The 57,671-nt window shown below is 53.5% G+C and carries 54 protein-coding genes and 5 tRNA genes (2 of these 59 only partly in view); 29 read left to right on the top strand and 30 right to left on the bottom strand.

What is annotated here, in order from left to right; genetic code table 11:
- The 7 genes from SK38_RS17290 to hypA form a co-directional block, all read right to left on the bottom strand.
- A protein-coding gene (locus tag SK38_RS17290; protein WP_003825890.1) for a TOBE domain-containing protein crosses the window boundary here: on the bottom strand, positions 1-215 show its 5' portion. It extends 214 nt beyond the left edge of the window; the window shows 215 of its 429 coding nt (coding positions 1-215); the start codon lies at positions 213-215; its stop codon lies off the left edge, out of view.
- Positions 216-259: 44 nt separating this feature from the next.
- Complete coding sequence (gene flhA, locus SK38_RS17285) at positions 260-2,338, bottom strand: formate hydrogenlyase transcriptional activator FlhA (RefSeq protein WP_032944751.1); 2,079 nt, start codon at positions 2,336-2,338, stop codon at positions 260-262.
- Between the two features lie 220 nt (positions 2,339-2,558).
- A complete protein-coding gene (gene hypE, locus SK38_RS17280) occupies positions 2,559-3,569 on the bottom strand; it encodes a hydrogenase expression/formation protein HypE (RefSeq protein ID WP_048236637.1) in 1,011 nt (336 codons plus the stop codon).
- On the bottom strand, positions 3,566-4,687 hold the full coding sequence (gene hypD, locus SK38_RS17275; protein WP_003825899.1) for a hydrogenase formation protein HypD: 1,122 nt from the start codon (positions 4,685-4,687) through the stop codon (positions 3,566-3,568). The genes hypE and hypD overlap by 4 nt, the downstream gene beginning before the upstream one ends.
- Positions 4,688-4,960 carry a hydrogenase 3 maturation protein HypC gene (gene hypC / locus SK38_RS17270; protein ID WP_003037411.1) on the bottom strand — a complete coding sequence of 91 codons (273 nt, stop codon included), beginning with the start codon at positions 4,958-4,960 and terminating at the stop codon, positions 4,688-4,690.
- Positions 4,951-5,823 carry a hydrogenase nickel incorporation protein HypB gene (gene hypB / locus SK38_RS17265; protein WP_003037409.1) on the bottom strand — a complete coding sequence of 291 codons (873 nt, stop codon included), beginning with the start codon at positions 5,821-5,823 and terminating at the stop codon, positions 4,951-4,953. Before hypB ends, hypC begins: the two co-directional genes overlap by 10 nt.
- Positions 5,824-5,926: 103 nt before the next feature.
- Positions 5,927-6,298 (bottom strand): hydrogenase maturation nickel metallochaperone HypA, encoded by a 372-nt coding sequence (hypA, locus tag SK38_RS17260; protein WP_008785634.1) that lies wholly within the window; start codon positions 6,296-6,298, stop codon positions 5,927-5,929.
- A gap of 198 nt (positions 6,299-6,496) precedes the next feature.
- Here hypA and hycA point away from each other — a divergent pair, with 198 nt between their 5' ends.
- The 9 genes from hycA to hycI all read left to right on the top strand — a co-directional run bounded on the left by hycA (position 6,497) and on the right by hycI (position 14,375).
- Complete coding sequence (gene hycA, locus SK38_RS17255; RefSeq protein ID WP_008785633.1) at positions 6,497-6,955, top strand: formate hydrogenlyase regulator HycA; 459 nt, start codon at positions 6,497-6,499, stop codon at positions 6,953-6,955.
- Between the two features lie 143 nt (positions 6,956-7,098).
- A complete protein-coding gene (gene hycB, locus SK38_RS17250) occupies positions 7,099-7,710 on the top strand; it encodes a formate hydrogenlyase subunit HycB (RefSeq protein ID WP_003825909.1) in 612 nt (203 codons plus the stop codon).
- Positions 7,707-9,533 (top strand): formate hydrogenlyase subunit 3, encoded by a 1,827-nt coding sequence (gene hycC, locus SK38_RS17245; protein ID WP_003825912.1) that lies wholly within the window; start codon positions 7,707-7,709, stop codon positions 9,531-9,533. Before hycB ends, hycC begins: the two co-directional genes overlap by 4 nt.
- A gap of 2 nt (positions 9,534-9,535) precedes the next feature.
- A complete protein-coding gene (locus SK38_RS17240) occupies positions 9,536-10,459 on the top strand; it encodes a respiratory chain complex I subunit 1 family protein (RefSeq protein ID WP_048236636.1) in 924 nt (307 codons plus the stop codon).
- A 17-nt stretch (positions 10,460-10,476) separates the two neighbouring features.
- Complete coding sequence (hycE, locus tag SK38_RS17235) at positions 10,477-12,186, top strand: formate hydrogenlyase subunit HycE (RefSeq protein WP_003037393.1); 1,710 nt, start codon at positions 10,477-10,479, stop codon at positions 12,184-12,186.
- A gap of 9 nt (positions 12,187-12,195) precedes the next feature.
- Positions 12,196-12,738 carry a formate hydrogenlyase complex iron-sulfur subunit gene (locus SK38_RS17230; protein WP_032944742.1) on the top strand — a complete coding sequence of 181 codons (543 nt, stop codon included), beginning with the start codon at positions 12,196-12,198 and terminating at the stop codon, positions 12,736-12,738.
- Entirely contained in the window at positions 12,738-13,505 is a 768-nt protein-coding gene (gene hycG, locus SK38_RS17225; protein ID WP_003037388.1) for a formate hydrogenlyase subunit HycG, read from the top strand. The genes SK38_RS17230 and hycG overlap by 1 nt, the downstream gene beginning before the upstream one ends.
- Positions 13,502-13,912 carry a formate hydrogenlyase maturation HycH family protein gene (locus tag SK38_RS17220; protein WP_003037385.1) on the top strand — a complete coding sequence of 137 codons (411 nt, stop codon included), beginning with the start codon at positions 13,502-13,504 and terminating at the stop codon, positions 13,910-13,912. Before hycG ends, SK38_RS17220 begins: the two co-directional genes overlap by 4 nt.
- On the top strand, positions 13,905-14,375 hold the full coding sequence (gene hycI / locus SK38_RS17215; protein ID WP_048215686.1) for a hydrogenase maturation peptidase HycI: 471 nt from the start codon (positions 13,905-13,907) through the stop codon (positions 14,373-14,375). The genes SK38_RS17220 and hycI overlap by 8 nt, the downstream gene beginning before the upstream one ends.
- A gap of 56 nt (positions 14,376-14,431) precedes the next feature.
- Here hycI and SK38_RS17210 read toward each other — a convergent pair whose 3' ends face one another.
- The 3 genes from SK38_RS17210 to ascF form a co-directional block, all read right to left on the bottom strand.
- Complete coding sequence (locus tag SK38_RS17210; RefSeq protein WP_008785630.1) at positions 14,432-14,671, bottom strand: SymE family type I addiction module toxin; 240 nt, start codon at positions 14,669-14,671, stop codon at positions 14,432-14,434.
- Positions 14,672-14,843: 172 nt separating this feature from the next.
- A complete protein-coding gene (locus SK38_RS17205; protein ID WP_048236894.1) occupies positions 14,844-16,268 on the bottom strand; it encodes a 6-phospho-beta-glucosidase in 1,425 nt (474 codons plus the stop codon).
- A 22-nt stretch (positions 16,269-16,290) separates the two neighbouring features.
- A complete protein-coding gene (gene ascF / locus SK38_RS17200) occupies positions 16,291-17,745 on the bottom strand; it encodes a PTS cellobiose/arbutin/salicin transporter subunit IIBC (protein WP_032944740.1) in 1,455 nt (484 codons plus the stop codon).
- 264 nt (positions 17,746-18,009) lie between these two features.
- Between ascF and SK38_RS17195 the strand changes: the two genes are divergently transcribed.
- The 3 genes from SK38_RS17195 to hypF all read left to right on the top strand — a co-directional run bounded on the left by SK38_RS17195 (position 18,010) and on the right by hypF (position 22,098).
- On the top strand, positions 18,010-19,023 hold the full coding sequence (locus SK38_RS17195) for a LacI family DNA-binding transcriptional regulator (RefSeq protein WP_048215688.1): 1,014 nt from the start codon (positions 18,010-18,012) through the stop codon (positions 19,021-19,023).
- A 145-nt stretch (positions 19,024-19,168) separates the two neighbouring features.
- Entirely contained in the window at positions 19,169-19,714 is a 546-nt protein-coding gene (gene hydN / locus SK38_RS17190) for an electron transport protein HydN (protein WP_003037366.1), read from the top strand.
- 143 nt (positions 19,715-19,857) lie between these two features.
- Positions 19,858-22,098, top strand: coding sequence for a carbamoyltransferase HypF (gene hypF, locus SK38_RS17185; RefSeq protein ID WP_048236635.1), 2,241 nt, complete (start codon positions 19,858-19,860; stop codon positions 22,096-22,098).
- Between the two features lie 161 nt (positions 22,099-22,259).
- On the opposite strand, the gene norW is transcribed toward hypF, so the two are convergent.
- On the bottom strand, positions 22,260-23,393 hold the full coding sequence (gene norW / locus SK38_RS17180) for an NADH:flavorubredoxin reductase NorW (protein ID WP_048215690.1): 1,134 nt from the start codon (positions 23,391-23,393) through the stop codon (positions 22,260-22,262).
- Positions 23,390-24,838: an anaerobic nitric oxide reductase flavorubredoxin gene (gene norV, locus SK38_RS17175; protein ID WP_008785624.1), complete on the bottom strand. Its 1,449-nt coding sequence runs from the start codon at positions 24,836-24,838 to the stop codon at positions 23,390-23,392. Before norV ends, norW begins: the two co-directional genes overlap by 4 nt.
- 191 nt (positions 24,839-25,029) lie before the next feature.
- Here norV and norR point away from each other — a divergent pair, with 191 nt between their 5' ends.
- On the top strand, positions 25,030-26,550 hold the full coding sequence (gene norR / locus SK38_RS17170; RefSeq protein WP_048215691.1) for a nitric oxide reductase transcriptional regulator NorR: 1,521 nt from the start codon (positions 25,030-25,032) through the stop codon (positions 26,548-26,550).
- Here the strand turns inward: norR and gutQ are convergent.
- From gutQ to srlA, 7 genes are all read right to left on the bottom strand, one after another.
- The gene (gene gutQ / locus SK38_RS17165) at positions 26,547-27,512 is read right to left on the bottom strand and encodes an arabinose-5-phosphate isomerase GutQ (RefSeq protein WP_003825938.1); all 966 of its coding nucleotides are present in this window, start codon (positions 27,510-27,512) and stop codon (positions 26,547-26,549) included. The genes norR and gutQ overlap by 4 nt on opposite strands.
- On the bottom strand, positions 27,505-28,278 hold the full coding sequence (srlR, locus tag SK38_RS17160; protein WP_003037350.1) for a glucitol operon DNA-binding transcriptional repressor SrlR: 774 nt from the start codon (positions 28,276-28,278) through the stop codon (positions 27,505-27,507). The genes gutQ and srlR overlap by 8 nt, the downstream gene beginning before the upstream one ends.
- Positions 28,279-28,348: 70 nt before the next feature.
- Positions 28,349-28,708, bottom strand: coding sequence for a transcriptional regulator GutM (gene gutM, locus SK38_RS17155; RefSeq protein WP_008785622.1), 360 nt, complete (start codon positions 28,706-28,708; stop codon positions 28,349-28,351).
- A 55-nt stretch (positions 28,709-28,763) separates the two neighbouring features.
- Positions 28,764-29,543: a sorbitol-6-phosphate dehydrogenase gene (gene srlD, locus SK38_RS17150; RefSeq protein WP_003037345.1), complete on the bottom strand. Its 780-nt coding sequence runs from the start codon at positions 29,541-29,543 to the stop codon at positions 28,764-28,766.
- A 17-nt stretch (positions 29,544-29,560) separates the two neighbouring features.
- A complete protein-coding gene (srlB, locus tag SK38_RS17145; protein WP_008785621.1) occupies positions 29,561-29,923 on the bottom strand; it encodes a PTS glucitol/sorbitol transporter subunit IIA in 363 nt (120 codons plus the stop codon).
- A gap of 13 nt (positions 29,924-29,936) precedes the next feature.
- Positions 29,937-30,908 carry a PTS glucitol/sorbitol transporter subunit IIB gene (gene srlE / locus SK38_RS17140; RefSeq protein ID WP_008785620.1) on the bottom strand — a complete coding sequence of 324 codons (972 nt, stop codon included), beginning with the start codon at positions 30,906-30,908 and terminating at the stop codon, positions 29,937-29,939.
- Positions 30,905-31,468: a PTS glucitol/sorbitol transporter subunit IIC gene (gene srlA, locus SK38_RS17135; RefSeq protein WP_003037339.1), complete on the bottom strand. Its 564-nt coding sequence runs from the start codon at positions 31,466-31,468 to the stop codon at positions 30,905-30,907. Before srlA ends, srlE begins: the two co-directional genes overlap by 4 nt.
- 264 nt (positions 31,469-31,732) lie before the next feature.
- Between srlA and mltB the strand changes: the two genes are divergently transcribed.
- The 16 genes from mltB (at position 31,733) to SK38_RS17055 (ending at position 44,847) form a co-directional block, all read left to right on the top strand.
- The gene (gene mltB / locus SK38_RS17130) at positions 31,733-32,812 is read left to right on the top strand and encodes a lytic murein transglycosylase B (protein WP_003037336.1); all 1,080 of its coding nucleotides are present in this window, start codon (positions 31,733-31,735) and stop codon (positions 32,810-32,812) included.
- A 191-nt stretch (positions 32,813-33,003) separates the two neighbouring features.
- The gene (gene pncC, locus SK38_RS17125; RefSeq protein WP_048225249.1) at positions 33,004-33,501 is read left to right on the top strand and encodes a nicotinamide-nucleotide amidase; all 498 of its coding nucleotides are present in this window, start codon (positions 33,004-33,006) and stop codon (positions 33,499-33,501) included.
- A gap of 92 nt (positions 33,502-33,593) precedes the next feature.
- Positions 33,594-34,658, top strand: coding sequence for a recombinase RecA (gene recA / locus SK38_RS17120; RefSeq protein WP_003037330.1), 1,065 nt, complete (start codon positions 33,594-33,596; stop codon positions 34,656-34,658).
- Between the two features lie 86 nt (positions 34,659-34,744).
- Positions 34,745-35,245, top strand: a complete 501-nt coding sequence (gene recX, locus SK38_RS17115) for a recombination regulator RecX (RefSeq protein ID WP_048225248.1) — start codon at positions 34,745-34,747, stop codon at positions 35,243-35,245.
- A 128-nt stretch (positions 35,246-35,373) separates the two neighbouring features.
- Positions 35,374-38,001: an alanine--tRNA ligase gene (gene alaS, locus SK38_RS17110; RefSeq protein ID WP_008785617.1), complete on the top strand. Its 2,628-nt coding sequence runs from the start codon at positions 35,374-35,376 to the stop codon at positions 37,999-38,001.
- 238 nt (positions 38,002-38,239) lie between these two features.
- Positions 38,240-38,425, top strand: a complete 186-nt coding sequence (gene csrA, locus SK38_RS17105; RefSeq protein ID WP_000906486.1) for a carbon storage regulator CsrA — start codon at positions 38,240-38,242, stop codon at positions 38,423-38,425.
- A gap of 336 nt (positions 38,426-38,761) precedes the next feature.
- Positions 38,762-38,854, top strand: a tRNA-Ser gene (locus SK38_RS17100).
- Positions 38,855-38,857: 3 nt separating this feature from the next.
- Positions 38,858-38,934, top strand: a tRNA-Arg gene (locus tag SK38_RS17095).
- A 60-nt stretch (positions 38,935-38,994) separates the two neighbouring features.
- Positions 38,995-39,071: transfer RNA gene (locus SK38_RS17090), tRNA-Arg, on the top strand.
- Positions 39,072-39,263: 192 nt separating this feature from the next.
- Positions 39,264-39,340, top strand: a tRNA-Arg gene (locus SK38_RS17085).
- Between the two features lie 171 nt (positions 39,341-39,511).
- A tRNA-Arg gene (locus tag SK38_RS17080) sits at positions 39,512-39,588 on the top strand.
- A 252-nt stretch (positions 39,589-39,840) separates the two neighbouring features.
- Positions 39,841-40,407, top strand: a complete 567-nt coding sequence (gene yqaB, locus SK38_RS17075; protein WP_048236634.1) for a fructose-1-phosphate/6-phosphogluconate phosphatase — start codon at positions 39,841-39,843, stop codon at positions 40,405-40,407.
- The gene (locus SK38_RS17070) at positions 40,404-40,832 is read left to right on the top strand and encodes a YqaA family protein (protein WP_003825961.1); all 429 of its coding nucleotides are present in this window, start codon (positions 40,404-40,406) and stop codon (positions 40,830-40,832) included. The genes yqaB and SK38_RS17070 overlap by 4 nt, the downstream gene beginning before the upstream one ends.
- A gap of 77 nt (positions 40,833-40,909) precedes the next feature.
- Entirely contained in the window at positions 40,910-42,466 is a 1,557-nt protein-coding gene (gene gshA, locus SK38_RS17065; protein ID WP_032944711.1) for a glutamate--cysteine ligase, read from the top strand.
- Positions 42,467-42,615: 149 nt separating this feature from the next.
- On the top strand, positions 42,616-43,131 hold the full coding sequence (gene luxS / locus SK38_RS17060; RefSeq protein WP_003037312.1) for an S-ribosylhomocysteine lyase: 516 nt from the start codon (positions 42,616-42,618) through the stop codon (positions 43,129-43,131).
- Positions 43,132-43,476: 345 nt separating this feature from the next.
- Positions 43,477-44,847, top strand: coding sequence for a carbohydrate porin (locus SK38_RS17055; RefSeq protein ID WP_048236891.1), 1,371 nt, complete (start codon positions 43,477-43,479; stop codon positions 44,845-44,847).
- 48 nt (positions 44,848-44,895) lie between these two features.
- Here the strand turns inward: SK38_RS17055 and emrB are convergent, their stop codons facing one another.
- From emrB to nrdE, 11 genes are all read right to left on the bottom strand, one after another.
- Complete coding sequence (gene emrB, locus SK38_RS17050; RefSeq protein ID WP_003825966.1) at positions 44,896-46,434, bottom strand: multidrug efflux MFS transporter permease subunit EmrB; 1,539 nt, start codon at positions 46,432-46,434, stop codon at positions 44,896-44,898.
- A gap of 16 nt (positions 46,435-46,450) precedes the next feature.
- Entirely contained in the window at positions 46,451-47,623 is a 1,173-nt protein-coding gene (gene emrA, locus SK38_RS17045) for a multidrug efflux MFS transporter periplasmic adaptor subunit EmrA (RefSeq protein WP_003825968.1), read from the bottom strand.
- 129 nt (positions 47,624-47,752) lie between these two features.
- Complete coding sequence (gene emrR, locus SK38_RS17040; protein WP_003037300.1) at positions 47,753-48,283, bottom strand: multidrug efflux transporter EmrAB transcriptional repressor EmrR; 531 nt, start codon at positions 48,281-48,283, stop codon at positions 47,753-47,755.
- Positions 48,284-48,373: 90 nt separating this feature from the next.
- The gene (gene ygaH / locus SK38_RS17035) at positions 48,374-48,709 is read right to left on the bottom strand and encodes an L-valine transporter subunit YgaH (protein WP_048236633.1); all 336 of its coding nucleotides are present in this window, start codon (positions 48,707-48,709) and stop codon (positions 48,374-48,376) included.
- Complete coding sequence (locus SK38_RS17030; protein WP_048236632.1) at positions 48,699-49,436, bottom strand: AzlC family ABC transporter permease; 738 nt, start codon at positions 49,434-49,436, stop codon at positions 48,699-48,701. Before SK38_RS17030 ends, ygaH begins: the two co-directional genes overlap by 11 nt.
- Before the next feature lie 122 nt (positions 49,437-49,558).
- On the bottom strand, positions 49,559-50,743 hold the full coding sequence (locus tag SK38_RS17025; RefSeq protein ID WP_032944707.1) for an MFS transporter: 1,185 nt from the start codon (positions 50,741-50,743) through the stop codon (positions 49,559-49,561).
- A gap of 190 nt (positions 50,744-50,933) precedes the next feature.
- Positions 50,934-51,929, bottom strand: a complete 996-nt coding sequence (gene proX, locus SK38_RS17020) for a glycine betaine/L-proline ABC transporter substrate-binding protein ProX (protein WP_048236630.1) — start codon at positions 51,927-51,929, stop codon at positions 50,934-50,936.
- Between the two features lie 189 nt (positions 51,930-52,118).
- On the bottom strand, positions 52,119-53,183 hold the full coding sequence (gene proW, locus SK38_RS17015; RefSeq protein ID WP_032944705.1) for a glycine betaine/L-proline ABC transporter permease ProW: 1,065 nt from the start codon (positions 53,181-53,183) through the stop codon (positions 52,119-52,121).
- Entirely contained in the window at positions 53,176-54,378 is a 1,203-nt protein-coding gene (gene proV, locus SK38_RS17010) for a glycine betaine/L-proline ABC transporter ATP-binding protein ProV (RefSeq protein ID WP_048236629.1), read from the bottom strand. Before proV ends, proW begins: the two co-directional genes overlap by 8 nt.
- Positions 54,379-54,732: 354 nt before the next feature.
- Positions 54,733-55,692, bottom strand: coding sequence for a class 1b ribonucleoside-diphosphate reductase subunit beta (nrdF, locus tag SK38_RS17005; RefSeq protein ID WP_048236628.1), 960 nt, complete (start codon positions 55,690-55,692; stop codon positions 54,733-54,735).
- A 10-nt stretch (positions 55,693-55,702) separates the two neighbouring features.
- Positions 55,703-57,671: the 3' portion of a class 1b ribonucleoside-diphosphate reductase subunit alpha gene (gene nrdE, locus SK38_RS17000; protein ID WP_048236626.1), read on the bottom strand. Its footprint extends 176 nt past the window's final position; the window shows 1,969 of its 2,145 coding nt (coding positions 177-2,145); its start codon lies off the right edge, out of view — the gene reads right to left on this strand; the stop codon is at positions 55,703-55,705.

Raw genomic sequence — 57,671 nt, 5'->3', positions numbered from 1 at the left:
CCACAGTCTTCAGTTGCCAGCGTCACCCATGGCGCTTTAATCAGGGCAATTGCTTCTTTCCCTTTCGCCAGACCCAGCGCCTGCTGGCTGCTATGGGTTACAATCGCGACCAGTTTTGCTCCGCCAGCCAGCGTCAGTTCAACTTCATCATTCACTGCGCCCGTAGCGACTGCGCTCACCGTACCGGTTAATTGATTACGTGCTGATACCGCCATACTGCCTCCTTTCGTTGAGATATCACCCAGTATAGCCACACTGGCTAAACCAGTGCATCCTTATCAATGCCTAATCGCTTCATGCGTGAGAGTAACGTTGTACGTTTCAGCCCCAGCCTTTGTGCCGCGCCTTTGGGACCGGCAACCACCCCGTTGGTTTCTTTCAGTACGCGCATAATCAACTGGTATTCATCTTCACCGTCCTGTGCGACTTCGGTTGCCACCGGAGGCGTGGACGGCGTCAAAGGGGCAATATCCGGAAGGGACAGTTGCAGCACGTTGCCCCGGGTAAGCAGAACCGCACGTTCTACCACGTTTTCCAGCTCACGCACGTTACCCGGCCATTCCATACAGCTCAGCGTGCGCAGAGCCTCGGCGGGAATACTGTCGATATTGCGTCCCATCCGACGAGCAATTTTAAAGGTGAAGGCTTTTACCAGCAGCGGAATATCTTCCGGGCGCTCACGCAGCGGCGGCAGATGGATCGGGAAGACGTTCAGCCGGTAGTACAGATCGTTACGAAATTCGCGATCGGCAACCATCTTCTTCAGATCGCGGTTGGTAGCGGCGATCAAGCGCACGTCGGTCTGGATCAGCTTATTACTGCCCAGACGTTCAAATTCCTGCTCTTGCAGAACGCGCAGTAGCTTAGGCTGAAGCTCCAGCGGCATATCGCCAACTTCATCGAGGAACAGCGAACTTTTATCTGCCAGCTCGAAACGACCAATCCGCTGCGTGCTGGCACCGGTAAACGCGCCACGCTCATGACCAAACAGATCGCTTTCCAGTAATCCGGCAGGCATTGCCGCGCAGTTCATCTTCACCATCCGACGGGCGTTACGTCCGCTCAGGTTGTGAATGGCTCGTGCGATCAGCTCTTTACCCGTTCCGGTCTCACCCAGAATCAAGACGGTGCTGTCGCTTTGCGCCACCATTTCGACCTGCTTGAGTACGCTGTACATCGCTTCGCTGCGACCAATGATTTCGCCGAACTCACTCTCTACGTTGTTGAGTTGTTCAGTCAACGCCAGGTTTTCATCGACCAGACGTTCCTTCAGACGGTGGATCTCCTGATAGGCGAGGGCGTTATCCACGGCAATTGCCACACGCTCGGCAATCTGGCGCAATAGCTTGAGGTTGGCGGTAGTGAAAACTTTCTCTTCGCACTGTGCCAGCTTGAGTACGCCGAGCATAGTATTGCCGGACATCAGCGGTAGCAGACACAGGGTTTGTAGCTGGTTGCCCCAGGTTTCGAACAGCATCCGTTCGTAAGGGGCAAGGATGTCACGTTCGCTCAGGTTGATCAGCAGCATCTCTTTGCTCTTGAAGACCCGTTCAGAGAGCGTTCCCGCTTCGTCCACTTCACTCTGTTCGTGTGCCGGATGATGTTCATCCAGATAGTGAGTGGAATAGATACTGAGTTTATTTTTGCGATCGCTACGTAACACGATGCTGATGGCATCGATGTCGAAGTAGTGGTGGATCTCTTTGGCGACTTCGCTTACCAGCTCATCAATATCCAGTCGGGAGAGCACGGCATTGGTGATGGCGACCAGGATGCGAAAGTTGTCACGCTCACGACACAGCAGATCGTAATCGACGTTGTTGCTGACTCTGCTTTGAATTTGTTCAGCAACGACGCCGACTATCTGAGTAAAGGTCTGTAGACGGTTATATTCTTTTTCACTCCACGGACGGTCTTCGTTACGGATGAATTCGCAACCGCCAAAGATGCGCCCATCTGCCGCCAGTGGCAGCAGGCAGTAGTGGCCAAATTCAGAATACAGTCCACCTGAAGCCAATTGTGGCCATGTTTCCGTAAACTCATGATAGTTGCAGTGCAACGCATCAGGGCGAGACAAAATACGGCGTACCGGACCATGTGCCAGCACCGTTTCGTCTTCATAATCGATGGGTTTACCATTTTCACGCGTTGCAAAATAACGCGCACGTTGCGTTTGTGCCTGCCATAAGACAATAGCCGCGCAGTCGGCCAGCGCTGAACGCTTGACCAGCTGCGAAAGCGCCTCGCTAAGAGACGGGAGATCGGGCTGCTGTAATAATGTACGAGTAATATCGAACAGGCCTTGCTGTCCGAGGTCACTCATCGGTGTATACGACATATTGCTTTTCCAGGGAAAGCACCGCAGAACGGTGCGAAAACGGTAAATGAATTATAGGTATAAGTCGTAAATTATTGCCGGATGGCCTGCTACTGAACTGGCCAGGATATACAATCCGTTGGCCCGATCAGCAAAGCGGTATCAGGCATAATGCAGCATTAACGCCGGATGTTGACGCTAATGCGTCTTATCCGGCCTACAGCATGCTGCCAACCGGCTGCTAGCATATACGAGGTAATGGTTCGGCGTGTGGTAAATCGAGGGTTCGTTTCACGCCGTAGAGTCCGGCAAGACGAACACCTTTGCGTTCAACCACTTCACCAATCATTGCAGCATCGCACCCTAAAGGATGCGCGCGCAGCGCGGCAAGTACGGTTTCAGCGGCCTGGCGTTCAACGGCAATCACCAGTTTGCCTTCGTTAGCAAAGTTGAGCGCATCCAGACCCAGCAGCTCGCAAACGCCACGCACCGCGGGCTTCACGGGCAGAGCAGCTTCCGACAGCTCAATACCAAATCCGCATGCAGCGGCAAATTCATGCGTGACCGCATTCACGCCGCCACGGGTGGCGTCACGAAGCGCCTTCACGCCAGGAATATCACGCAGCGTCTGGATAAGAGGTGTTAACACCGCGCAGTCGCTGATCAGTTCGCCATCCAGACCCAATTGCTCGCGTAGGTTAAGGATAGTTGCCCCGTGATCGCCAAGCGAACCACTGACCAGCAGCACATCACCCACACCGAGAGTCTGTGCACCCCAGTGAATGTTGGCGGGAATTGCCCCCATTCCGGCAGTGTTAATGAACAGCTTGTCTGCTGCACCACGCTGCACGACTTTGGTATCGCCAGTCACGATGGCGATACCTGCTTCGCGCGCGGTTGCTGCCATGCTGTTAACAACGGTTTTCAGTGTCTCCATCGGCAGGCCCTCTTCGAGGATAAAACCGCAGGAGAGGTAGCGTGGAATAGCTCCGCTGACCGCCACGTCGTTAGCCGTACCGCAGATGGCCAGCTTGCCGATATTGCCGCCGGGGAAGAACAACGGATCGATAACGTAGCTGTCAGTTGAAAACGCCAGACGGTCGCCTTCTGCCACCAGTTGTGCCAGTTCCAGACGTGCTTGATCTTCTTGTTCCGCCAGCCACGGATTCGCAAAAGCCTCCATAAACAGACTGTTGATCAACTGCTGCATAGCCTGACCGCCGCTACCGTGGGCGAGTTGTACGCTGCTCATGCTTCACACTCCTGCTGACGATACTGATACCAGGCGGCACATGCGCCTTCTGAGGAGACCATCAGGGCGCCAAACGCGGTCTCCGGGTTACACGTTTTGCCAAATAACGGGCACTGATGTGGTTTACATCTGCCCGTCAGCACTTCCCCACAACGCGCGCGCGGATCGTCATACACCTGCTGCGGCGCTGGCTGGAAATGTGCTTCGGCATCAAAGCGCTGATAGTCCGGCGTCAGGTGAACGCCAGAGGATTCGATAACGCCCAGACCGCGCCATTCGCTGTCACCATTGACGCAGAACACCTCGGCAATGGCCTGTTGCGCTAACGCGTTACCGGCATCCGGTACCACGCGGCGGTACTGGTTTTCTACCTGGCTTTGGGCTGCAATTTTCTGCTCAATTAACATCACTACGCCTTGCAGGAGATCGAGCGGTTCGAAACCGGCGACCACCAGCGGGCGATGGAAATCTGAAGCAATGAAATTATAGGCGTCGGTGCCAATCACCATGCTGACGTGGCCCGGCGCTAAAAAGGCGTCGATACCGTTGTCCGGCTGTTCCAGCAGGCTGCGCAGCGTAGGGATAAGCGTGATGTGCTGGCAGAAAAAGTAAAAGTTCTGCACATCACGCTGCTTTGCCTGTTGCAGGGTGATAGCGGTCGTTGGCATTGTGGTTTCAAAACCCAGGCCAAAGAACACCACTTTACGCGTTGGGTTTTCCTGCGCCAGCTTCAGTGCATCCATCGGTGAGTAGACGATGCGGATATCCGCACCGCGCGCCTTGGCTTGCAGCAGGGAGCCTTGCTTACCCGGGACGCGCATAGCGTCGCCAAAGGTGCAGAAAATTACTTCTGGATGGCTGGCAATTTCTACACAGCTGTCGATTCTGCCCATCGGCAGAACGCAAACCGGGCAACCCGGACCATGAATAAACTCCACGTTTTCCGGTAGCAACTGGTCGAGCCCGAATTTGAAGATAGCGTGGGTATGACCACCACAAACTTCCATGATCCGCAGCGGGCGTTCAGCCGTGTAGGAGAGGTGGGCGGCACGTTCGCACAGGTGCTCTATCAACTGCATCACCTGTTCTGGTGCGCGGTATTCGTCAACAAAACGCATTTATTTTTCCTCGCCGTACAGCAACGCGCCGACATCCGGCTCAACGTCAAACATGTTTTGCAGCGCGTCGAGCGTATCGCGCGCTTCAGCTTCATTAATGATGCTCATGGCAAAACCGACGTGGACCAGTACCCACTGGCCGAGACGCGGTTGGCCATGTTCATCACAGCTACCGACCAGTGTCAGGTCAACGTCGCGCTGAATACCGCAGACGTCGACTTTGGCCTGGTTGCCATCAATGGTGCGGATTTGACCCGGAACACCTATGCACATCGCTGCGTCTCCAGCCAGGAGAGCCATTGATCCATCCCTTCACCACTGGTGGCGGAAATTAGGATAATCTCAATCCCCGGGTTCACTTCCCGGGCGCTGGCGATGCATTTTTCAACGTCAAAATTGAGGTACGGCAATAGATCCACTTTGTTGAGCAGCATCAGCGATGCGGCGGCAAACATATGCGGGTATTTCAGCGGTTTGTCTTCACCTTCGGTTACTGAAAGCACGGCCACTTTATGGCGCTCGCCGAGGTCGAAGCTGGCCGGGCAGACCAGGTTGCCGACGTTTTCAATGAACAGAATACCGTTATCGTCAAGCGGCAAACGCGGCGCGGCGTCAGCAATCATTTGTGCGTCAAGGTGGCAACCTTTACCGGTGTTGACCTGAATGGCGGGTGTGCCTGTGGCGCGAATACGGGCGGCATCGTTCACCGTTTGCTGGTCACCTTCAATAACGGCGCACGGCACGCTATCTTTCAGCTTCATCAGCGTTTCGGTCAGCAGGGTAGTTTTACCAGAGCCCGGGCTTGAAACAAGGTTCAGCACCAGATGCTGACGGGCCGCAAAGCGGGCACGGTTGCGCTCGGCGAGGCGGTTGTTTTTGTCCAGTACGTCAATTTCCACTTCCAGCATACGGCGTTGGCTCATACCTGGTGCGTGGGTTCCGGCCTCACCGTGACCGTAGTGCAAATCGCCTTCTTCAGTCTGGCTCGGTGTGAAATTTGAGGTCTTCACACCGGTAATATTCAGCGCCGGACGAGCCGCCGGGGCAAATGGCGCGCTGCGAAACGCCGAGTGGGGATTATGCTCATCACCCTCTATATATAGGTTGCCTTCAGCGCAACCACATGTCGTACACATCGCTCACTCCTGATCTTTTTACTTGCGATACATCTGTTGCCGGATGGCTGCGTTGCCTTATCCGGCCTACAAACGAGCTGTTTCTGTAGGCTGGATAACACGCTTAAGCGTCGCCATCCGGCGCTGGAGTTTCATCTATTTCAATACGTCGAATCTGTAAGCCGTCATCGGCCACAATTCTCAGCATATCGCTGTTGCATTGCGGGCATCGGCGCACGCGTTGCGTCAGTAACGTGACGTATTGCTGACAAGATTCGCACCAACATTCGGCTTCTTGTTCTTCGAGGTGGAGTTTACAACCTTCTGCAAGGGTCCCGCGGCATACCAGATCAAAACAAAAGGAGAGAGCGCTGGTTTCTACGCAAGAAAATGCGCCAATTTTGAGCCAGACCCCAGTTACTCGCTTAGCACCGTGTTGCGTGGCCTGTTGTTCAATCAATTCCAGTGCCCGTTGGCAGAGGGTTATTTCGTGCATACCGCCTCCTGTGAAGTTGCCGTATTAAAAGCAATAAGCATGCCAGGTTGATTTTTTTCATTCGTGACAATGACGACGATGACGAAATGACATGTCGTCACCCGCCTTTGATTTTTTATCTATATGAAAATTAAGTAATTTAATTTTGGCATGAAATGTGCTTAAGGCTGTTCATCTCTGCTAAACGGGTAACCTGACATGACTATTTGGGAAATAAGCGAAAAAGCCGATTACATCGCTGAACGGCATCGTCGCCTACAGGACCAGTGGCGTATTTACTGCAACTCGCTGGTTCAGGGGATCACCCTGTCAAAAGCGCGTTTGCATCATGCGATGAGCTGCGCACCGGACAAGGATCTCTGCTTCGTCCTTTTTGAACACTTCACTATCTACGTCACGCTGGCGGACGGCTTTAACAGCCATACCATCGAATACTACGTCGAAACGAAAGACGGTGATGATAAGCAGCTGATTGCACAGGCAGAATTGACTATCGACGGTAAGGTCGATGAGCGTATTAGCAACCGCGATCGCGAGCAGGTGCTGGAGCACTATCTCGAAAAAATCGCCACCGTCTACGACAGCCTGTACACCGCGGTTGAGAACAATATGCCGGTGAATTTAAGCCAGCTGGTTGAGGGACACAGCCCGGCTTAAGCCTCGGGTGCTGCCCACTTTGTCATGGTGCGGTCTACATACTGCGTCACGACGTTTTAGGGAATGGGCATGTCGAAAAATGTCGAAATGACATTTGGTAGACATGTTTTCGTCAAAAATGACTATCACCTGAGGAATGCCTGGTGAATCGTTTTGTAATTGCTGACTCCACTCTTTGTATTGGCTGCCACACCTGTGAAGCCGCCTGCTCAGAGACACATCGCCAGCATGGCCTGCAGTCAATGCCGCGCCTGAAAGTGATGTTAAATGAAAAAGAATCCGCGCCGCAGCTTTGCCACCAGTGTGAAGATGCGCCTTGCGCCACCGTGTGTCCGGTTAATGCCATTAACCGCGTTGATGGCGCCGTACAGCTGAACGAAAGCCTGTGCGTAAGCTGCAAACTGTGCGGGATCGCTTGTCCGTTTGGCGCGATAGAGTTTTCCGGTAGCCGTCCGCTACACATTCCGGCAAACGCCAATACGCCAAAAGCGCCTCCGGCTCCGCCAGCGCCTGCTCGCGTGAGTTCGCTGTTGGACTGGGTTCCTGGCGTTCGTGCCATCGCGGTGAAATGCGATCTGTGTAGTTTTGACGAGCAAGGTCCTGCCTGCGTGCGCATGTGTCCGACCAAAGCCCTGCATCTGGTGAGCAACATGGATATCGCCCGCGCCAGCAAACGTAAGCGAGAGCTGACTTTCAATACCGATTTCGGCGATCTCACCTTGTTTCAGCAGGCTCAGAGTGGGGATGCAAAATGAGCGCAATTTCACTGATTAACAGCGGCGTAGCCTGGTTTACAGCGGCTGCGGTTCTGGCATTTCTGTTTTCATTTCATAAATCGCTGAGCGGCTGGATTGCTGGGGTTGGCGGTGCAGTCGGCAGCCTGTGTACGGCAGCCGCGGGTTTTACCGTTCTGACTAATGCGCTGGCAGTGAGCGGCGTGATGCCGTTTATTGGTCACAGTCTGCAAATTACTCCGCTTAATGCTATCTGGCTGATTACACTGGGCCTGTGCGGCCTGTTTGTCAGCCTGTACAACATTGACTGGCATCGTCATCCTCAGGTGAAAGCTAACGGCCTGCTGGTGAATCTGCTGATGGCCGCGGCGGTATGTGCGGTGGTTGCCAGTAACCTCGGTACGCTGGTGGTGATGGCGGAAATCATGGCGCTGTGTGCCGTGTTCCTCACCGGATGCAGTAAAGAAGGCAAACTGTGGTTTGCGCTGGGGCGTATTGGTACGCTGCTGCTGGCGGTCGCCTGCTACCTGGTGTGGCAACGTTACGGCACTCTGGAGCTGCGTCTGCTAGACCTGCGCACCCAGGAGCTGCCGCTCGGGTCTGACATCTGGCTGCTGGGCGTGGCAGGTTTTGGCCTGCTGGCCGGGATTATTCCGCTGCACGGTTGGGTGCCACAGGCACACGCCAATGCCAGCGCACCGGCTGCGGCGCTGTTCTCTACCGTCGTCATGAAGGTTGGTCTGCTGGGTATTCTCTCCCTGTCGCTGCTGGGCGGTAACGCGCCGCTGTGGTGGGGGATTACGCTGCTGGTGCTGGGCATGATCACCGCGTTTGTTGGCGGTCTGTATGCGCTGATGGAACACAATATCCAGCGCCTGCTGGCGTACCACACGCTGGAAAACATCGGCATTATTCTGCTGGGTCTGGGCGCTGGCGTGACCGGAATTTCCCTGAATCAACCGGCACTGATTGCGCTGGGTTTGACCGGCGGTCTGTACCACCTGGTAAACCACAGCCTGTTCAAAAGCGTTCTGTTCCTGGGCGCAGGCAGCATCTGGTTCCGTACCGGTCATCGTGATATCGAAAAACTGGGCGGTATCGGTAAACGTATGCCGGTTATCTCGCTGGCGATGCTGGTTGGTCTGATGGCGATGGCCGCACTGCCGCCGCTGAACGGTTTTGCCGGTGAATGGGTTATCTACCAATCCTTCTTTAAGCTTGGCAACAGCGGCGCGTTTGTCGGTAGCCTGTTAGGACCGTTGCTGGCGGTAGGGCTGGCAATTACCGGCGCGCTGGCGGTGATGTGTATGGCGAAAGTCTATGGCGTTACGTTCCTTGGCGCACCGCGCACGAAGGAAGCTGAAAATGCCTGCTGCGCGCCAATCCTGATGGGAGTGAGCGTCGTCGCGCTGGCTATCTGCTGCGTGATTGGCGGCGTTGCTGCGCCGTGGCTGCTGCCGATGATCTCCTCTGCCGTTCCGCTGCCGTTGGAAACCGCGAACACCACCGTTTCTCAGCCAATGATCACGCTGCTGCTGATCGCGTGTCCGCTGCTGCCGTTCATCATCATGGCCATTTTCAAAGGCAACCGTCTGCCGTCGCGTTCACGCGGTGCGGCATGGGTGTGTGGTTACGATCACGAGCAGTCAATGGTGATTACCGCGCACGGTTTTGCCATGCCGGTGAAAGAAGCCTTTGCCCCGGTACTCAAACTGCGTAAATGGCTGAACCCGGTATCACTGGTTCCGGGCTGGCAGAATGCGGCTGCACCGGTGCTGTTCCGTCGCCTGGCGCTGATTGAGCTGGCGGTGCTGGTGGTGATTGTGGTTTCACGAGGAGCCTGAGAATGAGTGTTTTATATCCGTTAATTCAGGCGCTGGTGCTGTTTGCCGTTGCGCCGCTGCTGTCCGGTGTTACCCGCGTGGCGCGTGCGCGTTTGCACAATCGCCGCGGTCCGGGCGCTTTGCAGGAATACCGCGACATTATCAAACTGCTGGGCCGTCAGAGCATTGCGCCTGCGGATTCCAGCTGGGTTTTCCGCCTGACGCCGTTTGTGATGGTGGGCGTGATGCTGACTATCGCCACTGCGTTGCCGGTAGTGACCGTTGGCTCGCCGCTGCCACAACTGGGCGATCTGATCACCTTAATTTACCTGTTCGCCATCGCCCGTTTCTTCTTCTCTATCGCGGGACTGGATACCGGTAGCCCGTTTACCGCCATTGGCGCCAGCCGTGAAGCGATGCTCGGCGTGCTGGTTGAACCTATCCTGCTGCTGGGGCTGTGGGTAGCGGCACAGGTTGCGGGTTCAACCCATATCAGCAATATCGCCGATACCATTTATCACTGGCCTGCTGCGCGCAGCATTCCGCTGATTCTGGCACTGTGCGCCTGTGCTTTCGCCACCTTTATCGAAATGGGCAAACTGCCGTTCGATCTGGCGGAAGCAGAGCAGGAGCTGCAGGAAGGTCCATTGACCGAATACAGCGGCAGCGGTTTTGCCGTGCTGAAGTGGGGCATTAGCCTCAAACAGCTGGTCGTTCTGCAAATGTTCGTTGGCGTGTTCCTGCCGTGGGGACAGATGGAAACCTTCACCGCCGGTGGACTGCTGCTGGCGCTGGTGATTGCCGTCGTCAAGCTGGTCCTCGGCGTGCTGGTCATCGCCCTGTTCGAAAACAGCATGGCGCGTCTGCGTTTTTGCGCCACTTCACGCGTGACCTGGGCCGGTTTTGGGTTTGCGTTTTTAGCGTTCGTCTCCTTGCTGGTGGCGTGATTTAAGAGAGTTTGAGCATGTCTGAAGAAAAATTAGGTCAACAATATCTCGCTGCGCTGCACCAGGCCTTTCCGGGCGTGGTGCTGGATGAAGCCTGGCAGACCAAAGATCAGCTGACGATCACCGTCAAGGTGAACTACCTGCCGGAAGTGGTGGAGTTCCTGTACTACAAGCAGGGCGGCTGGTTATCCGTACTGTTTGGTAACGACGAACGCCAGCTGTGCGGTCATTACGCCGTTTATTACGTGATGTCGATGGAGCAGGGCACCAAATGCTGGATAACTGTCCGCGTTGAAGTCGATGCCAATAAGCTGGAGTTCCCGTCCGTCACGCCGCGCGTTCCGGCTGCCGTCTGGGGCGAGCGTGAAGTGCGCGACATGTACGGTTTGATCCCGGTTGGTTTACCGGATGAGCGCCGTCTGGTGTTACCGGATGACTGGCCGGACGAACTCTATCCGCTGCGTAAAGACAGCATGGATTATCGTCAGCGCCCGGCGCCGACTACCGATGCTGAAACCTACGAGTTCATCAACGAACTGGGCGACAAGAAAAATAACGTGGTGCCGATTGGCCCGTTGCACGTCACCTCCGATGAACCCGGTCACTTCCGCCTGTTTGTTGACGGTGAGAACATTATCGACGCCGATTACCGTCTGTTCTATGTCCACCGCGGCATGGAGAAACTGGCGGAAACCCGTATGGGTTATAACGAAGTGACGTTCCTGTCGGATCGCGTGTGCGGCATCTGCGGCTTTGCGCATAGCACCGCTTATACCACCTCCGTTGAGAATGCGATGGGCATCGTGGTGCCGGAACGTGCGCAGATGATCCGCGCCATTCTGCTGGAAGTTGAGCGTCTGCACTCGCACCTGCTCAACCTCGGGCTGGCCTGTCACTTCACCGGTTTTGACTCCGGCTTTATGCAGTTCTTCCGCGTACGTGAAACGTCGATGAAGATGGCTGAGATCCTCACTGGGGCACGTAAAACCTACGGTCTGAACCTGATCGGCGGTATCCGTCGTGATCTGCTGAAAGAAGATATGATCCAGACCCGTCAACTGGCGCAGCAGATGCGTCGTGACGTGCAGGAACTGGTCGATATGCTGCTCAGCACGCCGAACATGGAACAGCGTACCGTTGGTATTGGTCGTCTTGATCCGGAAATTGCCCGTGACTTCAGTAACGTCGGCCCGATGGTTCGCGCCAGCGGCCACGCGCGTGATACCCGCGCCGATCACCCGTTTGTCGGTTATGGTCTGCTGCCGATGGAAGTTCACAGCGAGCAGGGCTGCGACGTTATTTCTCGCCTGAAAGTCCGTATTAATGAAGTCTACACCGCGCTGAATATGATCGACTTTGGTCTGGACAACCTGCCGGGCGGCCCGCTGATGGTGGAAGGCTTTACCTATATTCCTCACCGTTTCGCACTGGGCTTTGCTGAAGCGCCGCGTGGAGATGACATCCACTGGAGCATGACCGGCGACAACCAGAAACTGTATCGCTGGCGCTGCCGTGCGGCGACTTACGCCAACTGGCCGACGCTGCGCTACATGCTGCGTGGCAATACCGTTTCCGATGCCCCGCTGATTATCGGTAGCCTCGATCCTTGCTACTCCTGTACTGACCGTATGACTGTGGTTGATGTGCGTAAGAAGAAGAGCAAAGTCGTGCCGTACAAAGAACTTGAGCGCTACAGCATCGAGCGTAAAAACTCGCCGCTGAAATAAGGAATCGCCATGTTTACCTTTATCAAAAAAGTCATCAAAACCGGGGCACCGACGTCGTCGTATCCGCTGGAGCCGATTGCGGTCGATAAAAACTTCCGTGGCAAACCGGAACATAATCCGCAGCAGTGCATCGGCTGTGCGGCCTGTGTGAACGCGTGCCCGTCGAACGCGCTGACGGTAGAAACCGATCTGGTCACCAATGAGCTGGCGTGGCAGTTCAACCTTGGGCGCTGCATTTTCTGCGCCCGCTGCGAAGAAGTCTGCCCGACAGCGGCAATCAAGCTGTCGCAGGAGTATGAGCTGGCGGTGTGGAAGAAAGATGATTTCCTGCAGCAGTCTCGTTTTGCGCTGTGCAATTGCCGCGTATGTAACCGTCCGTTTGCGGTGCAAAAAGAGATTGATTACGCCATTGCGCTGCTTAAGCACAACGGTGATACCCGCGCGGAAAACCACCGTGAAAGCTTTGAGACCTGCCCGGACTGTAAGCGCCAGAAATGCCTGGTGCCGTCTGACCGTATTGAACTGACTCGCCATATGAAAGAGGCCAGCTGATGAGCAATTTATTAGGCCCACGTGACGCCAACGGTATTCCGGTACCGATGACGGTGGATGAATCCATTGCCAGCATGAAAGCATCGCTGCTGAAAAGCATCAAGCGTTCAGCGTATGTTTACCGCGTGGACTGCGGCGGCTGCAACGGTTGCGAAATCGAAATCTTTGCTACGCTTTCTCCGCTGTTTGATGCCGAACGTTTTGGCATCAAAGTCGTCCCGTCACCGCGCCATGCGGATATTCTGCTGTTTACCGGCGCGGTAACCCGTGCCATGCGCTCTCCGGCGCTGCGTGCCTGGCAGTCTGCGCCAGATCCGAAAATTTGTATCTCTTACGGTGCCTGCGGTAACAGCGGCGGTATCTTCCACGACTTATACTGCGTATGGGGCGGCACGGACAAAATCGTACCGGTGGACGTGTATATTCCAGGTTGTCCGCCGACGCCTGCGGCAACGCTGTATGGTTTTGCCATGGCGCTGGGTCTGCTGGAGCAAAAAATTCACGCGCGTGCGCCGGGTGAACTGGACGAACAGCCGGCGGAAATTCTGCATCCGGACATGGTTCAACCGCTGCGTGTGAAGGTGGATCGCGAGGCTCGCCGTCTGGCGGGATACCGCTATGGTCGCCAGATTGCTGATGACTATATGACGCAGTTAGGGCAGGGCGAGCATCAGGTGGCGCGCTGGCTGGAAGCGGAAAACGATCCGCGTCTGACCGAGATCGTCACGCATCTTAACCATGTTGTCGAAGAGGCGCGTATCCGATGAGTGAAACGGTGGTGTTCAGTCAACTGAGCCGTAAGTTTATTGATGAGAACGATGCGACGCCCGCTGAGGCGCAGCAGGTTGTCTATTACAGCCTGGCGATTGGTCACCACCTTGGGATCATCGATTGCCTGGAAGCGGCGTTAACTTGTCCATGGGACGAATATCTGGCATGGATTGCTACCCTTGCTGAGGGAAGCGAAGCCCGCCGGAAAATGGAAGGCGTGCCGAAATACGGCGAGATCGTTATCGATTTCAACCATGTACAAATGCTGGCGCGCGCGTTCGATGATGCGCGTGCCGTGCAGACCCCGCAGCAGCAGGAGTGGAGCAAGCTGATGCTTAGCATGCTGCACGACATACACCAGGAAAGCGCCATCTATCTGATGGTGAGGAGACACCGTGACTGACGTTTTATTATGTGTGGGTAACAGCATGATGGGCGATGACGGCGCGGGCCCGCTGCTGGCTGAAATGTGTGCTGCAAATCCTCAAGGCAACTGGGTTGTCATCGACGGCGGTAGCGCGCCGGAGAACGATATTATCGCCATCCGAGAACTGCGTCCGCAACGTTTGTTGATTGTTGATGCCACCGATATGGGGTTGAACCCCGGTGAAATCCGCATTATCGATCCCGATGACATTGCCGAGATGTTCATGATGACCACCCACAACATGCCGCTGAACTACCTGGTAGATCAGCTGAAAGACGATGTTGGTGAGGTAATTTTCCTCGGCATTCAACCGGACATCGTCGGTTTTTACTACCCGATGACACAGCCGATCAAAGATGCTGTTGATACCGTCTATCAGCGATTAGCCGGTTGGGAAGGACACGGTGGATTCTCCGAGCTGGAAGCACCAGAAGAGTAAACCGTATCAGTGCCGGATGTGAACGACATCCGGCCTGTTTTCCCAGTGTATCCTCGTCATTCAATTGCCTGCTCAATAATTAATTTCCCCTGCATCACTGATACATTCACTGCCGTCCCGGTAGGGAATCCCGCTTGTTCCAGCCAGTCGCCGTTCAGCGTGAGTGAGGCGTGACGACTGATTCGTCGCGTATAACCCGTTTTTGGATCTTCATGGCGTTTTCTGACATAGCTGACTTTCAAGCGACGTACTGGTTTGGTGATTGCCACCGCTGTTTTGCCCTTTTTATCAAACATGCACGCTTCCTTGTGGTGAACGGCCAGGATTAAAAACTACTGAATAAAATGCCAGTAAAAAAGGGGGAGGGCAAACCTGAAACTGGAAGGACGATTCCAAATCCGGAATGTAATAAATGAAATGAAAATATGTACTTCTGCCGGAAGGCTGTAACCCCCTCCGGCAGATCCGTCATGCCAGATCGGCACCGTTACTGGCGATGACTTTTTTGTACCACCAGAATGATTTCTTGCGTGTACGTGCCAGCGTGCCGTTGCCCGCGTCATCGCGGTCCACATATACAAAACCGTAGCGTTTGCTCATCTCACCGGTTGAGGCTGAAACCAGATCGATACAGCCCCAGGAGGTGTAACCCATCAGCGGCACGCCATCTTCAATCGCGTCTGCCATGGCGCGAATATGTTCGCGTAAATAGCTGATGCGATAGTCGTCATTGATCTCACCGTTAGCATCGATTTCATCTTTCGCTCCCAGCCCGTTTTCCACCAGAAACAGCGGTTTCTGGTAGCGGTCATACATCATATTCATGGTGATGCGCAGGCCGAGCGGATCGATTCCCCAGCCCCATTCACTGGTGGCAATGTACGGATTACGCAGCGACTTCACCACGTTGGCAGCGCTGGTATTGCCCGTGTTCATTTCAGCGGAGGCGCAGCGCGATGCGTAATAGCTGAAAGAGACGAAATCGACGGTGTTTTTCAGTATGTCGTCGTCTTCTGGGGCTTTTTCGATTACCACGCCTTTTTCGCGAAAAACGCGGGCAGAGTAAGCCGGGTAGGCCCCGCGCGCCTGCACATCAATAAAGAACAGGTTTTCACGGTCTTTTTCCAGTGCGGTCCACACATCTTCCGGCTTACACGAGTAAGGATAAAAATTACCGCCAGCCAGCATACAACCGACCTGGTTTTGCGGATTAATTTCATGGGCTATTTTAGTCGCCAGGGCGCTGGCTATCAGTTCGTGGTGAGCGGACTGATATTTCACCTGATCCTGATTTTCACCTTCTTCAAATACCAGCCCGGCGCCTGAAAAGGGGCTGTGCAGCATAATGTTGATTTCGTTGAACGTCAGCCAGTACTTCACCAGACCGTCAAAGGCCTCGAAGCAGGTACGGGCGTAGCGGGTAAAGAACTCCACCATTTTGCGGTTACGCCAGGAGCCGTACTCGGTGACCAGATGCATAGGCACATCGAAGTGACACAGCGTGACTAATGGCTCAATACCGTATTTTTTACACTCGGCAAACACGGCCCGATAAAACGCAATTCCGTCTTCATTCGGCGTCAGCTCGTCGCCGTTAGGGTAGAGGCGGCTCCAGGCAATGGAAGTACGAAAAACCGTAAACCCCATTTCCGCCATTAGCGTGATATCTTCTTTATAGCGATGATAAAAGTCGATCGCCTGATGGCTGGGATAAAATTCGTCATCCCGCAGCGTAAAGCGCTTTTCCTGACCCAGTTTGACGGGCATGCGGTGTGTGCCGTGGGGGATCATATCGACGGTAGTCAGCCCTTTGCCGCCTTCCCGGTATGCCCCTTCAGATTGGTTGGCGGCCAGTGCGCCGCCCCATAAAAATCCTTGCGGAAAAACAGACATAATTAACCTCAGTTCGTACCAGTCAAATGCTGGCTCCATTGATATTGCCCGGTTGTGCGGCCTGGTTTTTTCTGGCCTGCGCGGCTGCATCTTCGACAGGAATATCTTCAAAGCCGAGAATCAGCGTTAATACAAAAGAAAGCACTACCGCCAGCGCCATTACGCCAAATACCCAAACGATGGTCATCGGATTGGCCGGATCGAAAAACTGGACGCTGGTGAACAGACCTGGAGCCGCCATGGAGTGGCTTGCAAGCCCGGCCATTCCAGCAACAGCACCGCAGATAAAACCGCTGATAAGGCTCGCAATCAGCGGACGTTTCAGGCGGATTGCCACGCCATACAGCGCGGGTTCGGAAATGCCCGCCATGATGGCTGAGGCGGCGGCCGCTAACGCCGTCTGGCGCAGCTCCGGGTTTTTGGTTTTCCATGCCACTGCCAGCGATGAACCACCTAACGACAAGTTGGCACCGATTTCCGACGGCATCACCATGCCTTCTTTTCCGGTTTCGGCAATGGTCTGAATAATGGTTGGCGTAAAGACACGGTGCATACCGGTCATTACCAGCAGCGGCCACAGCGCGCCCATAATGGCCACTGACAGCCAGCCGAGATAGCCGTGGATGGTATAGACCAGCGCTGAAATCGCGCTACCGATCCAGATACCGATCGGGCCAATGATGACGATGGCGAGCGGGGCGGCGATCAGCACGATCAGCATCGGTTTGAGGAAGTTTTTGGTCACCGCCGGAGTTATACGATCGACCCAACGTTCGATGTATGACAAGCACCAGGTCATGACCAGCGCCGGGATCACCGTGTAGGTGTATTTCACCGCCGTCACTGGGATCAGGGCAAACTCAACGTGCTCACCCTGCGCGGCCTTCGCCATCAGGTCGATAAAGCTGGGATGCACCAGTACGCCCGCGATGGCGATAGCCAGCGACATGTTGGTTTTGAATTTGATAGCGGCCGACGCGGCGACCATCAGCGGCAGGAAGAAGAATGCACCGTCGCCAATGACGGTCAGAATGGTGAGCGTGGACGATCCTTTCACCAGCACGCCGGTCATTTCCAGAACCATCGCCAGCAGCTTGAGCATTGATCCGCCGATAATCGCCGGGATCAACGGCGACATTGTGCCGATCAGCGCATCAAGGATCCCCGCGCCAATCCGCTTCAGCGTCAGTCGGGGTTTGATTTGCGGCTCAGCAGGCTGCATGTTGGCAGGCAACAGGCTGACCACTTCACGATACGCCTGCGAAACGGTGTTGCCGATAATCACTTGGCACTGGTTCTCGTTGCGCACCACGCCGAGCACGCCAGTGAGGGTTTTCAGCGTCGCGCTGTCGACCTGCGAGTCATCTTTGATAACGAAACGCAAACGGGTCATACAGTGGGTCACTGCTGTGATGTTGTCGACGCCTCCCAGAGCCGTCACAACGGAGCGCGCCAGCGCTGCATAATTCTTGGACATCGGATTTAATCCTGTTTTATCAGTAGAGTACGTTATTTTTTATCCGTTTACGTGGGTCGCTTTTCTGGGTTGATGAAACGCAGATAGGAAACCGGTTCCACAAAATCATGTTTAAATTACATTGACTGATCAAGATTTAATTTTGATCAATTTTTGTAATTGTGACTCCGATCACCAGATGTCAGCGTCTGCGATTTAGCAGCAAGGACAGCGGCAAAACGGTGCAGTACACTGCGTCACATCGAGATAAAAGGGATGAGTAATATGACCACGATGCTGGAGGTGGCGAAGCGTGCCGGAGTGTCGAAAGCGACGGTTTCCCGGGTGCTTTCCGGAAACGGCTATGTCAGCCAGGAAACCAAAGACCGCGTGTTTCAGGCCATTGAAGAGAGTGGTTACCGCCCAAATTTGCTGGCGCGCAGTCTCGCGGCGAAAACCACGCAGACACTGGGTCTGGTGGTAACAAACACCCTTTATCACGGCGTCTATTTCAGCGAACTGCTGTTTCATACCGCGCGGATGGCGGAAGATAAAGGGCGCCAGCTGTTACTGGCTGACGGTAAGCATAGCGCTGAGGAAGAGCGCCAGGCGATCCAGTACCTGCTCGACCTGCGCTGTGACGCGATTATGATTTATCCGCGTTTTCTCAGCGTGGATGAGATAGATGACATCATCGATGCCCACAGCCAGCCGATTATGGTGCTTAATCGACGCCTGCGGAAAAACAGTAGCCATAGCGTATGGTGCGATCAAAAGCAGACCAGCTTTAACGCCGTTACTCAGCTCATTGCCACCGGGCATAAAGAGATTGGTTTTATTACCGGCTCGATGGATTCGCCAACCGGCGTGGAGCGACTTTCAGGCTATAAAGACGCGCTGGCACATCATGGGATCGCGCTAAATAATGATCTGATTGTTAAAGGGAAATGGACGCCAGCCTGCGGCGCAGCGGGTGTGGATACTTTGCTCTCGCGCAAGGTCAATTTTACCGCATTGGTGGCCAGCAATGACGATATGGCGATCGGCGCGATGAAGCAGTTGCACGAGCATGGTGTGAGCGTTCCCGCACAGGTGTCGGTGATTGGCTTTGATGATATCGCCCTCGCGCCATACACTATTCCGGCGCTTTCCAGCGTTAAAATTCCGGTAACAGAAATGATTCAGGAAACGATTGGGCGCCTGATCTTTATGTTAGGTGACGGGGCGTTTACGCCGTCAAAGACCTTCACCGGTGAACTCATTGCGCGCGACTCAGTTGCGCCGCCCGTTTCGCGCTGACGGCTGTCATTTGTCATCGTCACTAGTGACGATGACACGCCCTTCTTGCGTTCTTCAGAATAAAATACCTTTAAAAACAGCAAATTAAATTCTGGCACGATTTGTGTATGCTTCGGCAGATATTCTGTCATTGCTGGAGAAATTGATGAACCGTTTCATCATTGCAGACGCCAATAAATGCATTGGTTGCCGTACCTGTGAAGTGGCCTGCGTGGTATCCCATCAGGATAACCAGGACTGCGCATCGCTGACCCCTGAAACCTTTTTACCCCGCATTCACGTCATCAAAGGTGTTAATGTCTCCACGGCGACGCTGTGCCGCCAGTGCGAAGACGCGCCGTGCGCTAACGTCTGTCCGAACGGTGCGATCAGCCGTGATAAAGGTTTTGTCCACGTAATGCAGGAACGCTGCATTGGCTGTAAAACCTGCGTTGTGGCTTGTCCTTACGGCGCAATGGAAGTGGTCGTGCGTCCGGTCGTGCGTAACAGCGGCGCAGGTCTGAACGTCCGTGCAGAAAAAGCTGAAGCCAATAAGTGCGACCTGTGCCACCATCGTGAGGCCGGTCCTGCCTGTATGGAAGTGTGCCCGACTCACGCACTGATATATGTGGATCGCAATAAGCTTGAGCAACTGAGCGCGGAAAAACGTCGTCGCGCCGCGCTGGATTCCACCGCATCTTTGCTGTTCTGATATCTGAAAATCCGCGTAAAATACGGTAGTACTTATGCCGGATGGCGGCTTTGCCTTATCCGGCCTACTGTTCGCATCCACGTAGGCCTGATAAGCGTAGCGCCATCAGGCAAACCGGGATAGATGACTGCGGGAACGACTTAATGACAATAAACAACCACTCCGGCGTACAGCTGCGTATTCGCGGCAAAGTACAGGGCGTCGGATTTCGCCCCTACGTCTGGCAACTGGCGCAGCGCTTACAACTGCATGGCGATGTGTGTAACGACGGTGACGGTGTGGTTGTGCGCTTACAGGAAGATCCGGCGGAATTTATTGCGCAGTTGTATCAACACTGCCCACCGCTGGCGCGCATTGACAGCGTTGAGAGCGAACCATTCGCCTGGACGCAGCAGCCTGCCGATTTCTCGATTCGTCAAAGTGCTGGCGGTACGATGAATACGCAAATCGTTCCGGATGCCGCGACTTGTCCCGAATGCCTTGTAGAAATGAACACCCCTGGTGAACGTCGTTACCGCTACCCCTTTATCAACTGCACCCACTGTGGTCCGCGTTTTACGATTATCCGCGCCATGCCCTACGATCGTCCGTTTACCGTAATGGCGTCATTCCCACTCTGCTCGCAATGTGACAAAGAGTATCGCGATCCGTACGACCGTCGATTCCACGCCCAGCCAGTGGCTTGTCCGGCATGCGGCCCTCATCTGGAGTGGTTCTGTGCGGGTGAGCGGGCGGAGAAAGAAGAGGCGCTGCAGGCGGCGGTATCGCGGCTGAAAGCAGGCGGTATTGTGGCGGTTAAAGGCATTGGTGGGTTTCATCTGGTGTGCGATGCGCGAAATGATAACGCCGTTGCGCTACTCAGGCTGCGCAAACACCGTCCGGCGAAACCTCTGGCAGTGATGCTGCCCTCTGATGAAGGATTGCCTGAACCCGCTCGTCGTTTGCTGACTACCCCTGCTGCGCCGATCGTGCTGGTGCAGAAACGCTATGTCGCTGCATTGAGCGAGGGCATTGCGCCGGGGTTAACGGAGGTTGGCGTCATGCTGCCAGCGAATCCGTTACAGCATTTACTCTTACAAGAGATGAATTGTCCGCTGGTGATGACCTCTGGCAACCTCAGCGGCAGGCCTCCGGCCATTACCAACGCCCAGGCGCTGGAAGATTTACACGACATTGCCGACGGTTTCCTGCTGCATAATCGCGAAATTGTGCAGCGGATGGATGACTCCGTGGTGCGCGACAGTGGGGAAATGCTGCGTCGTTCCCGGGGATATGTGCCAGATGCGGTCGCACTACCGCCAGGATTTCGCGACGTGCCGCCGATGCTGTGCTTAGGGGCGGATCTGAAAAATACTTTCTGTCTGGTGCGCGGCGAGCAGGCGGTTATCAGCCAGCATTTGGGCGATCTTAGCGATGACGGCATTCAGCAACAGTGGCGTGATGCGCTACGCCTGATCCAGAACATTTATGACTTTACGCCGCAGCGTATCGTGCATGATGCACACCCTGGCTATGTTTCCAGCCAGTGGGCCAGTGAAATGGAGCTGCCAACTGAAACGGTGCTGCATCACCATGCGCATGCCGCTGCGTGTCTTGCGGAGCACGGCTGGCCGCTCAATGGCGGTGATGTGATTGCTCTGACGCTAGACGGTATCGGTATGGGGGAAAACGGCGCGCTGTGGGGGGGAGAGTGTTTGCGGGTCAACTATCGTGAATGCGAACACCTTGGCGGCTTACCGGCGGTAGCGCTGGCGGGCGGCGATCTGGCGGCAAAACAGCCGTGGCGTAATCTGCTCGCGCAGTGCCTGCGTTTTGTTCCTGACTGGCAGCGTTATCCGGAAACATCGGTGCTGCAACATCAAAACTGGAACGTGCTGGCGCGCGCTATTGAACGGGGAGTTAACGCTCCGCTGGCGTCATCGTGCGGACGACTGTTTGATGCCGTTGCCGCCGCGTTGCAATGTGCACCGGAATCATTGAGTTATGAAGGTGAAGCGGCCTGTGCGCTTGAGGCGATGGCATCGCAATGTAATGGCGTTGATCACCCAGTCACGGTGCCGCTTGATGACAATCAGCTGGACTTAGCGGTTTTTTGGCAGCAATGGCTTAACTGGCAGGCCAAACCAGCAGAAAGGGCATGGGCGTTTCACGACGCGCTGGCGCGTGGTTTTGCCACTCTGATGCGAATGCAGGCCGAAGCGCGCGGGATTAAGACGTTAGTATTTAGCGGTGGCGTGATGCATAACCGCTTATTGTCGGCCCGTCTGGCGTTTTATCTGCGTGATTTTACCTTACTGTTCCCGCAGCGTTTACCGGCGGGCGACGGCGGGTTGTCATTGGGGCAGGGCGTGATTGCCGCGGCGCGAGCGTTGGCGCAAAAATAAAAAAAGCCCCGGGACTGGCGGGGCAAGAAAAACATGTCGGGGCATACCGACAAGTGGCAACGCACATCCATGTGCGTGAGGTTAATAAATCAGTAGCAGCGTTGCCGGGCAAAGTCGTAGGCCGGATAAGACGCGAAGCGGCGCCATCCGGTATCCCAGACTTACACAGGCAACGTTTTCAGCAGCGCAAAGGCCTCTTTCATGCGGTCTTCACTGACGACAAACGCACACAGCTGGCCTTCGTCGTTCATCCCTCTGGCAACCATTCCCTGCGCTTCGGCGGCGATGTGCCAGTTTAGATCGCGGCGCTGGGTTTCCCCGGCCAAATGCAGAGGCAGTTCTGGCGTTTTGACTTTTACCAGCATGGCTGGCAGTTTCAATGGCGCATTGCCGCCGAGCAGGTTTTTCGCCAGATACATGGCGCTCAGCTGAATCGGCTGCAGGAACGGGAGCACCTGACCGTTAATCTCCGCACAGTCGCCGAGAGCATAAATGTCCGGGTGGCTGGTTTGCAGGTAGCTATCGACGCAGACGCCACGATTGATGTTCAATCCGGCACGACGCGCCAGTGCGGTCTCCGGGCGTAAGCCGGTGGCGGCGATCACCGCATCGACTTCTACGCTGCGGCTACGATCGAGCGTGGCACGAATACCTGACGCCGTTTTCTCCAGCCCCTGAAGCTGTGATTTCAACAGCAGGTGTACGCCCATATCGGTCAGACGATGCTGTAAGCGACTGCTAACTTCCGGTGGCATCAGCGAAGCCAGAATGCTGGCGGCGTTGTCGATAAGCGTTACCGCTTTACCGGCACGACAGAAATCCATCGCCAGTTCACTGCCAATCAAGCCGCCGCCGACAATCAGCACCCGCTGGGCGTCACGCAGCTGCGTTTCACAAGCGCGATACTCTTGTTGGCTGTTCAACGTGAGCATTAACTCACGTCCGGTAACCGGCGGTACAAAGGCTGACGCGCCCGTCGCCAGCACCAGTTTGTCGTACTGCCACTGCTGATCCTGGCTTTTCACTACGTGGGCATCAGCATCGATGTCGGTTACCCAGGTGTGCGGAAATAGACGCAAATTAAACTGTTCGGCAAACTCCCCCGCCGACTGGCGGGTGAGGTCGTCTGCACGCTGTGACTGACTGATAACATGGCTGAGATCGGGCTTGTTGTACTCATCCATGCTGTCCGCAGCAATCAGGGTCAGCGGGACATTTGCATCCTGCTTACGGATATTTTTGACTAACTGGCGGGCGGCGAAGCCCGAACCAATAATGACAATTCCGCGGCTCATTTTGCCTCCGTTGCCAGGACGTCGAAGACGTCTTTACCTAATGAACATTCCGGGCACAGGAAGTTGTCAGGCACGTCGCTCCATGGTGTTCCCGGCGCAACATCCTGCAGCGGTTCACCTTTTGCCGGGTCGTAAATCCACTGGCACACGCTGCACTGCATGCTAGGGCCAAGATCGGCGGCAGCCGCAGCGGCGCAAGCGCATTCTTCTTCTTTGGATGCGGCTTTTACGGTTGTTTCCGGCAGTGGCGCAAGCGCCCACTGGCGCGCGATTTCACGGCCGTGCTGGCGGCATAGTTCCAGCGCATCCAGGTCCGGACGCCATTTCGCCTTCAGGCTCAGCGACATTTCGAAACCAGCATCCTGCAAACGCGTAGACAAACGGTCTACTGCGCCGCCGCTCCAGCCGTGTGAGCCAAAGGCGCTGGCGCGTTTGTTACGAAAACGCAGGCCGGTCATCTCTTCCACCAAACCGGCGATTTTTGGCATCATTACGTTGTTCATCGTCGAAGTACCGACCAGCACGCCTTTAGAGCGGAAGACGTTAGTCAGAACTTCGTTCTTATCGCTACGGGCGACGTTAAAGATTTTCACCGCCACGTTCGGGTCAACTTCGTTGATGCCCTGGGCTATGGCGTCCGCCATCATGCGGGTGTTGTTGGACATGGTGTCGTAGAAAATGGTGATGCGGTCTTCCTGATAATCCGCCGCCCATTTCAGATACATTTCCACGATTTGCGTCGGGTTGTCGCGCCATACCACGCCGTGGGAAGTGGCAATCATATCGACAGGCAGGTTGAAGCCGAGGATCTCAGTAATTTTCGGTGTAACCAGACGGCTGAACGGCGTCAGAATGTTGGCGTAGTAACGCTGGCACTGTTCGAACAGTTCGGTCTGGTCAACTTCGTCGTTAAACAGACGTTCGTCGCAGTAGTGCTGACCGAAGGCGTCGTTACTGAACAGCACCGCGTCGCCGGTCATGTAGGTCATCATGCTGTCAGGCCAGTGCAGCATTGGCGTTTCAACGAAGATCAGCTGTTTGCCGTTACCAATGTCCAGTGAATCACCGGTTTTCACCACGTTAAAGTTCCACTCCGGGTGATGGTGATGCCCGTTGATGGAGTCAATGGCGTTGGCTGTGCAGTAAATCGGCGTGTCCGGGATGCAGGACATCAGCTCAGTCAGCGCCCCTGCATGGTCTTCTTCCGCGTGGTTAATGATGATGTAGTCGATATCCGCGAGGTCAATTTCACTGCGCAGGTTCTGCACGAATTCACGGCTAAACTTGTGGTCTACTGTATCGATCAGGACATTTTTTTCTTCACGGATGAGATAGCTGTTGTAGCTGCTGCCGCGCAGCGTTTTGTATTCAGTCCCGTGGAAATCACGAACTTCCCAGTCACGTTGGCCAACCCAATGAATGTTATTTTTAACCAGAATAGACATAGCAACCTCAGTAATTAATTCAGCGTTTTTCTAAAAAAGATGTTTTGCTTATTGCAGGTTGCGTGCCAACTTTTTATCTTTTTGATTTTAATGGTTTTATTGTTTCCTGCTTATTAAGTGGTAGTCAAAATGACTATTCATTTTATTGTCAATATGACAATATGAATTGTCAAAATGACAATGAGGTAGTCATGAGCTTTTCCGTAGACGTGCTGGCGGGCATCGCCATTGAATTACAAAGCGGTATTGGACATCAGGACCGTTTTCAACGTCTGATAACCACTTTGCGTCAGGTGCTGGAGTGCGACGCGTCGGCACTGCTGCGCTATGAGTCGCGACAGTTTATTCCGCTGGCGATCGATGGGCTGGCGCAGGATGTTCTCGGCAGACGCTTTACTCTGGAAGGGCATCCGCGTCTGGAGGCGATTGCCCGCGCCGGAGACGTGGTTCGTTTCCCTGCCGACAGCGATTTGCCAGACCCATATGATGGTCTGATTCCGGGGCAGGAGAGTCTGAAGGTGCATGCCTGTATTGGGCTGCCGTTGTTCGCCGGTCAAAATTTGATTGGTGCGTTAACCCTGGATGGCATGGAGCCCGATCAGTTCGATGTTTTCAGCGATGAGGAACTTAGGCTGATTGCCGCGCTGGCGGCGGGTGCGCTGAGCAATGCGCTGCTGATTGAACAACTGGAAAGCCAGAATATGCTGCCAGGTTCGTCAACCAACTTTGAGCAGGTGACGGAAACCCAGATGATTGGCCTGTCGCCCAATATGATGCAGTTGAAAAAAGAAATTGAGATTGTGGCGGGGTCCGATCTCAACGTGCTGATTAGCGGCGAAACAGGAACCGGGAAGGAGCTGGTGGCTAAAGCTATCCATGAAGGTTCGCCGCGCGCGGTGAATCCACTGGTGTATCTGAACTGCGCGGCGTTGCCGGAAACCGTAGCCGAAAGTGAGCTGTTTGGTCACGTAAAAGGTGCATTTACCGGGGCTATCAGCAATCGTAGCGGTAAGTTTGAAATGGCCGACAATGGGACGCTGTTTCTCGACGAGATAGGCGAACTCTCGCTGGCGCTACAGGCTAAGCTGCTGCGCGTATTGCAGTACGGCGATATTCAGCGCGTGGGTGACGATCGCAGCCTGCGCGTGGATGTGCGGGTGCTGGCGGCGACGAACCGTGATTTACGCGAAGAGGTGCTGGCCGGGAATTTCCGCGCGGATTTGTTCCACCGTCTGAGCGTTTTCCCCCTTTCTGTACCGCCTCTTCGTGAGCGCGGCGAAGATGTGGTGCTGCTGGCCGGCTATTTTTGCGAGCAATGCCGACTACGGCTGGGTCTTTCCCGCGTGGTGCTAAGCCCTGGCGCGCGTAGTCATCTGCTGAATTACGGCTGGCCCGGAAACGTGCGCGAGCTGGAACATGCCATTCACCGGGCGGTTGTTCTGGCCAGGGCTACCAGGGCAGGGGATGAAGTGGTGCTGGAGGCGCAGCATTTTGCCTTGCAGGATGAAGGTCCGGCTCCGCAGGTGGCGGAAGTTGTTGCGGAGATCCCACAACATCACAATCTGCGTGAAGCAACAGAGTCGTTCCAGCGGGAGATGATCCGCCGGGCACTGGCGCAAAATAATCACAGTTGGGCGGCAAGCGCGCGGGCGCTGGAAACAGACGTCGCCAACCTGCACCGGCTGGCGAAACGTCTGGGTCTGAAGGATTAGATAATACCGGCCTGATAGAAATCCTGCAGGTTGATAGCACCGGTGAGTTTACCGTTTTCATCGACCACCGGTGCGGCAGTGATTTTACGCTTCATCAGGATCTCTTTGGCGTCAATCGCGCGGCTCTGCGCCTGTAGCGTAATGCCATTCTGAGTCATAGCTTCGCTAACCTGGGTGGTGAGCGCTCCGCCGCCAACCAGCCAGCGGCGCAGGTCACCGTCGGTAAAGACCCCTTTCACCAGTGACTGGTCGTCGCAGACCGCGACCAGGCCAAGACCCGTACGGCTGAGTTCCAGCATCGCGTCCATAACGCTGGTGGTGAGCTTCACCTGAGGTATGGCATCGTCACGGCGCATCAGATGATGCACTTTATTTAACAGACGAGCGCCCAGCGCACCTGCCGGATGTGAGCGGGCAAAATCTTCTTCGTTAAAGCCGCGCGCCTGCATTACGGCGATCGCCAGCGCGTCGCCCATCATCAACGTATTTACGGTGCTGGACGTCGGTGCCAGGCGCATCGGACAGGCTTCGCGCTCAACGGAAATATCCAGCACGGCTTTGGCGGCCAGACCCAACGGTGAGGTCGGTTTTCCGGTCATTGCCAGCAGTGCGACGGATTTGTCTTCCAGGCGCGGAATGATGAGATCCAGCTCTTTCGCACCGCCGGAGTAGGAGATAAACAGCATGACATCACGGCTTTCGATCATCCCTAAGTCGCCGTGCAGCGCTTCCGCCGGATGCACAAAAAAGGCGGGCGTGCCGGTACTGGCGAGGGTCGCAGCAATTTTTTTGCCAATATGACCTGATTTACCAATACCGGAGACAATGACTTTGCCTTCACAGTGGATAATCGTATTAGCGGCGCGGACAAAATCATCGCCCAGTCGCTCTGGCAGTCGGCTGGCTTCCTGTAGTTCCAGCATTAACGTCTGACGGCCCGCGTTCAGTAGTGCATCACTCATTGGTTTCTCCGGTTATGATCACTTCAATCCCTTTTGCTTCCAGCGCCTGACGAAACGCAGGGTCGATGCCCGCATCGGTAATCAGCTTGTCGACGCTTTCCAGACTGCATACAACATTAGGGCTTTTGCGCCCAAATTTTGACGAGTCAGCCATCAGAATCACTTCGCGAGCGGCATTGCACATCGCTTTACTGACGCTAAACACCTCATTAAAGGTGGTCACGCCGGCATTAAGGTCAATGCCGTCGGTGCCCATGAAGAGTTTATCAAAGCTGAACTGCTCAAAGGCGTTTTCTGCCAGCTGACCGTGAAATGACGCAGATTTTTTGCGAAAGGTCCCGCCGGGCATCAGGATAGTTTGCTCGTTGTCCAGCTCCGAAAGGGCGTTAACAATGTGCAGACTGTTGGTCATGACGGTGATGTTGCTAAAGCGCGTGAGCATCGGCACCATCTGCAGTACGGTGCTACCCGCATCCAGAATAATAGAGTCGCCATCGTGTATAAAACGGACGGCGGCTTCGGCAATCTGCTCTTTTTTATGCGTATTGATTAGCGTTTTGTGATCGATTGGCGGGTCGGATTCGTCTTTATTTAATACCACACCGCCATAGGTACGAATGACGGTTCCGGCATTTTCCAGAATGACCAGGTCTTTGCGAATGGTCGTGCCGGTCGTGTCAAAGTAGTGGGCCAGTTCTTCAACCGAGCATTTGCCCTGCTTTTGCAGATGCTCCAGTATGGCAGCCTGACGCTGACGAGGTTTCATAGGCGTGATTACCCTGACTTAATAAGTTGCAAAATGATAATTTCGCAAGCTATTAGCATTCACAACGAAATTACCCATGTTTCAGTTTAAGCGCCAATGATAGTGCATTCTGTGATAACGGATCATGGGGAAAGATCACATCAGGCTGTAAATCATCAAGATGTTTGCCCATTATCGTGGCAATTTTGCCTGGTCGGGCGAATACCGTAAGACCTTTCATAAATAACGTGTCGGTCACCCGTTGCTGCTCATCCAGCGCAATGGCTACCACCACGCGCGGTTTAAAACGCCCACCGGAGCGACCAACACCAACCCGACCTTGCTGGCAGAGTTGATCAAACGCCCGGTTAAAGCGGGATATTTGCCAGCCACCAAGCGCCAGTTGCAGGCACCAGGCGATAGCGGCGACGGTAATCAGTGCGGAAACCATTATGTACTCCTTTGATTTTGCCGGATAAGCGCAGCCGCCATCCGGCAATTCAACATTAAAACATCACCTGACCGCCGGTCACGTTGATGGACTGTCCGGTGCAGTAAGAGGCTTTTGGACTGGCGTAAAACAGCAGCATGTTCAGTACGTCCTGATAATCGCAGCCGCGTTTAAGCGGAACCTTATCAATGTAGTACTGCTCCACTTCGTCTGGCTTAAGGCCCAGCTTGGTCGCATATTGCGGTAATAACGACTGAAACATTGGTGATTTCAGCAGGTTGCCGAGCATCAGCGAATGTACGGTGATCCCATACTCCGCCAGATCCAGCGCCAGCGACTGAGTTAAGCCCACGCCACCAAATTTTGCCGCGCTGTAGCCTGAATTGTGTTTGCTGCCCACTTTCCCTGATTTTGAGTTGATCTGGATAATGCGTCCCTGCACGCCATCGCGGATCATCAGGCGTGAAAATTCACGAGCACAGAGGAAGTAGCCGACCAGATTGACCTGCAGCGAGCGGTCGAAATCCCCAAGCTGAAAGTCGCTGATAAAAGCGGCTTTAGCGATACCCGCGCTGTAAACCAGCAGATCGACACGACCGAATATTTCATCCACTCCGCGCGACAGCGCCAGCACGCTCTGTTCGCTGGTGGCATCTGCGCCAAAACCGTACGCGGTACCTTCGCCAAACTCGGCGTTAATTTCTTGCGCGACGTTGGCAGCTTTATCGCTTTGAATATCCACCACCGCGACGCGGTATCCTTCTGTCGCAAGCCCACGGCAAAGGAATGCCCCCAGGGTCTGGCCTCCACCAATGACAACGGCAACCTGATTCATTTTTATCTCCTTCAATCTTAAGCAACAAACTTCAAAATACAGCCCGGGGTGATACCGTCCGGGACGGGGCCCGCAACGTGTACAGTGCCGGGGAATTCCGCTTCGCTCTGCCCGTCAAAGCGCAGGGTGATATGCCCGAGTTCACGTAAGTTTTGTTCCGCCACGCTGCCAACGGCGGTGACCGGGTAGTGGTGCTGGCCCAGTTCAAACTGGATCCCTGCTTGTAAAGAGCCGTTCAGGTCCCCGTGGCAATGGATGAAACAAAACTCTTCGATATCCGCTGGCGCGCCTTCACGAAAGGTAATCAGCATCTGGTCGCACAGTGCATCCGGGGCGCTCTGGCCGATACGGGTAATGGTGGTTTGATAAATTACGGTCATTTTTGAGTGCCCCTTATTGGTAAATAAAGCCAGAAACAAACCAGGCGATGAGAACGGTAGGTGCGCCGGTCAGAAAACGGCTCACCAGTACGGATGGCACGCCGACGCGGACCGTGTCCTGACGTGCTTCGGCCAGCGACAACCCAACCGGAATAAAGTCACATGCAGCCTGGGCGTTAATGGCGAACAGGGCAGGTAGCGCCAGATGTGGAGGAATGTTCCCCAGACCAATCTGTACACCGATCAGCACGCCGATAACCTGGGCGATAACCGCACCGGGGCCGAGGAAAGGCGACAGCAGCGGGAAAGAGCAGATCAGCGCCAGAGTAACCAGTCCCAATGGATGGCTGGCCAGCGGCGCGAGTCCATGGGCAATCCAGTCTCCCAGACCCGAAGCCATAATGATGCCGATCAGTGCCGAGACGAACGCCATAAATGGCAGAATAGTTTTCAGGACGGTATCGATGGTGTCACGTCCGGACTGGAACAGGACCGCAACGGCTGAACCCATGCCCATTCCCACTTTTGCCAACAGGCCGTCGCTTTGTTCGGTAATCTTTTTACTGGTGTCGTAATCGCGACCGATAGTGCTGCTTGCAGGTTGCGGCGCAGCGGATGCCTCGCCGACAATCGTGATGTTTTCTTCTTTCACGCCAGAGACATAGATATCTTCGACAATGTACTGAGCCAGCGGGCCGGATTTACCCGTAGCGTGAATATTCACCGTCGGTATACGGCGTTTGGGATAGATCCCACAGCGCAGCGTGCCGCCGCAGTCGATGATCGCCACACCAATTTCGTTCTCCGGTGGCTCGCCCTCTTTGAAGCCATCAACTGCCTGCCAACCGGTCAGGCTTGCTATCCTGTCGACTATTGCGGGGCGAGTTCCTGCGGTGATATAGACAATTTTCTTGCCCGGAATGGCATCCAGTTCAAGGGGGCCACCCCAGCCGCCGGTGCCTTTTTCAATACGAATACGTGTCATGATGTTGCTCCCGCCAGATGCACCTTCTGTTCAAGTTGAATGCCCATTTTTTTCTCGAAGATAGTGGTGGTGAAATCGGTCACCCAGCCGCGGAAGAAGTTAGTCACCAAACCGACCAGCAGGTAGCTCACCGCCAGTGGGCCAAGCGGAAGCCCCAGCGTGGTCAGGCCGCTGGCGATCCCCAGATAGACAAACAGTTCGCCGGGGTTGATGTGCGGGAATAAGCCGTTCATTGAATGGCAACTGTAAGAGGCGGCGGCGTAGTAGCTGGGCTTGTATTTTTCTGGCATAAAGCGACCCAGACTCAGCGTCATCGGGTTACAAAATACAAATGTGCCGATGCACGGCAGCAGCAAATAGCGGGACAGTGGATTTCCAGCGCAGCGCTGAGCAAAACGTTCAATACGCTGCTGGCCGATAAAGTTAATCAGCGCATTCATGATGACCAGCAGGCTAATCAGCAGGGGAAGAATACCGGTCACCATACCGGTAAACACTTCTCCGCCTTTCTGGAACAGCCCGATAAACCACTCAGCACCGAGTGTGATGGTGTCGATCATTATTCTCTCCTGTAGGGATTTTAGTTATCTTGCCAAACGGTGGCTAATTTTAATCAGATTGAAAGATATAAAAGTGTTATTTTGATCTCAAAATGAAAGATAAATATTTTAATTTGAAAGTTATTGCGTGAAGGCTCGCAAATGTGAAGGTCAGAGATGAAAGGGGATGTAAATTCTGTGAAGGAGAGCGACTACCGCTTCCTTGTATGCCGGAGGATGCTTTACCATACTTCTCCCAGGCTGAATTTGTTTAATGGATGTCTCATGTTCAAGCGTCGTTATGTAGCGTTACTCCCCCTTTTCGTACTGCTCGCTGCCTGTAGCAGCAAACCTAAACCTTCAGAGACTCAAACGACTACGGGTGCGCCATCCGGCGGCTTCCTGCTTGAGCCACAGCACAACGTCATGCAAACGGGCGGTGATTTTGCCAATAATCCCAACGCGCAGCAGTTCATCGAAAAAATGGTCAACAAGCACGGCTTTGACCGCCAGCAGTTGCAGGAGATCCTGTCGCAGGCCAAGCGTCTGGACTCGGTATTGCGTTTGATGGACCGCCAGGCACCGACGACTCAACCGCCAGCCGGTCCTAACGGCGCATGGCTGCGCTACCGCAAACAGTTCATCACGCCTGACAACGTGCAAAATGGCGTAGCCTTCTGGAATCAATATGAAGATGCGCTGAACCGTGCGTGGCAGGTCTATGGTGTTCCGCCGGAAATTATCGTTGGCATTATCGGCGTTGAAACGCGTTGGGGCCGCGTGATGGGTAAAACGCGGATTCTGGATGCGCTGGCGACGCTGTCGTTTAACTATCCTCGTCGTGCGGAATACTTCTCTGGTGAACTGGAAACCTTCCTGCTGATGGCGCGAGATGAAAGCGACGATCCGCTCGATTTGAAAGGTTCTTTCGCCGGCGCGATGGGCTACGGCCAGTTTATGCCGTCTTCCTATAAGCAATATGCCGTTGATTTTAATGGTGATGGCCACATTAACCTGTGGGATCCGGTTGATGCCATCGGTAGCGTGGCGAATTACTTCAAGGGCCACGGCTGGGTGAAAGGCGATACGGTCGCGGTGCCGGCAAATGGTCAGGCACCTGGGCTGGCGAACGGCTTTAAAACCCAGTACAGCATTTCTCAGCTTGCTGCGGCGGGTCTGACGCCACAGCAGTCGTTGGGTAATCATCAGCAGGCCAGCCTGCTGCGCCTGGATATTGGTACCGGCTATCAGTACTGGTATGGATTGCCGAACTTCTACACCATCACCCGCTACAACCACAGTACCCACTACGCGATGGCCGTGTGGCAGTTGGGTCAGGCGGTCGCGCTGGCGCGCGTGCAGTAATCGCTCCACCGGCCTACAGGAAGAAATCTCTTGTAGGCCGGATAAGATGCCCTGACATCGTCATCCGGCAGGTCTTATTTATGCAACGGAGCAATTTTTGGAATCCCCCTCGTAAAACGTTCTCTCCATCCCCACATTGGTTATGAAAGTGCTATCTTGTCCGGCATATTTTTTAACTGACAGAGGCTGAAATGACCGACAGTGAACTGATGCAGTTAAGTGAGCAGGTTGGCCTGGCGCTGAAAGCGCGTGGGGCGACCGTTACGACGGCGGAGTCCTGCACCGGCGGCTGGGTGGCCAAAGCGATTACGGATATTGCCGGAAGCTCCGCCTGGTTTGAACGCGGGTTTGTGACCTACAGCAACGAAGCCAAAGCGCAGATGATTGGCGTGCGCGAAGAGACGCTGGCCCAGCATGGGGCGGTGAGCGAGCCTGTGGTAGTGGAGATGGCGATTGGCGCGCTAAAAGCTGCCCGCGCGCATTTCGCGGTCTCGATCAGCGGTATTGCCGGGCCGGATGGCGGCAGTGAAGAAAAGCCCGTGGGTACCGTATGGTTCGCCTTTGCCAGCGCGAGCGGCGAGGGGATTACGCGTCGGGAATGCTTCAGCGGCGATCGCGACGCGGTACGTCGACAGGCGACCGTCTACGCGTTACAAACCCTGTGGCAACAATTTCTACAAAATACTTGATACTGTATGAGCATACAGTATAATTGCCTCAACAGAACATTATCTATCACGTTTCGCGGTTTAACCCGAAAGCGGCATGACAGGAGTAATTAATGGCTATCGACGAAAACAAACAGAAAGCGTTGGCTGCAGCGCTGGGTCAGATCGAAAAGCAATTCGGTAAAGGCTCCATCATGCGCCTGGGTGAAGACCGTTCCATGGATGTGGAAACTATCTCCACCGGTTCGCTTTCTCTGGATATCGCATTGGGCGCGGGCGGTTTGCCAATGGGCCGTATCGTCGAAATCTACGGGCCTGAATCCTCCGGTAAAACAACGCTGACCCTGCAGGTTATTGCCGCTGCGCAGCGTGAAGGTAAAACCTGTGCATTTATCGATGCGGAACACGCGCTGGATCCGGTCTATGCCCGTAAGCTTGGCGTTGATATCGACAACCTGCTGTGTTCTCAGCCGGATACCGGTGAACAAGCGCTGGAAATCTGTGATGCGCTGGCGCGCTCCGGTGCGGTTGACGTTATCGTTGTCGACTCCGTTGCCGCATTGACGCCGAAGGCAGAAATCGAAGGCGAGATTGGCGATTCTCACATGGGCCTTGCGGCGCGTATGATGAGCCAGGCAATGCGTAAGCTGGCCGGTAACCTGAAGCAGTCCAACACGCTGCTGATTTTCATCAACCAGATCCGTATGAAGATTGGCGTTATGTTTGGTAACCCGGAAACCACTACCGGTGGTAACGCCCTGAAATTCTATGCGTCTGTTCGTCTGGACATCCGTCGTATTGGCGCGGTGAAAGAAGGCGACAACGTGGTCGGCAGCGAAACCCGTGTTAAGGTTGTGAAAAACAAAATTGCAGCGCCGTTCAAACAGGCTGAATTCCAGATCCTTTACGGTGAAGGCATCAACTTCTACGGCGAACTGGTTGACCTGGGCGTGAAAGAGAAGCTGATTGAAAAAGCCGGTGCATGGTACAGCTACAACGGTGAGAAAATCGGTCAGGGTAAGGCGAATGCGACCAACTGGCTAAAAGAAAACCCGGCAACTGCGAAAGAAATTGAGAAGAAATTGCGTGAGTTACTGCTCAATAACCAGGATTCAACGCCTGATTTCTCCGTTGATGACAGCGGCGAAGACGTAAAAGAAACGAACGAAGATTTCTGATAATCTGTTTTGAATCGCATGTTGTGAATCACATATAGTAAAGGGCTGCATATCATGCAGCCCTTTTTCATTTCTGAAGGCTTACTATGACAGAAGCAACTTCCCGCCGTTCCGCTTATTCCCGACTGCTTGACCGCGCCGTACGCATTCTGGCGATGCGCGACCACAGCGAGCAGGAACTGCGGCGCAAGCTGGCCGCTCCGGTGATGGGGAAAAATGGACCAGAAGAAATTGATGCCACGCCGGAGGATTACGACAAGGTCATCGCCTGGTGTATTGAAAGTCGTTATCTGGATGATGATCGTTTCGTGCAGCAGTTTATCGCCAGCCGTAGCCGCAAAGGTTATGGACCAGCCCGAGTGCGCCAGGAATTAAACCAAAAAGGGATCGCACGTGAAGCTATCGAGCGGGCCATGCGTGAGTGCGAAATTGACTGGGCAGTGCTTGCACGCGAGCAGGCCATTCGGAAGTACGGTGAACCTTTACCTGTCGATTTTTCAGATAAAGTAAAGGTCCAGCGTTTTTTGCTCTATCGCGGCTATCTGATGGAAGATATTCAGGCAATATGGCGAAATTTTGACGATTGACCGCATACGGGATTTTACTTCCCAGTAAAGAAAACTTATCTTATTCCCACTTTTCGATTGCCAGAGGCGCAGTTTGCGTGCCGATGCTGGTAATGACATTTCGTTAGCTTGATTTCTTCAGGATAATTATGAGCAAGAGCACCGCTGAGATCCGTCAGGCGTTTCTCGATTTTTTCCATAGTAAAGGACACCAGGTAGTTGCCAGCAGCTCCCTGGTACCGAACAATGACCCTACTTTGTTGTTTACCAACGCCGGGATGAACCAGTTCAAGGATGTTTTCCTTGGCCTCGACAAGCGTAATTATTCCCGCGCAACCACCTCGCAGCGTTGTGTACGTGCGGGCGGTAAGCACAATGACCTGGAAAACGTCGGTTACACTGCACGTCACCACACTTTCTTCGAAATGCTGGGCAACTTCAGCTTCGGCGATTACTTCAAACACGACGCTATTCAATATGCATGGGAACTGCTGACCGGTGAAAACTGGTTTGCCCTGCCAAAAGAGCGTCTGTGGGTAACCGTCTATGAAACTGACGATGAAGCCTATGAAATCTGGGAAAAAGAAGTCGGTATTCCGCGCGAACGTATCATCCGTATCGGTGATAACAAAGGTGCGGCTTATGCTTCAGACAACTTCTGGCAGATGGGTGATACCGGTCCTTGCGGTCCATGTACCGAAATTTTCTACGACCACGGCGACCATATCTGGGGTGGACCTCCGGGAAGCGCAGAAGAAGATGGGGATCGCTACATTGAGATCTGGAACATCGTCTTCATGCAGTTCAACCGTCAGGCTGACGGCACCATGGAACCGCTGCCGAAACCGTCCGTGGATACCGGTATGGGTCTGGAGCGTATTGCGGCCGTGCTGCAACACGTTAACTCCAACTATGAAATCGACCTGTTCCGCTCACTGATCGAATCCGTGGCGAAAGTCACTGGCGCAACCGATCTGAGCAACAAGTCTCTGCGCGTTATCGCCGACCATATCCGTTCCTGTGCATTCCTGATTGCCGATGGTGTTGTGCCGTCGAATGAAAACCGTGGCTATGTGCTGCGCCGTATCATTCGTCGCGCGGTACGTCATGGCAACATGCTGGGCGCGAAGGATACCTTCTTCTACAAGCTGGTTGGTCCGTTGGTGGACGTCATGGGCTCTGCAGGTGAAGAACTGAAGCGTCAGCAGGTTATGGTTGAACAGGTTCTGAAAACCGAAGAAGAGCAGTTTGCGCGTACTCTGGAGCGTGGTCTGGCGCTGCTGGACGAAGAACTGGCAAAACTGTCTGGCGATACGCTGGATGGCGAAACCGCATTCCGTCTGTATGACACCTACGGTTTCCCGGTTGACCTGACGGCAGACGTTTGCCGCGAGCGTAACATTAAGGTTGATGAAGCGGGCTTTGAAGCTGCAATGGAAGAACAGCGCCGTCGTGCGCGTGAAGCCAGCGGTTTTGGCGCAGACTACAATGCGATGATTCGCGTTGATGGCGCCTCTGAATTTAAAGGCTACGAGCACCTGGAACTGAACGGCAAAGTGACCGCGCTGTTTGTTGATGGTAAAGCGGTAGACGCAATTAACGCAGGTCAGGATGCCGTTGTCGTACTGGATCAGACGCCGTTCTATGCGGAATCTGGTGGTCAGGTTGGCGACAAGGGTGAGCTGAAAGGCGCAGGCTTCGCGTTTGCCGTTAGCGACACGCAGAAATATGGCCAGGCCATTGGTCACATTGGCAAGCTGTCTGCGGGTTCTCTGAAAATTGGTGATGCGGTACAGGCTGATGTGGATGAAGCCCGTCGTGCGCGTATTCGTTTGAACCACTCCGCAACGCACCTGATGCACGCAGCGCTGCGCCAGGTTCTGGGCACACATGTGGCACAGAAAGGTTCGTTGGTTAACGATAAACTGCTGCGCTTCGACTTCTCTCATACCGAAGCAATGAAGCCTGCTGAAATCCGTGCCGTTGAAGATCTGGTGAACGCGCAAATCCGTCGCAACTTGCCGATTGAAACGAACATCATGGATCTCGAAGCGGCAAAAGCCAAAGGCGCAATGGCACTGTTTGGCGAGAAATATGACGACCATGTGCGCGTTCTGAGCATGGGTGATTTCTCTACCGAATTGTGTGGCGGTACTCACGCCAGCCGTACGGGTGATATCGGTCTGTTCCGCATTGTGTCCGAGTCAGGTACTGCGGCAGGCGTTCGTCGTATTGAAGCCGTAACCGGTGAAGGTGCTATCCAAACCGTGCATGCTGAGAGCGATCGCTTAAGCGATGTTGCGCAGCTGCTGAAAGGCGATAGCCAGAATATCGGTGACAAAGTTCGTTCCGTGCTGGAGCGTACTCGTCAACTGGAAAAAGAATTGCAGCAATTGAAGGAACAGGCTGCGGCGCAGGAGAGTGCAAATCTTTCCAGCAAAGCGGTTGATATCAACGGCGTGAAGCTGCTGGTCAGCGAACTCGCGGACGTTGAGCCGAAAATGTTGCGTACCATGGTTGATGATCTGAAAAATCAACTGGGGTCTACCGTTATCGTTCTGGCAACGGTAGTGGAAGGTAAGGTTTCTCTGATTGCGGGTGTGTCTAAGGACGTGACAGATCGCGTGAAAGCAGGGGAACTGGTTGGAATGGTCGCTCAGCAGGTCGGCGGTAAGGGTGGCGGTCGTCCGGACATGGCGCAAGCCGGTGGTACGGATGCAGCGGCTCTGCCTGCAGCGTTAGCCAGTGTGAAAGGCTGGGTCAGCGCAAAACTGTAATAATTATAAGCGTAAGTCGACGCTGCGGACTTCAATCCGCAGCGTTTGAATCAACGCTATCGACAACGATAAAGTCAGGTTGAAGTTGTGTATATCGGCTAAACTTAGGTTTAACAGAATGTGATGCCGTGACTGCTTACACTTAGGTGTTTGTCATCGCTTACTTTTTGGCGTTATATGATGGATAATGCCGGGATACAGAGAGACCCGACTCTTTTAATCTTTCAAGGAGCAAAGAATGCTGATTCTGACTCGTCGAGTTGGTGAGACCCTCATGATAGGCGATGAGGTCACCGTGACAGTTTTAGGGGTGAAGGGCAACCAGGTGCGCATTGGCGTAAACGCCCCGAAAGAAGTTTCTGTCCATCGTGAAGAGATCTACCAGCGTATCCAGGCTGAAAAATCCCAGCAGTCCAGTTACTAAGGTTTTCGCGTCTCACCTTTCTGGTGAGGCGCAACCTGATTGAGTTACTCTTTTTCTTCTCTTTTCTTCTTCGTCTTCCCCATTTTTTCGATTCCACTGCGCGTAATGCCTTTTCCTGCGAAGTTTCCGTTTGTTCACTCCTTCAGGAAATTGCCAATTTATCTGTTGATAAAACACTCTTTTTGCCGTTTTTGCAGACTAATTGCGCGTGAAATGTGCAAACGATAAAAGCTCTGGAAAAATTGTTTGACTTATAAGTCCCAGAAAGTAATATGTGCGCCACGCAGCGACGATGAGCAGAAACAAGTTCTTCGAAGCACTCGCAAGAGGCGTGTTGGTGAGGTGGCCGAGAGGCTGAAGGCGCTCCCCTGCTAAGGGAGTATGCGGTCAAAAGCTGCATCCGGGGTTCGAATCCCCGCCTCACCGCCATTTGCATCCGTAGCTCAGCTGGATAGAGTACTCGGCTACGAACCGAGCGGTCGGAGGTTCGAATCCTCCCGGATGCACCATATTACTTGATAGCGCTTTAGCAGCGACATCAAATCTGCAGTAAAGTAAGTTTCCCTGATGCATCCGTAGCTCAGCTGGATAGAGTACTCGGCTACGAACCGAGCGGTCGGAGGTTCGAATCCTCCCGGATGCACCATCTTCTCCGAGGCAACAGCAAAACTGTTGTTTCATGGTCTGCGAGATAATCGCGAGCACCAGGGAGGATAACGTTGCTTTAGCAACGGCCCGCAGGGCGAGGCGCAGCCGAGTAATCCTCCCGGATGCACCATCTCTTACTTGATATCGCTTATCACGATATCAATATCGGCAGTAAAGCAAGTTTTCCGATGCATCCGTAGCTCAGCTGGATAGAGTACTCGGCTACGAACCGAGCGGTCGGAGGTTCGAATCCTCCCGGATGCACCATATTCTCCGAGATAACAGCGAAACTGTTGTTTCATGGTCTGCGAGATAATCGCGAGCACCAGGGAGGATAACGTTGCTTCAGCAACGGCCCGCAGGGCGAGGCGCAGCCGAGTAATCCTCCCGGATGCACTATCTTCTTCGCAGTATCAGTAGTAATCAGCAATTCCCGATGCATCCGTAGCTCAGCTGGATAGAGTACTCGGCTACGAACCGAGCGGTCGGAGGTTCGAATCCTCCCGGATGCACCATCTTCTCCTGAATAATAGCGAAACTGTTGTTTCACGGTCTGCGAGATAATCGCCAGCACCAGGGAGGATAACGTTGCTTCAGCAACGGCCCGCAGGGCGAACACTAGTGAGTCATCCTCCCGGATGCACCATCTTGTCCCTCCCTCTAAATCATTTCCACATACTCTCTGAACACCCCTCAATTCGCTGTCAGCGACAAAATCAATCAATTACGATAAAATAACGTCTGGTCACTCGGCTTGTGAGAAGACGATGTACGAACGTTATGCGGGTTTGATTTTTGATATGGATGGTACCATCCTGGATACCGAGCCTACGCATCGTAAGGCGTGGCATGAGGTATTGGGGCATTATGGACTACGGTTTGATGAACATGCCATGGTCGCTCTCAATGGTTCCCCAACGTGGCGTATTGCGCAATCGGTAATTGAATTAAACCATGCCGATCTTGATCCTCATGCACTGGCACGTGAAAAAACTGACAAGGTGAGAAGCATGCTGCTGGATAGCGTCCAGCCTTTGCCGTTGGTTGATGTCGTGAAAGCCTGGCATGGTCGTCGTCCTATGTCGGTAGGTACGGGTAGTGAAAGCGCAATTGCAGAAGCGCTGCTCGCTCACCTTGGTCTGCGTCGCTATTTTGATGCTGTAGTCGCAGCCGATCACGTACAACACCATAAACCGGCTCCTGATACGTTTTTGCTTTGTGCCGAACGTATGGGGGTTGTTCCGGCTCGTTGCATCGTGTTTGAAGATGCCGATTTTGGAATACAGGCGGCGCATGCCGCGGGAATGGATGCCGTGGATGTCCGGTTATTGTGAGTGATGGACTGTCGCTCCTGTCACTGTTTGCCAGCAGTTTTCTCAGTGCCACGCTATTACCCGGCAATTCTGAAGTTGTTCTGGTTGCTTTGTTGGTTTCCGGGGTCAGTCATCCCTGGGTCTTAGTCTTAACAGCAACAATGGGTAATAGCCTTGGAGGGTTAACTAACGTTATCCTTGGGCGTTTCTTTCCATTGCGTAAAACATCGCGCTGGCAAGAAAAAGCCACTGGCTGGCTGCGGCGCTATGGCGCTGTCACACTATTATTAAGCTGGATGCCGGTTGTGGGGGATTTGCTGTGCCTGTTAGCCGGGTGGATGCGCATCTCGTGGGGCCCAGTTCTCTTTTTCTTATGCCTTGGCAAGGCGCTGCGCTATGTTGTTGTCGCAGCGGTTACGACACAAGGCATTATGTGGTGGCACTAATTGTGTTGTGGGATAGCCTTCAGGGTAACCAATACCATTATGCTAATTAAAACGATTTTGACAGGCGGGAGGTCAATTTGATCCCGGACGTATCACAGGCGCTGGCCTGGCTGGAAAACCATCCTCAGGCGTTAAAGGGGATTCAACGTGGTCTGGAGCGCGAAACGCTGCGTGTTAATGCAGATGGGTCATTAGCAACGACAGGCCATCCTGAGGTGTTAGGCTCAGCGCTAACGCATAAGTGGATAACCACTGACTTTGCCGAAGCATTGCTGGAGTTCATTACTCCACCCGGTGATGACATTGAGAAAATGCTCACGTTCATGCGCGACTTACATCGTTATACCGCCAGAAACCTTGGCGACGAGCGTATGTGGCCGTTGAGCATGCCTTGCTATATTGCCGAAGGTCAGGATATCGAACTGGCACAGTATGGTACGTCGAATACCGGTCGCCTGAAGACGCTGTACCGTGAAGGCCTCAAAAACCGTTATGGCGCGTTGATGCAGACAATCTCGGGCGTACACTACAATTTCTCGCTGCCTATGGCTTTCTGGCAGGCGAAATGCGGTGTAACCGAAGGTGAGGATGCAAAAGAGAAGATCTCCGCGGGCTACTTCCGTCTGATCCGCAACTACTACCGTTTTGGTTGGGTGATCCCGTATTTGTTTGGTGCTTCTCCGGCCATTTGTTCCTCATTCCTGCAAGGAAAACCGACAACTCTGCCGTTTGAAAAAACCGACTGTGGGATGTATTACCTGCCGTACGCAACGTCGCTGCGTCTGAGTGATTTGGGCTATACCAATAAGTCGCAAAGCAATCTCGGAATTACGTTTAACGATTTGCATGAGTATGTGGCAGGATTAAAGCGCGCGATTAAGACGCCTTCCGAGGAGTACGCGGCGATCGGTCTGGAGAAAGACGGTAAGCGTCTGCAAATCAACAGCAACGTTCTGCAGATTGAAAATGAGCTGTATGCGCCTATTCGCCCGAAACGCGTCACTCGTCGTGGAGAAACGCCATCAGATGCGCTTCTGCGTGGCGGTATCGAGTACATCGAAGTACGCTCGCTGGATATCAACCCGTTCTCGCCTATCGGCGTGGACGAGCAGCAGGTGCGTTTCCTCGATCTGTTTATGGTCTGGTGTGCGCTGGCTGATGCCCCGGAAATGAGCAGCGATGAATTGCTGTGTACGCGTAAAAACTGGAATCGCGTGATTCTCGAAGGGCGTAAGCCTGGGCTGACGTTAGGTATTGGCTGTGAAACAGCCCAGTTCCCGCTGCCGAAGGTTGGGAAAGATTTGTTCCGCGATCTGAAACGCGTGGCACAAACGCTGGACAGCATCGATGGGGGAGAGGAGTATCAGAAGGTCTGTGATGAACTGGTTGCCTGTTTTGACAATCCTGAACTGACTTTCTCTGCCCGGATCCTACGGTCTATGATTGATGAAGGCATTGGCGGCACGGGCAAAGCGTTGGGTGAGGCTTACCGAAATCTGCTGCGTGAAGAGCCGTTAGAAATAGTGCAGGAAGCTGAATTTATTGCTGAAACCGAGGCTTCAAAGCGTCGTCAGCAGGAGATCGAAGCGGCTGATACTGAGCCGTTTAGCGTGTGGCTGGAAAAGCACGCTTGATACAAAAGAAAAAGGCCACTCGGGAGTGGCCAAAATTTCATCTCTGAAAACAGGGATGATGATAACAAATGCGCGTCTTTCATATACTCAGACTCGCCCCGGAACAAAGAGTTCAGATTATTTTTAAAAAATTTATCGGAGGTGGCTAAATGCCGTTGTTAGATAGTTTTACTGTCGATCACACCCGGATGGAAGCTCCCGCGGTCCGGGTTGCAAAAACGATGAACACCCCGCATGGCGACGCAATCACCGTGTTTGATCTGCGTTTCTGCATTCCGAACAAAGAAGTGATGCCTGAGAAAGGTATCCATACGCTGGAACACCTGTTTGCAGGTTTTATGCGTAACCACCTTAACGGTAACGGCGTTGAGATTATCGATATCTCTCCGATGGGATGCCGTACCGGCTTCTACATGAGCCTGATTGGTACGCCGGACGAACAGCGTGTAGCCGACGCGTGGAAAGCGGCAATGGCGGACGTGCTGAAAGTACAGGATCAGAACCAGATCCCGGAGCTGAACGTTTACCAGTGCGGTACGTATCAGATGCACTCTCTTAGCGAAGCACAGGATATCGCGCGTCATATTCTGGAGCGTGATGTACGCGTGAACAGCAATGAAGAGCTGGCGCTACCGAAAGAGAAACTGCAGGAACTGCATATTTAGTCTTATTGGTTAGCTGTTCCAGTATTTAAATTAACCCCGGTTTATGTCCGGGGTTTTTTATTGCTTAATATAATGTGTGTTTATTATATTTGCGGCGAGAATATATTTTAATTTAAATGATGCCTGACCTGTTAAATAATAAAATGTGATCTGGCAAGCAGAAAGCGGTGGATAATTAACGATGCCAGAGTGTATTGATCACATAAACTAAAAAACATAAATAATTAATAGAAAAACATAATGGAATGCGCCAGATATCCGGGTAATAACAAGACTCTTTTAATAGCCGGTAGATAGGGTTTTTATCAAATCTTATCTGGTATACATTAAACTTTAGGGATGAAAATGAAGGCTAAATATTTGGCGCTGATGATCGGTGCTTGCTTTTCTCATAACCTTTGGGCAGCAAATAATATCACTATTGAGCAGCGTCTGGCTGAACTGGAGCAACGTGTTGTTAATGCCGAAAAACGGGCATCCGATGCTGAGGCGCAAATTCGCTCGCTGAAGCAGCAGCAGGTCGCCGCTACGCCGACGGTGAATGTCCAGTCTGCCGAGCCGATTGCAGCAGGTGAAACTCCGCCTAAGATGACATTATCCGGCTTCAGCGATATTAAGTTCTATGGCGATGTCGAATTTAATATGGATGCGGCAAGCCGTTCCGGTAGCCTGACATCGACGAGAACGTCAGCGAATAAAGATTGGGCACCAGGAACCAATGAACGCTGGGATATTAACGGACGCCTGTTGCTGGGTTTTGATGGCTACCAGCGGCGGGACAACGGTAATTTTGCAGGGTTCTCGGTACAGCCTCTGGCGGACCTGACCGGAAAAATGAACCTCGATGATGCCGTTTTCTTCTTTGGTCGTGAGAATGACTGGAAAATTAAGGTTGGTCGTTTTGAAGCCTACGATATGTTCCCGCTGAATCAGGATACGTTTGTTGAATATTCGGGGAATACAGCGAACGATCTCTACAGTGACGGTTACGGCTATATCTATATGATGAAAGAAGGACGGGGACGTAGCGACAGCGGGGGGAACTTCCTGCTGAGCAAAACCATCGACAACTGGTATTTCGAAGTTAACACATTGCTGGAAAATGGCAGTACGTTATATACCGAGAAGCAGTACCACGGAATGGATTTAACCAACGATAAAAACGTGGCTTACGTCCGTCCGGTTATCGCCTGGCAAAATGGGCGTTTTTCAACGGCGATAGCGATGGAAAGTAACGTCGTTAACAACGCCTACGGTTATTACCAAAATGGGACGTGGATCGATCAGTCAGATCGTACGGGCTATGGTTTTACCATGACCTGGAATGGTCAAAAAACGGACCCGGAAGATGGCGCAGTGATTAACCTGAATACCGCCTATGTGGATGCGACCGATGAGACAGATTTTACCGCTGGGGTGAATGCGTTGTGGCATCGATTTGAACTGGGTTATATCTATGCGCATAACAAAATCGAAGCCTTCAATGCTACCAATATCGATGCCGTTTGTGAGGACGATTGCTGGATCACCGATCCCGGCAATTATGACATTCACACTATTCATGCCTCATATTTATTCCCCAATGTGATGGATATGAAAAACTTTAACATCTACCTCGGTGCCTATGCTTCATGGGTAGAGGCCAATCCGAATAATGGTGATAACAGCGAAGATGCGCGTTACGGCGGGCGTCTGAGATTCAAATATTACTTCTGATTGTAGGTCTAATAAAAAAGGGATCCGCAGATCCCTTTTATCAGATAGTTAGTGTGCGCCACCGCCGCCGCCGCCCGCACCGAAGGGCGGTTTGGCGAACCACACCAGGCCAAGCAGGACCAGGAAGATCCCCGCCGACATCCAGAAGATTTCGTTAGCGGATATAATCAGCCCCTGATTGGTGATCTGCTGAGCTATCCAACCTGAAGCCTGCTGGTGCGTCATCCCTAAATCCTGCAGCTTATCGTACATAGCCTGTGCATTTGGGTTGTAGGGGTTAACAGATTCCGTTAGCTGCGCATGATGCAGCGACTCGCGGTTTGTCCACATTGTCGTCGTAATCGATGTGCCAATGGAACCTGCCAGCGTTCGCGTAAAGTTCGACAAGCTGGATGCCGCCGCCAGACGCTCTGGCGGTAAGCCGGACAGCGTAATGGTGGTTAGCGGCATAAAGAAGCAGGCTACCGCGAACCCCTGAATAAACTGCGGCCAGGCCGATGCGCCAAAGTCCATACCCGGCTCGAACGTCCACGCACGCCAGTAGAAACAGACGGCGTACATAATAAAACTGAACGTTACCAGCCGACGCATATCCAGCTTATGCGCGAAGCGGCCGATAATCGGAGACAGGATCACCGGAATCACCCCAACCGGCGCTGACGCCAGACCAGCCCAGGTTGCCGTATAGCCGTATACCTCCTGCAACAGCTGCGGCAGCAGTACGATTGCGCCGAAGTAGAGCATATAGGCCAGGCTGATACACAGGCAGCCGATGGTAAAGTTGCGCGACTTAAACAGCGAGAGATCGACAATGGGGTGCTCGTCGGTAAGCTCCCAGACGATCAGGAAGCTGATAGCAACCACGGCGACCACAGTCAGGATGATTATCTCCTGCGAGGCGAACCAGTCCAGCTCTTTGCCGCGGTCGAGCATAATCTGCAAACTGCCGATACCGATGACCAGCAGTGCCAGACCAATGGCGTCAATGCGCCGCTGCTCGGTTTTGGTTTCCCGACCGCGCAGGGTTTGCAGTGTCATCAATACCACCACAGCCCCGATAGGCACGTTGATAAAAAATATCCAGCCCCAGTGATAGTTGTCGCTGATATAGCCCCCAAGAATAGGACCACATATCGGGGCAACAATCACCGTCATCGACCATAGCGCGAGGGCGATGGAACGCTTGGCGGGTGGATAGTTATTCAGCAATAGGCTCTGTGACAGCGGAATTAATGGACCGGCGACAATACCCTGGATTACGCGGAAGAAAATCAGCATGTTCAGGCTGGTGGACATCCCGCATGCCCATGACGCAATGACGAAGGCGATAGTTGACCACATAAAGAGTCTTACTTCGCCAAAGCGTTTTGCCAGCCAGCCGGTGATCGGAATAGAGATAGCGTTCGCCACCCCGAATGAGGTGATCACCCAGGTCCCCTGGCTCAGTGAAGAGCCGAGGTTCCCGGCGATAGTGGGGATCGCCACGTTAGCAATGGTGGAGTCCAGCACCTGCATGAATGTCGCCAGGGACAGCGCGATCGTCATAATGACGAGCTGCGCGCCTTCCAGCGGTTTTTGCTGTTGCATCACACGCACCTTTGAATTAGCCCGCGTTGGCCCGCACGATCTCTTCGATCATCTTATTGACCGGAGCAAGGTTGATTTCACGTGCATTACTTTCTGATACCGGCGTGGTACGAACCTGGCTTGCCAGAATTTGTCCGTCACGATTTGAGGTATCTACCGTAACCAGCGTAGACAAACCAATACGTAATGGATGCTGTGCCAGTTGCTGCGCATCCAGTTCGATACGTACCGGCAGACGCTGGACGACTTTGATCCAGTTGCCGGTTGCGTTCTGCGCTGGCAGCAGGGAGAAGGCGCTGCCCGTACCCATATCGAGACCGACAACTTTACCGGTATATTTTACGTCATCGCCGTAAATATCGCTGATAACGGTCGCTGGTTGGCCAATACGCATGTGTGCGAGCTGTGTTTCTTTGAAGTTGGCATCTACCCACAGGTTAGTGGCCGGAACAACCGCCATCAGCGGCGTGGTTGGGCTAATTTGCGCACCAGGCTGTACGGCGCGACGGGATACATAACCGGTCATTGGGCTGACAATTCTGGTACGTTCCAGCGCCAGCCAGGCATTGCGCACTTCGGTGGCAGCCTGTTGCACAGCGGGTTGATCTTCCAGCTTGCTACCCAGAATCATCGCCTGGTTAGCATTATATTGTTGGATCGCGACATCAAGCTGGGCCTGAGCGCTGGCGACGGCATCACGAGCGTGTTGCAGCTCTTCACGGCCAATCAGGTTGGCATTGCCCAGCGGAACTCGGCGATTAAAGTCGCTTTGTGCCTGCGCCAGTGCGGTTTTTTGCACTTCAATGCTTGCCTGTAACTGCTTGCTGTTGATCATCAACTGGTGCGTCTGACGCACGCTGGAAGCCAGCGCAGTTTTGGCTTTTTCAAATGCCTGCTTTGCGTCTGTCTGGTCGAGGGTGACCAGCACATCGCCTTGTTTTACAAAGTCAGTGTTATCAGCCCAGACTTTCGTCACGCTGCCCGATACCTGAGCCATGATTTGAACCTGGTTCCCTGCCACGTACGCATCGTCTGTCTCTTCGACATGACGAAGTACTAAAAACCAATAAATCCCATATGCCACGGCAATGATAATAAAGAGCAAGGTCAGAAGGAGCAGCATACTTTTACGTTTGCCATTCTTCTTGACCGGTTGCTGCGGGGTTTGAGTCTCCGCATTTGCGCTCATGTTGTTCTCCACGATCTTATTTTTTTCACATCGGCTGAGCCGACCTGTTTATCAGACAGGCCAGCAGTATGCGTGCTGGCCTGTCGGTTTTTTCATTTATAAATCTGGATTTCTGAGCGAGTCGGCGCGTTAGCGCAGCGCTTCTAACACCGCGCCATCCTGCTCCATCTGATCAAGACGGGTCAGAAGTTTACGGGTAATTTGCTCAAGCTGATCTTTTTCGGTGGTGCTAAGAGACGACCAGAGCTGATGCAGGCAGTTATGCTGAGGCGGTAACACCTCTTGCAAAAATGCATGGCCTTTCTCGGTCAATTGCAGATGCAGACAGCGGCGATCGTTATCGCTTTCGCGACGTTCGATCCAGCCACGTTTTTCTAACTCATCCGCAATGCGGGTAGCGTTAGTGCGTGACGAGCCAAGCGCGCAACTCAGTTCAGAAGGCTGAATACTGTGGTTTTCCTGAGACTCCAGCGTAATCAACGCCATAAACAATGTCTCGTTAATCCCTTGAGCTTTCAGCATCTTATTGCGGTTTTCCAGCAACTTACCCTGCATGTGCATACAGAGGCGAGTCAGAAGCACTTCCTGATAAGGGAACTCTTCGTAGCGGCTGGCGCGAAATTTTAGCATTTGTTCAATGGGCGTAAACGAACTATCCATTTGGGTATAACCTCATTAATTTCAGCCGATATAGTAACGACAGTGACAAATAAAGTAAATGTATTATTTCTTTAAAATGATTGTTTTTATCTATAAGCCAACAAGCATTTTCCAGGCTAATCCATAGCCCAGAGCACTCAGTAACGTTGGAATGATGATGCTGCGGGTCTTATAGAAGCTTGCGCCCAGTATGACAAACCCCACCAGCGTAGGCACGAACCGACGAGCGTCGTGCATAACTTCTGGTGCGGTAGACACCACCAGCAGGGCGCAAATAGATGCAATGCCAATAGTGTCGAGTAGTATGCCCGTCGCGCCGCGCTTCGTCGGGCGAATATTGCCTACCCCAAGACGGAGTGGCAAATAGCGAAAACAGTAATTAACGCAGCCGACCAACAGGCCAAGTAGCAGAACCTCATAGCTCATCAGGACCTCCCTGCCAAAATGACTGGATGAGCGCCGTCAGGCATCCGCAGACAATACCTGCAAGGATAGCGGCAGGTATGGAAAACAGCATGACGCCAGCCAGCGCCCCGGCCAGGGAGGCAGTCACGCAGAGCGCTTGTTTACGTTGGAATGACGCGAGCAGGAAGCTCATAAACAGCGCCGGGAGCATGAATCCCAGTGCCGCTTCAACCGCCGGGTAATCCTTGAGTAAACCACTGCCGGAAAACGCGCCGATCACCGTACCAAACACCCAGGAGGCCCAGGAGCACAGTGCGATGCCGATCATCCAGTTTTCACTCCAGCGCCGATTATCCCGGACCAGTTTTGCCGTTGCGGCGGCAAAGACTTCATCGGTAAGGCCAAAAGCCCACAGTGCACTTTTGGGTTTACTCAGTCGCTGGGCTATTCGACTGCGCAGGGAAGGGCCGTACAAAACATGACGGACATCCATGGCCATGACGGTAAGGGCGGCGACCCACAGCGAACTGCCCGCAGCAAGCATGGTGGTAATGACAAACTGGCTGGCTCCCGCATAGATAATGCAGGAGAAAAAGACGCTTTCAATCGGCGTAAAGCCAAGGCGAGTGGCATTGAGACCAAATGCAAAAGCGACCGGAATATAGCTGATGACTATTGGCAGGCTGTCTTTGAATCCTTCCGTTAACGTTGCCGAACAGGATTCAGACTGGGGTACAGGGCTTTCCATAGGGTTATAGGTTTCATTACCGAAATTAATATAACTTGGCTCAATGAGTTATAACCTTAGCAGACTGATGGGCTCCTTAACACCCTGTGGAGCCCAATCAGCGGTAAACATGCACTATACGCTTAATTTACGGCTTCCTGACGGTGAAAACCTCGCCACCAGACCACCAGGTTGAGTACGGCAACGGTCGTACCCGCCAGACAAACGCCAGCCCAACCAGCATGCTGCCAGGCGGAGGCTGAAATCAGCGAACCTGCCGCTCCGCCAATAAAATAGCTGGTCATGTATCCGGCGGTCAGGCGATTACGCGCATCCGGATGAATGCGATAGATAACCGTCTGGTTGGTGATGTGTACTCCCTGAACGGTGAGGTCCAACACCAGAATACCGATAATCAGCATGGGGACGGAAGCGTGCCCAAGCCAAATAGCAAGCCAGGAGAGCAGCAGTAATAGCAGCCCCATGGTTGTGGTCAGGTGGGATTTACCTTTATCGGCAAAACCGCCCGCCGGACGTGCGCCTAATGCCCCTGCGGCACCCGCCAGACCGAACAGACCAATCATTCCTTCCGAATAGTTAAACGGCGGCGCGGCGAGCAAAAACGCCATCGAGGTCCACAGGATACTGAAATTGGCAAAAGTCAGGCAGCCCAGCATCGCGCGGGTACGCAGCAATTTATCGTGAATAAACAGGCTGAATACCGAGCCTAACAGCTGAGGATAGTTAAGATGAGTATCGGATTTCATCTTCGGCAGGCCGCGCCACAGAGCAACCGCCATCAGCGCCATTAATACTGATGCGACCCAAAATACGGTGCGCCAGCCGCCAAGATTCGCCAGTAATCCCGCCACGGTGCGCGCCAGCAGAATACCCAGCAGCAGGCCGCTCATAATCGTGCCGACAACCTTCCCGCGCTTGTCCGGTGTGGCAAGCGTTGCCGCCAGCGGAACCAAAATCTGTGCCACTACCGAGAACAGTCCGGTCAGGGCAGTACCGAGAATCAGCATACCCAGCGACTGGCTGCTGGCGGTGATCAGCATGCCGCCAGCCGCGAGCAACGTCATGGAGACAATCAGCATCCGACGTTCAAACATATCGCCAAGCGGCACTAAGAACAGCAGGCCGGCAGCGTAGCCGAGTTGGGCCGCAGTGACGATAAACCCTGCGGTACTGGCAGATAGCGAAAAGTTGCGCGCGATGGTGTCGAGCAGCGGCTGCGCATAATAGTTACTGGCGACGGCGAGGCCGGTGGCAATAGACATTAACAGGATCAGCGAAGGGCTAAGTCCCTGAGTAGTTTTCGTCATTGTTTTCAACTGAGTAATGGGTTGCAGAAAACAATCATAACGGAAGTGATTAAATGTTGCTGATTTGTTGAGTGATGGATTGTGCGATTGGGGGAAGGAGGATAGGCCGGATTAGGTGCATCGCGCCACCATCCGGCATTTATGCGGTTACAGGCCTGATGGCGCTACACTCATCAGGCCTGCGAGTGGGTTATTTCTGCACGGCCAGCGCTTCGTTCACCCAGCCGTCAAACTGCTGCTGGTGGGCTTTGATCCAGCCGTCAACGTGACCCTGTACGTCGGCTTCAGACGCTTTCCCGTCGTGCATCATTGCGTTCTGCGCGTTGATATCCGCCAGCGGCAGCTTCATGATGGCAAACAGTTTCGCCGCAGCCGGGTTTTTCTCCGCCCAGGCTTTATTGGCGACAATATGCATAGTGTTCACCGGGAAGCCGTAGTTGGCGCCGTTTGGCAGTTTGGTATCAATATCTTTCTGCTCACCTGGCAGGGAAGAGAACGGCACCTGCAGCCAGACCACATCTTTACCAGGTTTCATTACGTCGCTCACCCAGTACGGTGTCCAGGTGTAGTAAAGAATGGGTTTACCTTCTTTGAAGCGGGTAATGGTGTCGGCCATCATCGCCGCATAGTTACCGTGGCTGACCTCGACGGTTTTTTCCAGATCGAAAGCTTTGTTCTGGTGGTTGATTACTGCTTCACAGCCCCAGCCCGGTGAACAGCCCATCATATCGGCTTTTCCGTCACCGTTGGTGTCAAAGATTTTGGCGATCTTCGGATCTTTTAACTGGGCGATATTGGTGATTTTATACTGCTCAGCGGTTTTCTTGTCGATCAGATAACCCTGTGCGGCACCCGTAACGAATACCCCCTCGCGATAAAACTTTTTGTCTCCGCCCGCAGCGGCGTACATATCATCATGCAGCGGCTGCCAGTTCACGGCGGTAAAAGTTGCATCGCCAGAGGCAATGGAGGTATAGCCGACGTTGTAGTCAACTTCGCTGGTTTTGTTAACGGTGTAACCCAGTTTCTCCAGCGCACGGGCGACTAACTGCGTCTGGAAGGATTCTTCAGAGATAGTGCTCTGGATTGGCTGTACGGTGATGCCTTTGCCCGGCAGGTCGGCAGCGAAAGTGCTGGTGGAGACAAGGGTGGCAAACGCTGTGGCAATAATTACTTTCTGTCGCATCGTTGTTCCTTATTACACTTCATCCTTCAAGCTGCCTCTTTGTTGGCTGCACTCATGCACCCCAGTCACGTACTACTTGTACGCTCCTGGGGATACATTCGTTTGCCGCCGCGATGCAACTTGAATGATTTTGTGTAAGTTAATGAATTGTATGCCCGGTAAGCAATGCGCCACCGGGCAACGGGTGTATTACTTCGTGAAAGGGCGAGTGATAAGCCCAACGGGACCGGTGGTGTACCAGCGACGGTTGCCACGACTACGCGAGTCGCGACCGACGGCCTGCGTCAGGCGGTCGAGAATGATAGCGAGGATCACAATCCCAACCCCGCCGACGGTGGCAAGCCCCATATCCAGACGACCGATTCCGCGCAGAACCATCTGGCCCAGTCCGCCGACGGCAATCATCGACGCGATGACGACCATTGAGAGCGCCAGCATCAGCGTCTGGTTAACCCCGGCCATAATGGTGGGCATTGCCAGCGGGAGCTGCACTTTAAACAGCATCTGACGCGGGCTGGCACCAAACGAGCGCGAAGCTTCAATCAGATCGGCTGGCACCTGGTTAATCCCCAGAATAGTCAGACGCACGATTGGCGGCAGGGCGAAGATAATCGTCACCACTACGCCCGGGACGTTACCAATACCAAACAGCATGACAATCGGCACCAGATAGACAAACGCGGGCGTGGTTTGCATGGCGTCCAGCAGCGGGCGAACAATTTTTGCTGCTCGTGGACTGCGCGCCAACCAGATCCCCATCGGCAGACCGATCACCACGCAGAACAACAACGCGGTCAACACCAGCGCCAGGGTTATCATGGCCTGCGACCACGCGCCGATGGCACCGATAGCAATCAAGGAAATCAGCGTCGCAACGCCCATCCCCACGCCGGAAATCTGCCAGGCAATCAGCGCGAACAGGATAATCGCCACGGGCGCTGGCATACCCAACAGCAGCTGTTGAAAGCCGTTGAGAATGTAATCCACCGGGACACGAATGCCCTGGAAGACCGGACGGAAATGGGTAACGACCCAGTCGATCCCCTCTGTGACCCAACTGTCAAGCGGGATCAGCGTTTTATGGAACGGATCCATAATATTGAAATGCTCTGGTGCCGGCGCGGGTGCGCTGGTCAGCCAGTCCGCGCCACCACCGTCAGTGGGTGCGCCTGATGGCGTACTCCAGGCATCAGCATTTTGTGCGGCACTGTCGGCCGCTGGTGTGGTGTCCCACGGATTAGTTTGATCAGCCATTGTTTACCCCCTCACGATCTAAAGCCTGTAACAGCATGCGTTTTGAAATGACGCCCACATACTGCTGTTCCTCATCTACAACCGGCACCGCGCACGGGGCCTGACCGACATGAGAAAGCAACTCGCTGAGAGGGGTTTGTGCATCTACGGCTGACGGCTCATCGATCAATGCCGCTTCAATACCTTGCGCCTGACTTAACGCTGTTTTTAATGAGTCGATAGAGACAACGCCAACGAATTTATTGCCGCGTTCGATCACGTAACCATATTCGCGATCTTTGTCCTGCAATAATTGCAGCGCAGAACGTGGACCCACCCCGGGGTTTTTACGAATCAAACCTTCGGGACTACGGCGTGAAATATCTTTCGCGCTAAAGACCTGGCTAATATCGACGCCACGGAAGAAGGTGCGCACATAATCATTGGCCGGATTATTCAGGATTTCATCTGGCGTGCCGACCTGGACCACTTCACCGTTTTGCATAATGGCAATTCTGTCGCCAATGCGCATGGCTTCGTCGAGGTCATGCGATATAAAGACCACGGTACGTTGATGCTTCGCCTGTAGTTTTACCAGTTCATCCTGCATCTCAGTACGAATTAATGGATCGAGGGCTGAGAAGGCCTCATCCATTAATAAGATGTCAGGGTTAATGGCTAATGCGCGGGCGAGGCCCACACGCTGGCGCATCCCCCCGGAAAGTTCATCCGGGTAGCCGTGAGCATAATTCTCCAGACCAACCTGGCGCAGCGCATCTAACGCTTTTTCACGACGTTCATCCGCACCTACGCCGGCTAATTCCATGCCGAATGCCGTATTGTCGAGAACCGTCATGTGCGGCATCAGGGCAAAGGACTGGAACACCATCGCAATCTTTTTTCTGCGCACCTCGCGAAGCTCAGCATCGGATATCCGGGCGATGTCTACGCCGTCAATCAATACCTGTCCGCGGGTGGGTTCAATCAGGCGATTGAGAAGGCGTACCATTGTGGATTTACCCGAACCGGATAATCCCATGATGACAAATATCTCGCCTTCTTCAATGGCCAGACTGGCGTTCTTAACGCCAAGCGATAGCCCCGTTTTATCCAGAATCTGCTCTTTTGAAAGTCCTTTTTCAATATATTTGAAGGCTCTCTGGGGATGCTCTCCAAATATCTTATAGAGATTTTTAACTTCTAATTTAATTGCCATGCAATAGAATGATTCCTGTTATTTGTTTATATCGATATATTACCTGATGGAAATAGTGACCTTTTTCTACCCTAACATACTGAGAATCTGAGACAACCCTGAATTTGGTTGTGGCATGAATATTGCCAAAGGCCAAGTGGCGGGACTTCCCGTGATATAAGGGCTGAGCGCGAATATGAACGGGTTAATATTTTTTGTAAATGGCAATGAAAAATCGCCTGAATTGCTGGAATGCAGGCGAATAATGCGGCTGATATTGAGTGTAGATCACACAATTATATTTGCACGACAAAAGTGTGATCCTGTTAAAATATTTCCGCGAAAAATGTACGGTATTTCCCGTGAAAATGAGTGCTAGAAATTCCAGTCGTCATCTTCGGTTTCGACCGCTTTTCCCATCACATAGGATGAGCCGGAACCCGAGAAGAAATCGTGGTTTTCATCAGCGTTGGGCGACAGCGCGGCAAGGATTGCCGGGTTAACCTCCGCCATTTCAGGCGGGAATAGCGCCTCATATCCCAAATTCATTAATGCCTTATTGGCGTTGTAACAAAGGAAGGCTTTGACGTCATCCACCCAGCCGGTTTCTGCATACAACTCTTCCGTATAACGCGTTTCGTTATCATACAATTCCATCAGTAGCTCAAAGGCAAAATTCTTTAACTCCTCGCGTGCAGATTCGGAAATATGCTCCAGACCTTTTTGATATTTATAACCAATGTAATACCCATGAACCGCTTCATCACGAATGATCAGACGAATGAGATCGGCGGTATTGGTCAATTTGCCGCGGCTGGAAAAATACATTGGCAACCAGAAGCCAGAATAGAACAGGAAGGATTCCAGAAACACGCTGGCTATTTTTTTCTTCAGCGGTTCGTCGCTGGCGTAATGTGTCAAAACGATCTGCGCTTTGCGCTGGAGTGGGGTATTTTCTTCACTCCAGGCGTAGGCTGCATCCACGTCTTTGGTCTGGCAAAGGGTGGAGAATATTGAGCTGTATGAACGGGCGTGCACCGCCTCCATAAAGCTGATATTCGACAGCACCGCCTCTTCATGCGGCGTTAACGAATCAGCCATTAACGCTGGTGCTCCGGCAACATTCTGAATGGTGTCGAGCAGCGTCAGCCCGGTAAAAACGCGGATGGTTAACTGCTGTTCGGCGGCGTTCAACGTTTGCCAGGCCGGAATGTCATTGGAGAGCGGGACCTTTTCCGGGAGCCAGAAGTTACTGGTCAGACGGTTCCATACCTCAAGATCTTTATCATCCTCAATCTTGTTCCAGTTGATGGCGCTCACGCGGGATAATGTCATTTTCTCCTCCTTACAGCGCGCATGACACGCAGCCTTCTATTTCGGTGCCTTCCAGCGCCAGCTGGCGTAGTCGGATGTAGTACAGGGATTTGATGCCCTTACGCCAGGCGTAAATCTGCGCTTTATTGATATCGCGCGTGGTGGCGGTATCGGGGAAAAAGAGCGTCAGTGAAAGCCCCTGATCGACATGGCGCGTTGCTTCAGCATAGGTATCAATGATTTTTTGTGGGCCGATCTCATAGGCATCCTGATACAAGGCCAAATTCTCATTGGTCATAAACGGGGCAGGGTAGTAAACGCGCCCGGTTTTGCCCTCTTTGCGAATCTCCACTTTCGACACGATCGGGTGAATGCTTGACGTGGCATGATTGATGTAAGAGATAGAACCGGTGGGTGGAACCGCCTGTAAATTCTGGTTATAAATGCCGTAGCGCATCACATCTTCACGCAGCTGTGACCACATCTCGCGCGTCGGCAGCGTAATGCCGCTGGCGGCAAACAGCGTGCGAACCTTGGCGGTTTTTGGTTGCCAGTCGCCCTGCAGATACTGGTTAAAATACTCGCCGCTGGCGTAGCGCGACTGTTTGAATCCGGCAAAGGTTTGACCGCGCTCGCGGGCGATCTTCATTGACGTATTCAGCGCATGCCAGGTGATGGTATAGAAATAGAGATTGGTGAAATCCAGCCCTTCCGGCGAACCGTAGGCGATCCCTTCCCGCGCCAGATACCCGTGCAGATTCATCTGCCCAAGACCAATCGCGTGCGACGCGCTGTTTCCGGCCTCAATCGAGGGCACGCTGCGGATATGGCTCATGTCCGAAACGGCGGTTAAGCCACGAATCGCCGTTTCCACGGTACGACCAAAGTCGGGTGAATCCATGGTATGGGCAATGTTTAACGAGCCGAGATTGCAGGAAATATCGTGCCCGGTCTGCGCGTAATTGAGATTTTCATCGTAGGTGGAGACACTGTTAACCTGCAAAATCTCCGAGCACAGGTTGCTCATATTGATCCGACCTGCAATCGGATTGGCGCGATTCACCGTATCTTCAAACATGATGTAAGGATAGCCAGACTCAAACTGGATCTCGGCCAGCCGCTGGAAGAAATCGCGGGCGTTAATGAATTTTTTGCGCACACGTTCGTCGGCAACCAGTTCGTCATACCGCTCACTCACGTCGATATCACCGAAAGGTTTGCCGTAAATCCGTTCCACGTCATACGGTGAGAACAGCGCCATTCGGGCATTTTCTTTCGCCAGTTGAAAGGTAACATCCGGGATCACCACGCCAAGCGAGAGCGTTTTGATACGGATTTTCTCGTCGGCGTTTTCGCGCTTGGTATCGAGAAAACGTAAAATATCCGGATGGTGTGCGTGCAGATACACCGCCCCCGCACCCTGACGTGCCCCGAGTTGATTCGCATAAGAAAACGCATCTTCCAGCATTTTCATTACTGGGATCACCCCAGATGACTGGTTCTCAATACGCTTAATGGGCGCACCTGCCTCGCGCAGGTTGGAGAGTAAAAATGCCACGCCGCCGCCGCGTTTGGAGAGCTGAAGTGCGGAGTTGACCGCCCGACCAATAGACTCCATGTTGTCTTCAATACGCAACAGGAAGCAGGAGACCAGCTCACCGCGTTGCTGTTTGCCGCAGTTTAAAAAGGTTGGTGTGGCGGGCTGAAAGCGCCCGGAGAGCATTTCATCGGTCAGCTGCATCGCGAGCGTTTCATCGCCCTGCGCCAGCGTGAGCGCCACCATCGTGACCCGATCCTCAAAGTCTTCGAGATAGCGCTTACCGTCGAACGTTTTCAGCGTATAGCTGGTGTAGAACTTCCATGCGCCGAGGAACGTCTGGAAACGGAATCCGCTGGCGTGGGCGTGATCGAATAGCTTCAGCACGAACGCGCGATCGTAGCGGGCTAACACGCTGGCATCGTAATAGCCTTCATCCACCAACGTTTCCAGGCGCTCCTGC

Source organism: Citrobacter sp. MGH110 (assembly GCF_001037515.1).
GTDB classification, from domain to species: Bacteria; Pseudomonadota; Gammaproteobacteria; order Enterobacterales; family Enterobacteriaceae; genus Citrobacter; species Citrobacter portucalensis.
The sequence above is the reverse complement of the archived record's forward strand: the minus strand, read 5'-3'. Positions and strand labels throughout refer to the sequence as shown.

Bases quoted from the DNA above. Each gene is read 5' to 3' on its own strand.
- flhA (WP_032944751.1), bottom strand. From the start codon at position 2,338: ATGTCGTATACACCGATGAGTGACCTCGGACAGCAAGGCCTGTTCGAT.
- hypE (WP_048236637.1), bottom strand. From the start codon at position 3,569: ATGAGCAGCGTACAACTCGCCCACGGTAGCGGCGGTCAGGCTATGCAG.
- hypD (WP_003825899.1), bottom strand. From the start codon at position 4,687: ATGCGTTTTGTTGACGAATACCGCGCACCAGAACAGGTGATGCAGTTG.
- hypC (WP_003037411.1), bottom strand. From the start codon at position 4,960: ATGTGCATAGGTGTTCCGGGTCAAATCCGCACCATTGATGGCAACCAG.
- hypB (WP_003037409.1), bottom strand. From the start codon at position 5,823: ATGTGTACGACATGTGGTTGCGCTGAAGGCAACCTATATATAGAGGGT.
- hypA (WP_008785634.1), bottom strand. From the start codon at position 6,298: ATGCACGAAATAACCCTCTGCCAACGGGCACTGGAATTGATTGAACAA.
- hycA (WP_008785633.1), top strand. From the start codon at position 6,497: ATGACTATTTGGGAAATAAGCGAAAAAGCCGATTACATCGCTGAACGG.
- hycC (WP_003825912.1), top strand. From the start codon at position 7,707: ATGAGCGCAATTTCACTGATTAACAGCGGCGTAGCCTGGTTTACAGCG.
- SK38_RS17240 (WP_048236636.1), top strand. From the start codon at position 9,536: ATGAGTGTTTTATATCCGTTAATTCAGGCGCTGGTGCTGTTTGCCGTT.
- hycE (WP_003037393.1), top strand. From the start codon at position 10,477: ATGTCTGAAGAAAAATTAGGTCAACAATATCTCGCTGCGCTGCACCAG.
- SK38_RS17230 (WP_032944742.1), top strand. From the start codon at position 12,196: ATGTTTACCTTTATCAAAAAAGTCATCAAAACCGGGGCACCGACGTCG.
- hycG (WP_003037388.1), top strand. From the start codon at position 12,738: ATGAGCAATTTATTAGGCCCACGTGACGCCAACGGTATTCCGGTACCG.
- SK38_RS17220 (WP_003037385.1), top strand. From the start codon at position 13,502: ATGAGTGAAACGGTGGTGTTCAGTCAACTGAGCCGTAAGTTTATTGAT.
- SK38_RS17210 (WP_008785630.1), bottom strand. From the start codon at position 14,671: ATGTTTGATAAAAAGGGCAAAACAGCGGTGGCAATCACCAAACCAGTA.
- SK38_RS17205 (WP_048236894.1), bottom strand. From the start codon at position 16,268: ATGTCTGTTTTTCCGCAAGGATTTTTATGGGGCGGCGCACTGGCCGCC.
- ascF (WP_032944740.1), bottom strand. From the start codon at position 17,745: ATGTCCAAGAATTATGCAGCGCTGGCGCGCTCCGTTGTGACGGCTCTG.
- SK38_RS17195 (WP_048215688.1), top strand. From the start codon at position 18,010: ATGACCACGATGCTGGAGGTGGCGAAGCGTGCCGGAGTGTCGAAAGCG.
- hydN (WP_003037366.1), top strand. From the start codon at position 19,169: ATGAACCGTTTCATCATTGCAGACGCCAATAAATGCATTGGTTGCCGT.
- hypF (WP_048236635.1), top strand. From the start codon at position 19,858: ATGACAATAAACAACCACTCCGGCGTACAGCTGCGTATTCGCGGCAAA.
- norW (WP_048215690.1), bottom strand. From the start codon at position 23,393: ATGAGCCGCGGAATTGTCATTATTGGTTCGGGCTTCGCCGCCCGCCAG.
- norV (WP_008785624.1), bottom strand. From the start codon at position 24,838: ATGTCTATTCTGGTTAAAAATAACATTCATTGGGTTGGCCAACGTGAC.
- norR (WP_048215691.1), top strand. From the start codon at position 25,030: ATGAGCTTTTCCGTAGACGTGCTGGCGGGCATCGCCATTGAATTACAA.
- gutQ (WP_003825938.1), bottom strand. From the start codon at position 27,512: ATGAGTGATGCACTACTGAACGCGGGCCGTCAGACGTTAATGCTGGAA.
- srlR (WP_003037350.1), bottom strand. From the start codon at position 28,278: ATGAAACCTCGTCAGCGTCAGGCTGCCATACTGGAGCATCTGCAAAAG.
- gutM (WP_008785622.1), bottom strand. From the start codon at position 28,708: ATGGTTTCCGCACTGATTACCGTCGCCGCTATCGCCTGGTGCCTGCAA.
- srlD (WP_003037345.1), bottom strand. From the start codon at position 29,543: ATGAATCAGGTTGCCGTTGTCATTGGTGGAGGCCAGACCCTGGGGGCA.
- srlB (WP_008785621.1), bottom strand. From the start codon at position 29,923: ATGACCGTAATTTATCAAACCACCATTACCCGTATCGGCCAGAGCGCC.
- srlE (WP_008785620.1), bottom strand. From the start codon at position 30,908: ATGACACGTATTCGTATTGAAAAAGGCACCGGCGGCTGGGGTGGCCCC.
- srlA (WP_003037339.1), bottom strand. From the start codon at position 31,468: ATGATCGACACCATCACACTCGGTGCTGAGTGGTTTATCGGGCTGTTC.
- mltB (WP_003037336.1), top strand. From the start codon at position 31,733: ATGTTCAAGCGTCGTTATGTAGCGTTACTCCCCCTTTTCGTACTGCTC.
- pncC (WP_048225249.1), top strand. From the start codon at position 33,004: ATGACCGACAGTGAACTGATGCAGTTAAGTGAGCAGGTTGGCCTGGCG.
- recA (WP_003037330.1), top strand. From the start codon at position 33,594: ATGGCTATCGACGAAAACAAACAGAAAGCGTTGGCTGCAGCGCTGGGT.
- recX (WP_048225248.1), top strand. From the start codon at position 34,745: ATGACAGAAGCAACTTCCCGCCGTTCCGCTTATTCCCGACTGCTTGAC.
- alaS (WP_008785617.1), top strand. From the start codon at position 35,374: ATGAGCAAGAGCACCGCTGAGATCCGTCAGGCGTTTCTCGATTTTTTC.
- csrA (WP_000906486.1), top strand. From the start codon at position 38,240: ATGCTGATTCTGACTCGTCGAGTTGGTGAGACCCTCATGATAGGCGAT.
- yqaB (WP_048236634.1), top strand. From the start codon at position 39,841: ATGTACGAACGTTATGCGGGTTTGATTTTTGATATGGATGGTACCATC.
- luxS (WP_003037312.1), top strand. From the start codon at position 42,616: ATGCCGTTGTTAGATAGTTTTACTGTCGATCACACCCGGATGGAAGCT.
- SK38_RS17055 (WP_048236891.1), top strand. From the start codon at position 43,477: ATGAAGGCTAAATATTTGGCGCTGATGATCGGTGCTTGCTTTTCTCAT.
- emrB (WP_003825966.1), bottom strand. From the start codon at position 46,434: ATGCAACAGCAAAAACCGCTGGAAGGCGCGCAGCTCGTCATTATGACG.
- emrA (WP_003825968.1), bottom strand. From the start codon at position 47,623: ATGAGCGCAAATGCGGAGACTCAAACCCCGCAGCAACCGGTCAAGAAG.
- emrR (WP_003037300.1), bottom strand. From the start codon at position 48,283: ATGGATAGTTCGTTTACGCCCATTGAACAAATGCTAAAATTTCGCGCC.
- ygaH (WP_048236633.1), bottom strand. From the start codon at position 48,709: ATGAGCTATGAGGTTCTGCTACTTGGCCTGTTGGTCGGCTGCGTTAAT.
- SK38_RS17030 (WP_048236632.1), bottom strand. From the start codon at position 49,436: ATGGAAAGCCCTGTACCCCAGTCTGAATCCTGTTCGGCAACGTTAACG.
- SK38_RS17025 (WP_032944707.1), bottom strand. From the start codon at position 50,743: ATGACGAAAACTACTCAGGGACTTAGCCCTTCGCTGATCCTGTTAATG.
- proX (WP_048236630.1), bottom strand. From the start codon at position 51,929: ATGCGACAGAAAGTAATTATTGCCACAGCGTTTGCCACCCTTGTCTCC.
- proW (WP_032944705.1), bottom strand. From the start codon at position 53,183: ATGGCTGATCAAACTAATCCGTGGGACACCACACCAGCGGCCGACAGT.
- proV (WP_048236629.1), bottom strand. From the start codon at position 54,378: ATGGCAATTAAATTAGAAGTTAAAAATCTCTATAAGATATTTGGAGAG.
- nrdF (WP_048236628.1), bottom strand. From the start codon at position 55,692: ATGACATTATCCCGCGTGAGCGCCATCAACTGGAACAAGATTGAGGAT.